Annotated in this window: 48 protein-coding genes and 1 pseudogene (1 of these 49 only partly in view); 24 read left to right on the top strand and 25 right to left on the bottom strand. The window is 62.3% G+C overall.

Annotation, left to right across the window (positions count from 1 at the left end; genetic code table 11):
• The 4 genes from ACWGXF_RS20590 to tolB form a co-directional block, all read right to left on the bottom strand.
• Positions 1-720, bottom strand: partial view of a tRNA threonylcarbamoyladenosine dehydratase gene (locus ACWGXF_RS20590; protein ID WP_256630116.1) — the 5' portion only. The gene continues 105 nt to the left of window position 1, outside the view; 720 of the gene's 825 nt are visible here — the first part of the coding sequence; the start codon lies at positions 718-720; its stop codon lies beyond the left edge, outside the window.
• Positions 720-1481: a tol-pal system protein YbgF gene (ybgF, locus tag ACWGXF_RS20585; RefSeq protein WP_202787201.1), complete on the bottom strand. Its 762-nt coding sequence runs from the start codon at positions 1479-1481 to the stop codon at positions 720-722. Before ybgF ends, ACWGXF_RS20590 begins: the two co-directional genes overlap by 1 nt.
• Entirely contained in the window at positions 1481-2008 is a 528-nt protein-coding gene (gene pal / locus ACWGXF_RS20580) for a peptidoglycan-associated lipoprotein Pal (protein ID WP_003061517.1), read from the bottom strand. Before pal ends, ybgF begins: the two co-directional genes overlap by 1 nt.
• Before the next feature lie 67 nt (positions 2009-2075).
• On the bottom strand, positions 2076-3395 hold the full coding sequence (tolB, locus tag ACWGXF_RS20575) for a Tol-Pal system beta propeller repeat protein TolB (protein ID WP_034361226.1): 1320 nt from the start codon (positions 3393-3395) through the stop codon (positions 2076-2078).
• A 300-nt stretch (positions 3396-3695) separates the two neighbouring features.
• Here tolB and msbA point away from each other — a divergent pair, with 300 nt between their 5' ends.
• Positions 3696-5564, top strand: a complete 1869-nt coding sequence (gene msbA, locus ACWGXF_RS20570; protein ID WP_452102430.1) for a lipid A export permease/ATP-binding protein MsbA — start codon at positions 3696-3698, stop codon at positions 5562-5564.
• A 111-nt stretch (positions 5565-5675) separates the two neighbouring features.
• Here msbA and ACWGXF_RS20565 read toward each other — a convergent pair whose 3' ends face one another.
• The 6 genes from ACWGXF_RS20565 to mltG form a co-directional block, all read right to left on the bottom strand.
• Positions 5676-6404, bottom strand: a complete 729-nt coding sequence (locus ACWGXF_RS20565) for an ankyrin repeat domain-containing protein (protein ID WP_452102429.1) — start codon at positions 6402-6404, stop codon at positions 5676-5678.
• Positions 6401-7231 (bottom strand): TatD family hydrolase, encoded by an 831-nt coding sequence (locus tag ACWGXF_RS20560; RefSeq protein ID WP_003061510.1) that lies wholly within the window; start codon positions 7229-7231, stop codon positions 6401-6403. Before ACWGXF_RS20560 ends, ACWGXF_RS20565 begins: the two co-directional genes overlap by 4 nt.
• Positions 7232-7344: 113 nt before the next feature.
• Positions 7345-7668 carry a PilZ domain-containing protein gene (locus ACWGXF_RS20555; RefSeq protein ID WP_012837773.1) on the bottom strand — a complete coding sequence of 108 codons (324 nt, stop codon included), beginning with the start codon at positions 7666-7668 and terminating at the stop codon, positions 7345-7347.
• Between the two features lie 123 nt (positions 7669-7791).
• On the bottom strand, positions 7792-8817 hold the full coding sequence (holB, locus tag ACWGXF_RS20550; RefSeq protein WP_046460631.1) for a DNA polymerase III subunit delta': 1026 nt from the start codon (positions 8815-8817) through the stop codon (positions 7792-7794).
• Complete coding sequence (tmk, locus tag ACWGXF_RS20545; protein WP_452102428.1) at positions 8814-9503, bottom strand: dTMP kinase; 690 nt, start codon at positions 9501-9503, stop codon at positions 8814-8816. Before tmk ends, holB begins: the two co-directional genes overlap by 4 nt.
• 89 nt (positions 9504-9592) lie before the next feature.
• Positions 9593-10585, bottom strand: coding sequence for an endolytic transglycosylase MltG (gene mltG, locus ACWGXF_RS20540; RefSeq protein WP_012837770.1), 993 nt, complete (start codon positions 10583-10585; stop codon positions 9593-9595).
• Positions 10586-10629: 44 nt separating this feature from the next.
• Between mltG and ygfZ the strand changes: the two genes are divergently transcribed.
• Positions 10630-11586: a CAF17-like 4Fe-4S cluster assembly/insertion protein YgfZ gene (ygfZ, locus tag ACWGXF_RS20535; protein ID WP_452102427.1), complete on the top strand. Its 957-nt coding sequence runs from the start codon at positions 10630-10632 to the stop codon at positions 11584-11586.
• Between the two features lie 211 nt (positions 11587-11797).
• A pseudogene (locus ACWGXF_RS20530) lies at positions 11798-12247 on the top strand (GlcG/HbpS family heme-binding protein); the annotation flags it as partial.
• A gap of 313 nt (positions 12248-12560) precedes the next feature.
• On the opposite strand, the gene ACWGXF_RS20525 reads toward ACWGXF_RS20530, so the two are convergent.
• Complete coding sequence (locus tag ACWGXF_RS20525) at positions 12561-13418, bottom strand: GNAT family N-acetyltransferase (RefSeq protein ID WP_452102426.1); 858 nt, start codon at positions 13416-13418, stop codon at positions 12561-12563.
• Between the two features lie 16 nt (positions 13419-13434).
• Positions 13435-14415, bottom strand: coding sequence for an alpha/beta hydrolase (locus ACWGXF_RS20520; RefSeq protein WP_452102425.1), 981 nt, complete (start codon positions 14413-14415; stop codon positions 13435-13437).
• Between the two features lie 885 nt (positions 14416-15300).
• Here ACWGXF_RS20520 and ACWGXF_RS20515 point away from each other — a divergent pair.
• The 5 genes from ACWGXF_RS20515 to ACWGXF_RS20495 all read left to right on the top strand — a co-directional run bounded on the left by ACWGXF_RS20515 (position 15301) and on the right by ACWGXF_RS20495 (position 21006).
• A complete protein-coding gene (locus ACWGXF_RS20515; protein WP_452102424.1) occupies positions 15301-15609 on the top strand; it encodes a DUF3649 domain-containing protein in 309 nt (102 codons plus the stop codon).
• Positions 15606-17318 carry a PepSY-associated TM helix domain-containing protein gene (locus ACWGXF_RS20510; protein ID WP_452102423.1) on the top strand — a complete coding sequence of 571 codons (1713 nt, stop codon included), beginning with the start codon at positions 15606-15608 and terminating at the stop codon, positions 17316-17318. The genes ACWGXF_RS20515 and ACWGXF_RS20510 overlap by 4 nt, the downstream gene beginning before the upstream one ends.
• 2 nt (positions 17319-17320) lie before the next feature.
• Positions 17321-17680 carry a DUF3325 domain-containing protein gene (locus ACWGXF_RS20505; protein ID WP_039051138.1) on the top strand — a complete coding sequence of 120 codons (360 nt, stop codon included), beginning with the start codon at positions 17321-17323 and terminating at the stop codon, positions 17678-17680.
• Positions 17681-18020: 340 nt separating this feature from the next.
• The gene (locus ACWGXF_RS20500; protein ID WP_202787192.1) at positions 18021-18737 is read left to right on the top strand and encodes a DUF4198 domain-containing protein; all 717 of its coding nucleotides are present in this window, start codon (positions 18021-18023) and stop codon (positions 18735-18737) included.
• Between the two features lie 82 nt (positions 18738-18819).
• Positions 18820-21006, top strand: coding sequence for a TonB-dependent siderophore receptor (locus tag ACWGXF_RS20495; RefSeq protein WP_452102422.1), 2187 nt, complete (start codon positions 18820-18822; stop codon positions 21004-21006).
• Positions 21007-21152: 146 nt separating this feature from the next.
• Here the strand turns inward: ACWGXF_RS20495 and ACWGXF_RS20490 are convergent, their stop codons facing one another.
• Complete coding sequence (locus ACWGXF_RS20490) at positions 21153-22124, bottom strand: AraC family transcriptional regulator (protein ID WP_452102421.1); 972 nt, start codon at positions 22122-22124, stop codon at positions 21153-21155.
• A 143-nt stretch (positions 22125-22267) separates the two neighbouring features.
• Here ACWGXF_RS20490 and ACWGXF_RS20485 point away from each other — a divergent pair, with 143 nt between their 5' ends.
• On the top strand, positions 22268-23440 hold the full coding sequence (locus ACWGXF_RS20485) for an FAD-dependent monooxygenase (RefSeq protein ID WP_452102420.1): 1173 nt from the start codon (positions 22268-22270) through the stop codon (positions 23438-23440).
• A 480-nt stretch (positions 23441-23920) separates the two neighbouring features.
• Here ACWGXF_RS20485 and ACWGXF_RS20480 read toward each other — a convergent pair whose 3' ends face one another.
• Positions 23921-24445, bottom strand: a complete 525-nt coding sequence (locus tag ACWGXF_RS20480) for a MarR family winged helix-turn-helix transcriptional regulator (protein ID WP_003061480.1) — start codon at positions 24443-24445, stop codon at positions 23921-23923.
• A gap of 177 nt (positions 24446-24622) precedes the next feature.
• Here ACWGXF_RS20480 and ACWGXF_RS20475 point away from each other — a divergent pair, with 177 nt between their 5' ends.
• From ACWGXF_RS20475 to ACWGXF_RS20440, 8 genes are all read left to right on the top strand, one after another.
• The gene (locus tag ACWGXF_RS20475) at positions 24623-25606 is read left to right on the top strand and encodes a Bug family tripartite tricarboxylate transporter substrate binding protein (RefSeq protein WP_039052286.1); all 984 of its coding nucleotides are present in this window, start codon (positions 24623-24625) and stop codon (positions 25604-25606) included.
• Between the two features lie 116 nt (positions 25607-25722).
• A complete protein-coding gene (locus ACWGXF_RS20470) occupies positions 25723-28029 on the top strand; it encodes a xanthine dehydrogenase family protein molybdopterin-binding subunit (protein WP_452102419.1) in 2307 nt (768 codons plus the stop codon).
• On the top strand, positions 28022-28903 hold the full coding sequence (locus ACWGXF_RS20465; protein ID WP_034356664.1) for an FAD binding domain-containing protein: 882 nt from the start codon (positions 28022-28024) through the stop codon (positions 28901-28903). The genes ACWGXF_RS20470 and ACWGXF_RS20465 overlap by 8 nt, the downstream gene beginning before the upstream one ends.
• Entirely contained in the window at positions 28900-29379 is a 480-nt protein-coding gene (locus tag ACWGXF_RS20460; RefSeq protein ID WP_452102418.1) for a (2Fe-2S)-binding protein, read from the top strand. Before ACWGXF_RS20465 ends, ACWGXF_RS20460 begins: the two co-directional genes overlap by 4 nt.
• Positions 29369-30172, top strand: coding sequence for a CoxG family protein (locus ACWGXF_RS20455; protein ID WP_045839727.1), 804 nt, complete (start codon positions 29369-29371; stop codon positions 30170-30172). The genes ACWGXF_RS20460 and ACWGXF_RS20455 overlap by 11 nt, the downstream gene beginning before the upstream one ends.
• Positions 30173-30279: 107 nt before the next feature.
• On the top strand, positions 30280-31374 hold the full coding sequence (locus tag ACWGXF_RS20450; RefSeq protein WP_452102417.1) for a porin: 1095 nt from the start codon (positions 30280-30282) through the stop codon (positions 31372-31374).
• Positions 31375-31652: 278 nt separating this feature from the next.
• Positions 31653-31997 (top strand): DUF4148 domain-containing protein, encoded by a 345-nt coding sequence (locus ACWGXF_RS20445; protein WP_452102416.1) that lies wholly within the window; start codon positions 31653-31655, stop codon positions 31995-31997.
• 535 nt (positions 31998-32532) lie between these two features.
• Positions 32533-33669 (top strand): iron-containing alcohol dehydrogenase, encoded by a 1137-nt coding sequence (locus tag ACWGXF_RS20440; protein WP_039050920.1) that lies wholly within the window; start codon positions 32533-32535, stop codon positions 33667-33669.
• Positions 33670-33686: 17 nt separating this feature from the next.
• On the opposite strand, the gene ACWGXF_RS20435 is transcribed toward ACWGXF_RS20440, so the two are convergent.
• The 7 genes from ACWGXF_RS20435 to ACWGXF_RS20405 all read right to left on the bottom strand — a co-directional run bounded on the left by ACWGXF_RS20435 (position 33687) and on the right by ACWGXF_RS20405 (position 44006).
• The gene (locus ACWGXF_RS20435; RefSeq protein ID WP_452102435.1) at positions 33687-36113 is read right to left on the bottom strand and encodes an AI-2E family transporter; all 2427 of its coding nucleotides are present in this window, start codon (positions 36111-36113) and stop codon (positions 33687-33689) included.
• A 300-nt stretch (positions 36114-36413) separates the two neighbouring features.
• Positions 36414-37433 (bottom strand): patatin-like phospholipase family protein, encoded by a 1020-nt coding sequence (locus ACWGXF_RS20430; RefSeq protein WP_343484776.1) that lies wholly within the window; start codon positions 37431-37433, stop codon positions 36414-36416.
• A 133-nt stretch (positions 37434-37566) separates the two neighbouring features.
• Positions 37567-38280: a sensor histidine kinase gene (locus tag ACWGXF_RS20425; protein ID WP_452102415.1), complete on the bottom strand. Its 714-nt coding sequence runs from the start codon at positions 38278-38280 to the stop codon at positions 37567-37569.
• A 156-nt stretch (positions 38281-38436) separates the two neighbouring features.
• The gene (locus tag ACWGXF_RS20420; protein ID WP_083994708.1) at positions 38437-39198 is read right to left on the bottom strand and encodes a response regulator; all 762 of its coding nucleotides are present in this window, start codon (positions 39196-39198) and stop codon (positions 38437-38439) included.
• 208 nt (positions 39199-39406) lie between these two features.
• Complete coding sequence (locus tag ACWGXF_RS20415; RefSeq protein ID WP_039050926.1) at positions 39407-40249, bottom strand: HDOD domain-containing protein; 843 nt, start codon at positions 40247-40249, stop codon at positions 39407-39409.
• Positions 40250-40315: 66 nt separating this feature from the next.
• Complete coding sequence (locus tag ACWGXF_RS20410) at positions 40316-41281, bottom strand: alpha/beta hydrolase family protein (protein WP_452102414.1); 966 nt, start codon at positions 41279-41281, stop codon at positions 40316-40318.
• Between the two features lie 343 nt (positions 41282-41624).
• The gene (locus tag ACWGXF_RS20405) at positions 41625-44006 is read right to left on the bottom strand and encodes a Tex family protein (RefSeq protein ID WP_452102413.1); all 2382 of its coding nucleotides are present in this window, start codon (positions 44004-44006) and stop codon (positions 41625-41627) included.
• A 178-nt stretch (positions 44007-44184) separates the two neighbouring features.
• On the opposite strand from ACWGXF_RS20405, the gene ACWGXF_RS20400 reads away from it, so the two are divergent.
• A complete protein-coding gene (locus ACWGXF_RS20400) occupies positions 44185-45303 on the top strand; it encodes a DUF72 domain-containing protein (protein ID WP_452102412.1) in 1119 nt (372 codons plus the stop codon).
• A gap of 108 nt (positions 45304-45411) precedes the next feature.
• On the opposite strand, the gene ACWGXF_RS20395 is transcribed toward ACWGXF_RS20400, so the two are convergent.
• Positions 45412-46515: an enoyl-CoA hydratase/isomerase family protein gene (locus ACWGXF_RS20395; protein ID WP_452102411.1), complete on the bottom strand. Its 1104-nt coding sequence runs from the start codon at positions 46513-46515 to the stop codon at positions 45412-45414.
• 216 nt (positions 46516-46731) lie between these two features.
• Between ACWGXF_RS20395 and ACWGXF_RS20390 the strand changes: the two genes are divergently transcribed.
• Both ACWGXF_RS20390 and ACWGXF_RS20385 read left to right on the top strand, forming a co-directional pair.
• The gene (locus tag ACWGXF_RS20390; protein ID WP_452102410.1) at positions 46732-47160 is read left to right on the top strand and encodes a YbaN family protein; all 429 of its coding nucleotides are present in this window, start codon (positions 46732-46734) and stop codon (positions 47158-47160) included.
• Between the two features lie 326 nt (positions 47161-47486).
• Positions 47487-47693, top strand: a complete 207-nt coding sequence (locus tag ACWGXF_RS20385) for a hypothetical protein (RefSeq protein ID WP_039050912.1) — start codon at positions 47487-47489, stop codon at positions 47691-47693.
• Positions 47694-47928: 235 nt separating this feature from the next.
• On the opposite strand, the gene ACWGXF_RS20380 is transcribed toward ACWGXF_RS20385, so the two are convergent.
• Positions 47929-49281 (bottom strand): NtaA/DmoA family FMN-dependent monooxygenase, encoded by a 1353-nt coding sequence (locus ACWGXF_RS20380; RefSeq protein ID WP_452102409.1) that lies wholly within the window; start codon positions 49279-49281, stop codon positions 47929-47931.
• A gap of 18 nt (positions 49282-49299) precedes the next feature.
• Positions 49300-51384, bottom strand: a complete 2085-nt coding sequence (locus tag ACWGXF_RS20375) for a TonB-dependent receptor (protein ID WP_452102408.1) — start codon at positions 51382-51384, stop codon at positions 49300-49302.
• Positions 51385-51611: 227 nt separating this feature from the next.
• Here ACWGXF_RS20375 and ACWGXF_RS20370 point away from each other — a divergent pair, with 227 nt between their 5' ends.
• Complete coding sequence (locus ACWGXF_RS20370) at positions 51612-52403, top strand: IclR family transcriptional regulator (protein WP_452102407.1); 792 nt, start codon at positions 51612-51614, stop codon at positions 52401-52403.
• Between the two features lie 30 nt (positions 52404-52433).
• Here the strand turns inward: ACWGXF_RS20370 and ACWGXF_RS20365 are convergent, their stop codons facing one another.
• Positions 52434-53237, bottom strand: coding sequence for an ABC transporter ATP-binding protein (locus ACWGXF_RS20365; RefSeq protein WP_087864594.1), 804 nt, complete (start codon positions 53235-53237; stop codon positions 52434-52436).
• Between the two features lie 118 nt (positions 53238-53355).
• Here ACWGXF_RS20365 and fepB point away from each other — a divergent pair, with 118 nt between their 5' ends.
• The 3 genes from fepB to ACWGXF_RS20350 are packed head-to-tail and all read left to right on the top strand — an operon-like array spanning position 53356 to position 56387.
• Positions 53356-54294 (top strand): Fe2+-enterobactin ABC transporter substrate-binding protein, encoded by a 939-nt coding sequence (fepB, locus tag ACWGXF_RS20360; RefSeq protein WP_452102406.1) that lies wholly within the window; start codon positions 53356-53358, stop codon positions 54292-54294.
• 3 nt (positions 54295-54297) lie between these two features.
• Positions 54298-55350, top strand: coding sequence for a FecCD family ABC transporter permease (locus ACWGXF_RS20355; protein ID WP_039050908.1), 1053 nt, complete (start codon positions 54298-54300; stop codon positions 55348-55350).
• Positions 55347-56387 carry a FecCD family ABC transporter permease gene (locus tag ACWGXF_RS20350; protein WP_054075345.1) on the top strand — a complete coding sequence of 347 codons (1041 nt, stop codon included), beginning with the start codon at positions 55347-55349 and terminating at the stop codon, positions 56385-56387. Before ACWGXF_RS20355 ends, ACWGXF_RS20350 begins: the two co-directional genes overlap by 4 nt.
• Positions 56388-56592: the final 205 nt, after the last annotated feature.

Genomic DNA, 56592 nt, shown 5'->3' with positions numbered 1-56592 from the left:
GCCATCACCGCCCTCGATTGAGCAAGATGCATCCGGTAGTGCGACGGCCTCGCGGCTGAACACACAAGTCACCCCCATGCGCTTGCCATCCTTGGGGGCACCATGCTGCTTGCGCAGCCGGTAGCGCAGCTGCGACAGAAGCGGATCATGGGTTGTCGCACTCAGGTCTGCAATGTCCACCAAGTGGGCCATGCGCTTGCCACCTGCAGCACCGACGGAGATAAAGCACTGCCTGGTTTTGCGCGCATGAGCCGCCATTTCGGCCTTGGCCTTGATCTGATCGCAAGCATCTATCACCGCATCGGCATCTGCCGGCAAGAGTTGCAGCCAGTTGTCTGGGTCGACAAATTCATCGATGCAATTGACCTCGCAGGCTGGATTGATCTCGGCGATGCGATCACGCATGGCATCGATCTTGGCCTGACCGACAGTGCTGGTCAGCGCATGAATCTGGCGATTGATATTGGACTCGGCCACATGGTCCATATCGATCAGAGTCAAGCGGCTCACGCCGCTGCGCGCCAGAGCCTCGGCCGTCCATGAACCGACTCCGCCCACACCGACCACCACCACATGGGCCGCACGAATCCGGGCTGCCCCCTGCACGCCGTAGAGGCGCTCCAAACCGCCAAAGCGGCGCTGCACATCTGCTTCTTCCATAGAAAAAACAGCGCCGGATCGGGGCGCTGTTTCCGCTTGAGGCTGTGAATATTCGGCCATTACTTGAGCGTCGCCAGCTTGGACTTGGCAATCCCTGCGGCTTCCGAGTTCGGATAGGCCTGCAGCAGCTCTTCCAGGGTCTTGCGAGCTGCCTTGGTGTCCTTGAGTTCCACCAGACAGTTGGCGATGGACAGGGCCGCTTCGGGTGCACGAGCATGCATGGGCGCATTGGTCATGACCGAACGGAAATTGGCGATGGCATTCTTGTAGTCGCGCGTGGCGTACTGCGAGTTGCCCAGCCAGAAGCGCACCGACGGCGTATAGCCGCTCTTGGGCCATTGGCGCAGGAAAGCGGCGAAGGCCTGACCGGCCTCGGGGAACTTGCCCGAACGGAACATGCCCAGAGCCTGCTCGAATTCCTGCTGCTCATTGCGATCGGCAGTGAACTCCACGCCGTCCACGGTGACGCTCACGGGCTCGAACTGGCGCAGGCGCTCGTCAAAGCCCTTGGCCAGATCTTTCTGGCCACGCTGCAACTCCGCAGCGTCGCGTGTCAGTTGCTCGTTCTGACCTCGCAGCTTGGCCTGGTCCGACTTGAGCGACTCGATCTGCGACTGCAGATCCAGCAGGCTGCGGCGGGTCTGCTCCTGCGATTGCTGCAGGCTGTCAACGCGCTGGCGCAGTTCGATGATGGCGCGGCGCGCCTCGTCATCACCAAACAGGGCTGCATGGGCGCTGATGGCAGAGCCGGCCAGCAGGCCGGCCGCCACCATGCGAGGCAGCATTGCGTGACGGAGAGTCAACAAGGCCTGCTTCATCATTAACGGTAGTTGATTTCAACGCGACGGTTCTGGGCGTAAGCGTCTTCGCTATGACCTTCAGCAGCGGGCTTTTCCTTGCCGTAGCTCACCGCTTCAACCTGAGCGTCGTTCACGCCCAGCAGGCCCAGAGAACGGCGCACGGCTTCAGCGCGCTTTTGACCCAGGGCCAGGTTGTATTCACGGCCGCCGCGCTCGTCGGTATGGCCTTCCAGCTGCACCTTGGCAGCGGGGTTGGCCTTGATGAACTTGGCATGGGCTTCGATCTGGGGCTGTGCATCAGCCTTGACGGAGTAGCTGTCAAAGTCGAAGTAGACGATGCGGCTGACACCCTGAGGGCCTGCCTTGGAAGCGGCGGAACCGGTCAGGTCCACGCCCGACACGCCACTTTGGCCCTGGCCGCTGGTGCCGGCACCCTGGCTGGACAGCGAACCGTCAACGGGCTTGTCGTCCAGCTTGACGCCAGAGCTGCAACCTGCGACCAGCGCGGTCACAGCCAAAGCCAGGGAAAGACGTTTGATAGTCAACATGAGATTTCTCCGAACAGTCCACAACGGACTTCATCACTAGAAAGAAAGAGGGAAAGCAAACTTCAGATCAGTGTTTTTGGAACGGGCCCCAGTCGGGCTCACGTATGTCTCCACTTGCACCGGCCAGACGCGCCTTGATCTTGCCGTCCAGCGTTGTGGTCATGAGTGCTTCACGGCCGCCCTGAATGGTGGCGTAAACAATCAGACGGCTATTGGGCGCAAAACTCGGGCTTTCGTCCGCCGTGGTGTCCGTGACCGAGTTCACTGTGCCTGTCGCCAGATCCATGACCTGGAGCTTGAAACCACCGCCTACGCGGGAGATATAGGCCAGCCATTTGCCGTCGGGGCTGATGGCGGGCGAGATGTTGTAGTTGCCGGTGAAGGTCACTCGCTCGGCGCTGCCGCCCGAGGACGAGACCTTGTAGACCTGAGGTGCACCGCCACGATCGCTGACAAAGTAAATGGTGCGACCGTCACTGGAGAAGCAGGGCTCGGTATCGATGCCGCTGCTTTGCATGAGACGGCGGGGCTCACCGCCCTGGGCGCTGAGCAGATACAGCTGCGAGCCGCCGTCGCGGCTCAGCGTCACGGCCAGACGGCTGCCGTCTGGCGACCAGGCGGGAGCGCTGTTGGAGCCGCGGAAGTTGGCCAGCAGACGACGATGGCCGCTGGCTACATCGTGCACATAGACCACGGGCTTGCGTGACTCGAAGGACACATAGGCCAGCTGGGTGCCGTTGGGCGCCCAGGCGGGGGAAATGATGGGCTCGGGGCTGGACAGCGCGGACTGGGCATTCTCGCCGTCCGCATCGGCAATCCACAGGCGGTAATGGGCACCGGCCTTGGTCACATAGGCAATGCGGGTGGAGAAAATGCCTTTCTCGCCCGTGAGCTTTTCATAGATGTAATCGGCAATGCGGTGGGCCACGAGGCGCAGATCGCCGGTGGTGACTGCGAAGCCCTGACCACCCAGATCCTGGCCCTTGACCACATCCCAAAGGCGGAAGCGCACATCCCAGCGGCCATCCGCCAGACGCGTGATGCTGCCGGTCGCCAGCGAATCGGCACCCTTCTGACGCCACTGGGCCACATCGGGGCGTGAGGTCTCGTCAAGCGCCAGGCCCGAGGCATCCACGCCGCGGAACTGTCCGCTGCGCTCCAGGTCGGCCTGGATGATGGCGGAAATCTTCTGTGGGGCCGAGCCTTCTCCCTTGAACTGGGCAATTGCGATCGGCAACTGTGTCAGGCCCACGCCTGTTACCTCAACCCTGAACTGGGCCAGTGCCGGAAGGGCCGGCGTGGCGGCTAACGTTGCCAGCATGGCTCTGCGGGAAGCGCGCGGCCCTGCCGCCCAGGTTGTCAGGGATGGAAGTCGGTCAATAGTCATTGGCAGCCATCAAAATTTCCGGAATTGCCCGGTACAAACACAAGCGCGAATGTTACACACACTGACGGATTCCTGATGTAAGAACGTGCTCAGTAGGGTGATCAAACGCAAGTGCCACAAAACTTTCAGATCGGGAGCATGCCAGAGTCTGCATGAGCGCAGAGGCAATCCCCTCGCCGATTCTGCCGCAGGCTTGCGCTTTATATTCAAACAGGCATAGTTAGTTACAACTTCATCCAGAATTTCATCTATTGAGATCCGTGCGGACTCCAAAAGCACAAGCCCTAAAATCACGCGCTTATGCAAGCCACACCGTCCCCATCGCCGAGCGAGACCGCCAAGGCCGTCCCTGCCCCAGCTCCCGCTCAAGCAGCCCCCGTCAATCCATCCGAGCTGCCGCTGATGCAGCGCCTCAAGCGCCTGACGCCTTATTTCTCGGGCCAGCGCTGGGCCTGGGGTCTGGCCATCCTGGCCACGCTGGTGGGGGCAGCCACCGAGCCCGCCATGCCGGCACTGCTCAAGCCTTTGCTCGACAGCGGCTTTACGGCTGGCTCGCTTGCGCTGTGGACGGTGCCGGTGTTTCTGATCGGCCTGTTCGTCATCCGCGGCCTGGCCCAGTTCACGGGGCAGTACGCGCTGGCACGCATCACCAATGACGGCATGCTGGGTCTGCGCCAGAAGCTGTTCGAGCGCCTGCTGGCCGCCGACATGAGCCTGTTTTCCAGGCAATCGGCATCGGCGCTGTCCAACACCATCGTCTACGAGGTGCAGACCGGTGCCCAGCAGCTGGTGCAGGCCATGATGAGTATCTCCCGCGACGGCTTCACGCTGATCGCCCTGCTTGGCTACCTGATCTATCTGAACTGGCAGCTCACGCTGATCGTGGCCTTCATGGTGCCGGGCGTGGCCTGGGTCATGAAGACGCTGTCGCGCCGCCTCTACCGCATCACCAAGTCCAGCCAGACGGCCACCGACGAGCTGGCCTATGTGGTGGAGGAGAACGTGCTGGCCCACCGCATGGTGCGCCTGCATGGTGCCCAGGCTTCGCAGCAGTCGCGCTTTGGCGAATTGAGCCGTCAGCTGCGCGGCCTGAACACCAAGGCCACCATTGCCTCGGCCGCCATGACGCCGCTGACCCAGGTGCTGGCAGCGATTGCGCTGTCGGTGATTCTCTGCATCGCCCTGTGGCAAAGCCGCGAAGGCGGCGCCGCCATCGGCTCGGCCAGCGTGCAGGATGTGACCGTGGGCGGCTTTGCCGCATTCATCTCGGCCATGCTGATGCTGATTGCGCCCATTCGCCGCATGGCCGATGTGGCCAACCCCATCACGCGCGGCGTGGCCGCACTGGAGCGTGGCCTGGCCCTGCTCGAAGGCTCCACCGACGAGCAAGGCGGCAGTTTCAAGCCCGCCGCCAAGGTCAGCGGCGCGCTGCAGCTGAGCGATGTGAGCGTGCAGTTCGGCGCGGACAAGGCTCCGGCCCTCTCGCACCTGAGCCTGAACGTCAGGGCCGGCGAAGTCGTGGCCCTGGTCGGGCCGTCCGGTGCCGGCAAGACCACGCTGGTCAATCTGCTGCCCCGCTTTTTCTCGCCCACCAGCGGCCAGATCACTCTGGAAGGCGTGCCCGTGGCCGACTGGGACCTGAACACGCTGCGCCAGCAGTTCGCCATGGTCAGCCAGGACGTGGTCATGCTCAACGACAGCGTCGCGGCCAATGTGGCGCTGGGCAAGGATATTGACGAGGCCCGCGTCTGGTCCGCGCTGGAGGCGGCCAATCTGGGCGACTTTGTGCGCAATCTGCCTCAGGGCCTGCACACCCTGGTGGGCCACAATGCCAGCCAGCTCTCGGGCGGTCAGCGCCAGCGCCTGGCCATTGCGCGCGCGCTCTACAAGGATGCGCCCATCCTGATTCTGGACGAAGCCACCTCGGCGCTGGACAACGAGTCCGAGCGCCTGGTCCAGCAAGCCCTGAACCGGCTGATGCAGGGACGCACCACGCTGGTGATCGCCCACCGCCTGTCCACCATCGAGCATGCGGACCGCGTGGTGGTCATGGAGCGCGGCCAGATTGCCGAGCAGGGCTCGCATGCACAGCTGATGGAGCTGGGCGGCCTCTACGCCCGCCTGCACAACCAGGTGCGCAGCTCGACCCCTGGCGAGCCTCAAATTTAAGAGCTGCTACCGCATATAAATAAAGGACTTCAGAGTCAAACAACTCTGAAGTCCTTTTTCATTGGACGCTAGCAGCTATCAAAATAGCTAGACCGGTACTGAACCCGTCCGCTACCAGCTCCCTCGGGGAGGCTGAGTACGGCGCTCATGCTGCAGCGCCTTGCCCAGCAGATCGACCATGTACTGCCGGTCCGCGAGTCTGGCGAAGTCCGCTGCCGTCATGTTGCGCTGGTTGCGCAGCGTGATGTCCGCCCCCTCCTGCAGCAGCAGCCTGACCACGGCTTCGCTGCTGTACTGGGCGGCCAGCATCAGCGGCGTGCTGCCGTTCGGTGAGGCGGCATCGATATAGGCGCTTTCCTCCAGCAGCAGCTTGATGATGTCCAGCGTCTGCGGCGTATCGGCAGAGGCCGCGTAATGCAGCGGCGCCCAGCCCTCTCGATTCACATCGGCACCGCGCTTGATCAGCTCGCGCACAATGTCGAGATGGCCCTTGATACAGGCCATCATCAGCGGTGTCTCATTCTGGCGCGAGGCCAGATTGACATCGATGCGCGGAGCCTTGAGCAGCACGTCGAAGACTTTGAGCGAGTCCTGATGCAGGGCCGCCACCAGCCCCGGCCGCCCGCGCGAATCCAGAGTGTTGGCGTTGAAGCCGCGAAAGATCAGATTCACCATGGCACTGGAGTTGTCGCTGACCAGCGCCCGCGAATAGTCCTCGTAGTCATTGGCTCGTGCCAGTCCTGGCAGGCCCGCCACCCCGACGACAGCAGCACCGGCCCAGCGCAGGCTCTGGCGGCGGCTCAATGACGATGCAATCGATGGGGCAGCAAAAAGACTCATGCACTGGCTCCAGAGTTCGCTGACAAGGTCACGCCCTTGAACAGGCGGTCAAAGTTGGCACTGGTGGCGGCGGCCACCTCCTCGATGGAAATGCCGCGCACCTCGGCAATCTGCTTGGCCACAAAGGGCACGTATGAAGGATTATTGGTCTTGCCGCGGTAGGGCACGGGCGCCAGATAAGGACTGTCGGTTTCTATCAACAGCCTGTCCAGTGGCACGAAAGCCGCCACGTCGCGCAGATGCTGGGCATTCTTGAAGGTCACGATGCCCGACAGGGAGATGTAGTAACCCATGTCCAGACCGGCACGGGCCACTTCGGCCGTTTCGGTGAAACAGTGAAAGACACCGCCGGCCTGGGTGGCGGAATCGGCCTCCCCGCATTCGCGCAAAATGCCCAGGGTGTCGTCGGAGCTGCTGCGGGTGTGGATGACCAGCGGCTTTTGCGTGATCTGCGCAGCCCTGATATGCGTGCGGAAACGCTCGCGCTGCCATTCCAGATCGGCAATCGTGCGACCGCCCTTGCGGTCTTCCATGCCGTAGTAATCGAGACCGGTCTCGCCGATGGCCACCACGCGCGGCAACGCGGCGCGCTCCACCAGGTCCTGCACGCTGGGCTCGGTCATGTCCTCGGTATCGGGGTGCACGCCCACGGTGGCCCAGAAATTGTCGTAGTCCAGCGCCAGCTGGTGCACTTCGGGAAACTCTTCCATCGTCGTGCTGATGCACAGCGCGCGCGTGACCTTGGCGGCAGCCATGGCTTCGCGGATCTGCGCAATATTGGCGCTCAGCTCGGGGAAATTCAGGTGGCAGTGGGAATCGGTAAACATAGAAATTGGACCTCCCCTGAGCGGCTGCGCCGCTTCCCCCAGGAGTCGACGCCATCGCTGCGAGACGGCTCTTGCTCGGCGTCTCTGATGTGGGAGCGCGCCAGTGTTAAAAATCAGATTGTCTGGGTCGGCTTCTCGGAGCTCAGGGCCGTGCCCAGAATCTGCTCGATCTTGGCCTTGAGCTCGGCGGACTTGGCATCCTTGGGAAACTGGATGCCCACGCCCTGGGTGCGATTGCCGGAAGCACGCTCGGGCGTCACCCAGGCCACACGGCCCGCGACCGGGTAGCGCTGCGGATCGTCGGGCAGGGTCAGCAGCACATAGACATCATCGCCCAATCGGTAGTCACGCTGCGTGGGCACAAAAATCCCCCCTTCGGCGAACAACGGAATATAGGCGGCATACAGCGCCGCCTTCTCCTTGATCGCCAGCTGCATCACGCTGGGACGAGGGGTGGTAGTTGCGTTCATAGTGGATAGCAGAATTCTTGTGGCAGCCGGGCGGCTGTACTCGCGAGGTTAACACCCGGAAAAATTTTGACCAAACCCTTGCCTCATGACCTAGCGCACGGCTCTGGCGGCTTTGCCCGAGATCAGCACCGCCCGCGCCCTGGAAGCCAGGGCCTCCATCATCAACCCGGCATTGAAGGGGTGATCGGCCGTGCGCGCCGCCTGCACCAGCTCGCGCGACCATTCGGCCAGCAGCGCCATGGGCAGCGGCTTGCCCGGCAGATCGGCAGGTGAGAAATACCGGGGCTCGCCGCCGCCGGCCAGAGCCATCAGGTCGTGGCAGATTTTCTGCAGCGCCTGCACGGCATCCACGGGAGCAAAAGCCGCCAGCGCAGCCACATCTCCCTTGGCCAGCTGTCTTGGCAGTTGCGCCCAGGCTGCGGCCTTGCCTGCGTCCGCCGCCATGCGCAGCGCATCGCCGGGTCGACCGCCGGCGGCCTGCAAGGCCGCTGCGGCATCCGGCTCGTTCAAACCTTGCGCCTGCAGCCACTGTGCGGCCTCGGCCGCTGCGGGCCAGGTCATGGTGTGCGTCAGGCAGCGGCTGCGAATGGTGGGCAGCAGCTGGTGCGCTGCCTCGCTGGCCAGCACGAAGCGGGTGTCTCCGGGCGGCTCCTCCAGCGTCTTGAGCAAGGCGTTGGCGGTAATCGCATTCATTTGCTCGGCCGGGTAGACCAGCACGGCCTTGCCGCGTCCGCGCGCGCTGGTGCGCTGGCAGAACTCCACGGCATCGCGCATGGCTTCCACGCGGATTTCCTTGCTGGGCTTGCGCTTTTTGTCGTCGATGTCGGCCTGGGCCTTTTCCGGCAGCGGCCAGCCCAGCTCCATCATCTGCACCTCGGGCATGAGCACGCACAGATCGGCATGGGCACGCACCTCAATGGCATGGCAGCTGGCGCAGTGGCCGCAAGCGCCTTGCGCAGACGGCTGCTCGCAAAGCCAGGCGCGCACCAGCGACAGGCCCAGTGCGTACTGGCCCAGACCCGAAGGCCCTTGCAGCAGCCAGGCATGACCACGCTGGGCCAGCAGGCGGCCACGCTGCGCGGCGATCCAGGGCGCTTCAACGTCGCCGGCACTCATGGCTTGCTGCCCACCATGATGGCCAGCCAGCCCTTGCGCACCACGGCCTGGGTGATCTGCTGCCACACGGCGTGGCGGCTGGCATGGGCGTCGATACGCACAAAGCGCTGAGGCGCCGTCCGGGCTCGCTCCGCATAGCCTTGGGCCACGCGGGCAAAGAACTCGCCGGGCTGGGCTTCAAAGCGGTCGGGAACACGGGCCGTGGCCAGGCGCTCGGCCGCCACTTCGGCGGGCAGGTCAAACCACAGCGTCATGTCGGGCTCGCGCATGAAGTCCAGGGACGGCCCTGCCTGCAGCGCGGTACCGGTCTGAGCCATGCGCTCCAGAGCCGACAGTTGCTCCCAGCTGAAGCCGCGGCCCGCGCCCTGGTAGGCGAAAGTGGCATCGGTGAAGCGGTCGCTGATGACCACCTCGCCACGCGCCAGCGCCGGCTCTATGACCTGCACCAGATGGTCGCGCCGGGCCGCGAAGGCGATCAGCGCCTCGGTCAGCGGGTCCATGGCGTCATGCAGCATCAGGGCGCGCAGCTTTTCGGCCAATGGCGTGCCTCCGGGCTCGCGCGTGAGCGTGACCACCCGGCCCTGATCGCGAAAAGCCTGGGCCAGTGCCTCGATATGCGAGGACTTGCCCGCGCCATCGATGCCCTCAAAACTGATGAACAGACCCTTGGATAAAGCTGTACTCACTGATATTTCCTCTAGTGCGGCGCATGGCGGCACCAGTTGTTTGATTCGACACAGGGCTCAGACCACGGCCTGCCGCCCTCAAGGATTGCTTATTGACCGCGTTGGTAGCGGTTGACGGCCCTATTGTGCTCGTCCAGCGAGGCGCTGAAATGGCTGGTGCCATCACCCTTGGCCACGAAATACAGGGCCTTCGTCTGATCGGGCTGCACGGCCGCCATCAGCGCAGCCTTGCCGGGCATGGCGATCGGCGTGACGGGCAGACCCGCACGGGTATAGGTGTTCCAGGGCGTGTCCTCCAGCAGATCACGCTTGCGCAGATTGCCGTCAAAGCTGGCCCCCACGCCATAGATGACCGAAGGATCGGTCTGCAGACGCATGCCTATGCGCAGGCGGTTGGAGAAAACGCCGGCAATCTGCGCGCGGTCTGCGGCGCGGCCGGTTTCCTTTTCCACGATGCTGGCCAGGATCAGGGCCTCATCGGCGGATTTGAGCGGGGTATTGGCCGCCCGCATGGCCCAGGCATCGGCCAGACGACGATCCATGGCATGCAGCGCACGGCGCAGCACAGCCATGTCCGAGCTGCCCTTGGCGTAGGTATAGGTATCGGGGAAGAAGCGGCCTTCGGGCGGCACGCCCGCGCGCTCCAGTGCCGTCATCACGGCCTCGTCGCTGAGCCCTGCGCTGTCCTGCTTGAGGAATTCCTCACGCGCCAGCGCCGCACGCACCTGGCGCCAGTTCCAGCCTTCGACAAGAGTCAGCGCACGCAGGCTTTCCTCGCCGCGCGCCAGCTTTTGCAGCAGCACATAGGGCGTGAGACCCGTGCTCAGTTCGTAGTTGCCGGCCTTGATGGCGCGGTCCTTGCCCGAGAGGCGAAACCACGCATAGAGCAGGCGCGCATCGGTTTGCACCCCGGCCTTGACCACGTTCTGCGCCACGCCACGCGGCGTGGTGCCGGGCTCTATCTCCAGCTCCAGACTGGGCTCGGACAACTGCAGCGGCTGGTTCAGCCACCACCAGGCGCCTCCCGCCGCCAGGGCAGCCAGAAGCAGCAAAAATATCAGTGCTCGAATAAGGGCACGCACAAGCTAGATCCATCAGTACACAGAGCGACGATCATAATTCAGCCATGACCCAGCCCAAGACGCTGCCCCTGAACGGCATTACCCCCATTTCCCACCTTGGTGTCATCCGCGCCGTTGGCGCCGACGCAGCCAGCTTTCTCCACGGCCAGTTGAGCAACGATTTCGCGCTGCTCAAGTTCGATCAGGCCCGCCTTGCGGCTTTTTGCACGGCCAAGGGCCGCATGCTGGCCAGCTTCATCGGCTTCAGGCTCAGCGCCGACGAAATCGTGCTGATCTGTGACCGCAGCCTGCTGGCCCCCACGCTCAAGCGCCTGTCCATGTTTGTGCTGCGCGCCCAGTGCAAGCTCAGCGATGCAACAGCCGACTTTGCTCTCTACGGCCTGGCCGGCCAGGCCGCCGAGCAGCTTGCCGGCAAGAATGCTGCTGCCTGGGCGCTCCAGCAGCAAGGCGATGCCCATGTGATCGCGCTCTACCCCGCTGCAGGCAACCAGCGTGCGCTTTGGGTAGGCCCTACGGGCCAGGCCCCCGAAGGGCAGTTGCTGAGCGAAGACCTCTGGCAATGGTCCGAAGTCCAGAGCGGCGTGGCCACGCTATCGGCTCCCGTGGTCGATGCCTTCGTGCCCCAGATGCTGAACTACGAATCCCTGGGCGGCGTCAACTTCAAGAAGGGCTGCTACCCCGGCCAGGAAGTGGTGGCTCGCAGCCAGTTCCGCGGCACGCTCAAGCGCCGCGCCTATCTGGTTCATGCCGAGCAGGCTCTGAGCGTCGGCCAGGAAGTCTTCAGCGCCGAAGACCTCGAGCAGGCAACCGGCACCGTGGTGCAGGCAGCAGCAGCTGTGCAAGGCGGCTGGGATGCCATCGTCTCGATGCAGATTGCCTCTTCCACCCGCGACGATCTGTTTGCCCATGCAGCGCTGGCCGAAGGCCAGAGCGCCGATGCGGGCAAGGGAATCGCACTGCAGACCCAGCCCCTGCCCTACGAGCTGCTGGCGGATATCTGAACGTCTCGAACCCGCACTGCCGCAGGCCTGGCAGTGCGGGCCCGGCCACCGCTAAACTTTACTTGCACCCGGGTCATTATCTTTTCCTCAAAAAGATAGCAGACCCCGAAAGCTGGCTCTGCGTTCGCATTGATTCCTCTCACTTGCTGGACGACAACGTCCTGCCGGATGGCAGTGGTCTGCGACGCCTCAACGGCCAGACTTTGCTGGAGCCCGCAGCGCAGCTCCAGCGACCGCCTCCACCCGTAACATTGCCAGCACCAGCGCCGTGCAGTTGGCCCGGCAGACCGTGGTGCCCTGCAGCGCCGACGGCTACAACGTCAGCGCCTCGGTGGTGGACCGCTTTGGCGTGCTGCTGGCCATGGTGCGTGCCGATGGTGCCGACCCTCACACCGCTGAAGCCTCGCACGCCAAGACCTTCACCTCTGCTTCGTCGCGCAACCCCACCAGCGGCCTCGCCAAAGCCATTCAGTCCAATCCCGATGCAGCCGGCATGGCGAATATCCCCGGCTTCCTGGTGCTGGGCGGCGGCGTGCCCCTGAAGATCGGCAATGAAGCCATTGATGCCATTAGTGCCATTGGCGTAGCCGGTGCGCCTGGCGGCCATCTGGACGAAGCCTGCGCTCATAGGGCCATCACCGCGCTGAAGGATCAGCTGCAGCAATGCCGCCGGCACGCAGCGGAGAAAGGGCTGGGCTCGAGCCTGCGTGCGGCAAGGCCTGCGAAGCAGGCCGCCGCAGAGCGCTCTCGCCAGCGGGTGGCCCCCACCTTCAGCCGCCCGCCCACCTCTGTCCAGGACCTCGGCCGAACGGACTCAGAAGACCCCGTAGCGATAAGCCACATAGGCGGCCACCGCCACCCCGATCAGGCTGAGGACGGTCATGATTCTTGCCATGGGCGCTCCTTCACATCAAGCATAAAATCGAGCCTGAACGCCTTCAGACAAAGCGCTTCAAGCTATCAAAAAAGATGTATCAAAGCACTCTGCACATCGTGATGTGGGGAATGCCTGCCTCCTCATAAGGCTCGCCTACCGGCGTAAAGCCGGCGCGCAGATAGAAGGCTTCGGCATGGCGCTGCGCGTGCAGCACGATTTCCTTGTCGCCGCGATCGCGCGCCGCATCCATCAGGCTCTCGAGCACCATGCGCCCCCAGCGGCCGCCGCGCACGCTGCGATCCACGGCCATGCGGCCGATACGCCCCACGCCCGGCGCATCGCTGACCAGCCGGCCCGTGGCCACGGGCTGGTTCAAGCCGTTGAACAAGACCACATGACGCGCCACAGGGTCGAGCTCGTCGATCTCGATCTCGCGCGGCACGCCCTGCTCGCGCACAAACACGGCCAGGCGCAGGCGCTCGGCATCGCGCCCCAGATCATTCCAGCTGCCCGAGCGCAGCGTGACGACCTCCTGCCCTGCTTCATAGGCCGTGAGCAGATCCCGCATGGCCTGGGGTACGGGCCTGGGGGTCTGCGTCGCCGCGTCGGCAAACACATAGACCAGCTCCACGGTGTTGAGCAGCTCCATGCCCCGGAAGATGCCTGCCTCGAACTGCAGCGAGGTATTGCCTTGTTTGACGCAGCGGATGCCGACATCCAGCACATCGCCCAAAGTGGCCGATCCGTGATAGACCGTGCTGGCCTTTTTCACAAACAGCTCGCCGCCCAGCGATGCAAAGCCTGCCTCGTAAGGAATGGCCAGCTGGCGCCAGTAGTTGGTGATGGCCACATCGGCATACATCAGATAGTGGGCATTGAAGACGATCTTCTGCGCGTCCACTTCGGCCCAGCGCACCTCGATACGGGTAAAGCTGCGAAAGTCCTGTCGATTCATGGTTCTCACTCTGGTTTCAATTCAATCCAAACGCGCCGCACAAGGCCTGCGCCATGTCCCGGTGCGCCTGACGCGCCTCGGCAATCACGCGCCCCATCTTGACGAACTCATGGGTCACGCCCTTGTAGATTTCCAGATCCACAGGCACGCCTGCCATGCGCAACTTGTCAGCATATTCCACGCCCTCATCCACAAGGGGATCGCACTCGGCCAGGCCGATCCAGGCGGGTGCGACATCGTCGACATCGGGAGCCAGCAAAGGAGCGAAGCGCCAATCCTCGCGATCCTGGCGTCTGGCGATATATTGCGCAAAAAACCAGGTGATGGAAGCTTCTTCAAGAACCAGTCCATGGGCAAAGCGGCGATGAGAGTCGGTATCCTGGTGCGCCGTGGTGCCCGGGTAGATCAGCAGTTGCAAGGCCAGCTTGAGGCCGGCGTTGCGCGCTTCAATGGCACAGGCTGCCGCCAGCGTACCGCCGGCGCTGTCGCCACCGACAGCCATGCGGCTGCCATCCGCCCCTAGGCTCGCCGCATGGGTCGTCAGCCACTGCAGCGCATCCCAGGCATCGTTATGTGCAACGGGGAACTGGAACTGCGGCGCCAGGCGGTAGTCCAGCGACACAACCATGCAACCCGCCAGGTGTGCGAGCTGGCGGCAAAGCTGGTCATGCGTGGCCACGCTGCCTACCGTAAAGCCGCCACCATGCAGATACAGCAGCGCAGGCAAGCCCGCAGCGGGGGCTTCATCGCGGGTCACAGGAGCATAGAGGCGGGCCGGCAGATTCGCTCCGTCGCGTGAGGGAATCTGCAGGTCCTCCACACGGGGCAAGGCCTGCTTGGGGATCTCAAGCACGCCGGCGCCAGCTTCATAAGCCGCCTTGGCAGCTTCCGCACCGAGCTCGTGCATGGGAGCGCGCGCGGCCCGCTCCATGCGACGCAGCACATCGCGCATGGATGGTGTCAGACTGGCTGGCAAAGCCGCAGAAGAATCGGACATGATCACGACGATTAAAAAACACAGGCTGGCATTGTGCGTTGCAACTCCGAAGTCTGCAGGCCAATGCCGACAATTGTTGGTAATCGATACCGTCGCAGACGTTCCATGGAGCCAGCCCATGACAAGCAGCAGCACGGCGGCAGCCGCGGGATCCCGGTGAAGCAGGACCTGCGGCAGGAGCATCAGCCCGTAGAGCAGGCCCGACATCGTCGCTCACCTGAGTCGAGGTGAACCACAACAGCAAAGAGACCAGAACGGCCAGAGAGCCCATGCAGGGCCTGTGCATCGCGGCTGCCCATTCCGCCCGCCAACACAGCGGCAAAAAAGCACGCTCCTGCAATTCCTGCGAGTACTGACTGAGAAGACGCATGAAGGTGTCCTGTGCCAGATCCTAAGCATCCTGCACACAATGCACTCGCCGCTTCAGCCAGTTCAGCTGCCATCCGTGGTGGTCGCAATAGAGCGTGTGCAGAAGAGAAGAAGAACTAGCTTGCGCACCAGGTAGGGCTCAGGGGAATACCGGTCTGCCCCGGCGATGAGTCGCCCACCGCTCCAGGAAGGGCCTTCAGGCGTCCGCCAGGCAGGCAATGGCCCAATGATGGGAAGAACTTCAGATGTCGCTTTTTAGGCTCTGTAAGCCGAATAACAAATAAATAACAATCATTCTCAATTACATCTATAATCGGCTTTACATTTCTTCGCATGCCAGCATGATTTCTTGACACAAGCCAGCCAGCGAACCGACTGCATCGTTTGGTTGTCTGTCATGCTGAGCTCTCCGTATACCTGCTTTTCCTCGCCAAGGGTGATTCACCCGCGCTTTGTCGTTGCAGCTCCTGTCTGCGGCAATCCTTGCCGCCCAGCTCCAGCGCATCAGGAGGCGGTATGAAAGCCACATCGCCCCTTATTCACTACCGCCTTGCGGTTGCCTCGCGCAGTTTGGCTGCCGTCCTTGGAGGCTATGCGCTGGCCGCAGTCAGTACGGCGACCCTGAGTCTTCTGCTGAGTTCCCTGATGGGCCGCGTGGAGGCGGTGATGACCGCTACTTTGCTGTCCTGGGTCATCTACGCCATGGCTATTGCCTGGACCTTCTATGCACGCACGGCTTGGCTTGCCTGGGCCGGTGTACTCCTTCCTGCCCTAGCCCTAAGCGCAGCGCTGTATGGGCCATTGTGGTTGGGGGCGGAAGCATGACCGCCCCTCAAGCCAAGACAAGCGCCAAAACCACGCGCCAGCCCGAGCAGGAGGGTTTTCGCCAGGCCATGTCCTGGCTGCATACCTGGTCGGGACTGATTCTGGGCTGGCTTCTGTTTGCGATTTTCGTCACCGGCACGCTGAGCTTCTTCAAGAACGAATTCAATCTGTGGATGCGACCCGAGCTGCATGGCCTGCCACCGTCCGACAGCGACGTTGCGCAACGCGCCCAGGCGGCGCTGCACGAGCACGCGCCGGGTGTCAGCAACTTCATCATGCGTCTGCCCGATGAACGCACGCCGGCCGTCAATATGCTGTGGCGCGACAAGCCCAACAGCCGCTTCGAGACTTTGCTGCTGCACCCGCAAACCGGGGCCGCACTGCAGGCCCGAGAGACCGCTGGCGGAGAATTTTTCTACCGCTTCCATTTCGAGCTTCGCACCGCTCACAAGGGCCGCTGGACGATCCAGGGCCGCTGGGTGGTGGGCGCGGCGACGCTGATGATGTTCATTGCCTTGCTGACCGGCGTGGTCACGCATCGCCGCATCTTCAAGGACTTCTTCACCTTTCGCCCGCGCAAGGGCGGACAGCGCGCCTGGCTGGACGCACACAACGTCTCGGGGGTACTGGTGCTGCCGTTCTATCTGATGATTACGTTCAGCGGTCTGATGATCTTTCACGCCATGTATATGCCGGCCGGCATAGCCGCCGCCTACCCTGGCGCAAAAGGAACGGATTCGCAAAGCTATTTCTCCGAGTTGCAGGGCGATGTTCCCGGTGCGCGCAGCGCCAGGCGTGGCAGCAACGCACAGGCCGAACCCCTGCCCATGCTGGATCTGGGCCCCATGCTGAGCCAGGCCAGTCAGCTATGGCGGGGCGGTCGTGTCGGCAGCATCACCGTGCGCAGCGACAGCCAGGGCCCGCTGGTGGAGATCACCCGCCACGACGGCGACAGGCTGCAATACGGACCAGCGCGGCTGCGTTTCGATGGCCGCACCGGCCAGCTGCAAACCCAGGTCGATCCGCAAAGCCCGGCCATCAAAACCTATGGCGTGCTCTACGGCCTGCATCTGGGGCGTTTCGCCGACATCGGGATGCGCTGGGTGCTGTTTGGCTTTGGCGTCATGGGCTCGATGATGATTGCCTCGGGCCTGATACTGTGGTCGGTCAAGCGCCGCGCCCAGGCCCTGCGCAAGACACCTGCCGCCCCCCTGCCCTTTGGCGAACGGCTGGTGGCAAGTTTCAATATCGGCCTCATGGGCGGTCTGCCGCTGGCGATCGCGGCCTATCTGCTGGCCAACCGGCTGCTGCCATTGGAGATGCCAGGCCGCCCCGATGCCGAACTGTCCTGCTTCTTCGGCACCTGGGCGCTGGCCTTGCTGCTGGGCCTGATCCGGCCCACACGCCAAGGATGGGCACTGGTGCTGGGCATGGCCGCCACCGCATACCTGCTATTGCCTTTGGTCAATGCCTTGACCACTTCAACGCATCTGGGCATCAGCCTGCCAGCCATGGACTGGAGCTGGGCCGGCATGGACCTGAGTTTTGCGGCCATGGGGCTGATGCTTGCCGCCCTCACCCGACATCTGCTGCAACGCAAATCCCAGCCTGCAGCCAGACATGCGCTCCCCGCCAAGGCTGCGACAGCCCCGGGACGCAAGCCCGGCTCCCAAGGGATCCCTGGCGACAACACTGCGCAGGAGGCATAGCAATGCTGCTCGACTTTCTGTTGTGCTTTGCCGCCTGGACGGCTCTTGCCCTGGCCATGGACCGACACCATGAAGACGCTTGGCCGAATATCGATAGTGAAGCTCCCGCCGCAGTACTGCGCCGCCAGCGCCTGTTCCAAGCCGGCTGGCTCCTGCTGGCCTTGTCACTGGGCATTGCTCTGGGCTTTCCGGGCGCAGCCACCACTGCCATGTCGGCCACCGTGTGGACGGCCGCTCTGTGCCTGGCGGCTCTGGCCGCCACCAGCATGGCGACCTGGCAAGCGCAGCGCCTGCCTCTGTTTGGCTTGATGGCACTGGCGCTGGGAATACTGGTTTTTACCTTCGACCGCCTCGGTCCTTGACGGACTGCACTCGGAACCCGCAGGGGCTACGAATCAGCGAGTCGCTGAGCATCAATGACTGAGAACCCAGGCAGCTATTGATGCAACAGGAATCCCGATCATGACCGGGCAAGGACATTGCATGCGCATCGCGATGCAGCAGCCGCCTCGGCCCTTGCATGGCTGGCCGTGGCCAATCGATTGAACAAGAGGTGCAAGGAAAGAGCACAGGGCCATACAAAAGATCAACAGGCTCTCTTTTCTTGGAATCCAGACCGGTGCTTGAGTCTGGATATCGGGCAGAAGACCTTCACTCGTGCAGAGCAATTCATTCACCTATCCAGCATCCAAGGAGATTTTCATGCGCAATTTTTATCATCCCATTGCTCTCGCCACTCTGCTGCTTGCCAGTCTGGGCACAGCCCATGCTCATCAAGTCTGGCTGGAGAACGATGGCGGCCAGGCCCAGTTGTTTTTTGGTGAGTTCAATGACAACCTGCGTGAGACTTCGCCCGGGGCGCTGGACAAATTTCTGGCCACGCCCACGCTGGCCCAGCAAACAGCCGGCGGCACGCAGCAACTGAGCGGCCGGCGAAATGCCACGGGTTTCAGCTACAACGCGGCAAGCCAGGCCCAAACCCTTTTTGCCAGCGCCTCCTATCCCTTGATTGACCGCAGCAAGCGCAATGAGCCAGCTTTGCTGTGGGTACCTGCGGCCCGCTGGGTAGCAACGTCGACACAGGCCGTGGCCGTCAATGCCCAGGCCCTGGATTTGGTGCCCACGGGCCAGCCGGGCCAATTCATGGTGAGCTTCAACGGTCAGGCCCTGCCCAAGGCCAAGGTGCAAATCGTCGCCCCCTCGGGCTGGTCGCGCGAGGCACAAAGCGACGAGCAGGGCCGGGTCAACTTTGCCCTGCCCTGGAAGGGCCTGTACGTGGCCGAAGTACATCACAGCGACAAGCAAGGCGGCGAAGCACAAGGCAAGCGCTATGGCGAGGCCAGCTATGTGACCACGTTGAGCTTCAGCGTCAAGGACGGCATGCCATCCCCCGCCCTGCCGTCTGCCATCAGGCCCTGACGCAGCCCCCCATTCACTCCGGCAACCGCTCCGACCACCCCTGGTGGTCATTGTCCGTGACCATCTATTTGACAGCAGCACCATGAACCACCCATTCCCCGGCATACCCAGCCGACCATCGCTGGCCTTGCTCAGCGCCCTGGCCTGCCTGAGCCTTGGCACTCAGGCACAGACCTCGCTTCCCGCACACAGCGCAGACGGCAGTGCCGAAGTCATGCTGGCCCCCGTTACCGTGCAAGACAGCCTGGCCGGCGAAACAGCCACAGGTCCGGTCAGCGGCTTTGTCGCCCGGCGTGCGATCTCGGCCACCAAGACAGATACGCCCCTGATCGAAACGCCGCAATCCATCAGCGTAGTCACGCGCGACCAGTTCGAAGCCCAGGGCGTGACCACACTGCGCGAAACCACACGCTACACGGCGGGCATCAACTCCAGCTATTTCGACAACCGCGTGGACTCTTTCAAGGCCCGCGGCGGTGATGTCAGCCAGTACCAGGACGGGTTGCTGCGCACTTACGGCACCTACAACAACATCAAGGTCGAGCCCTACACGCTGGAGCGCGTGGAATTCCTGCGCGGCCCCTCCTCCGTGCTTTATGGCCAGGGCAGCGTGGGCGGTGTGCTCAACCTGACCAGCAAACGCCCCCAGGCCGAGCGCATGCGTGAGGTGCAGATACAGCTGGGCAGCCACGGCCGCAAGCAGATTGCCAGCGACATGACAGGCGCCATGGACGACGAAGGAAAGTGGCTCTACCGCCTGGTGGCCGTGGGCCGCGACAGCAACACCCAGGTCGATCATGTCAAGGACGACCGCGTGGTGATTGCGCCTTCGCTGACCTATCGTCCCAGTACCGATACTTCGCTGACGCTGCAAGCCTTGTACCAAAAGGACAAGAGCGGCTCCATCACCCAGTTCTTTCCCTGGCAGGGCACGCGCCTGCCCAGCCCCTACGGACAGATTCCGACAAACACCTTTATCAGCGAACCAGGCTGGGACAAGTACGACTCCGAAAACAAGTCCTTTGGCTATCTGTTCAGCCATCGTCTGAGCCCTCAATGGACACTGCGTCAGAACCTGCGCCGCACCATCAGCGAGGTGGACTACCGCACGCTCTACACCAGCTTTGCAGCCAACGCAGCCACGGGCCGTCCGGCACGTCCGGTGTTTGACGCCAACGGCCGCACCGTACAGCGCGATGCCGTATGGCAGATCAATGGCGGACGCATGCTGCTGGTCGACACACAGCTCGAAGGGCTGCTGCAAACCGGTGAGGTTCAGCACCAGCTGCTTGCAGGCATGGACTGGCAGCGCAACACCAGCAACCAATCCAGCTGGCGCGGGCCAGGCACGGCACTGGATGTCTACAACCCCGTGTATGGCACGTTCACGCCGCCCTCGGCCTCCCGGCTGCTACGTGCGCCCAACGTGTCACAGCGCCAGCTCGGTTTCTATCTGCAGGACCAGTTGCGTTGGGGCCCCTGGACCGCGACAGTAGGCTTGCGTCACGACAAGGCCAAAACCGAGACCGAAGGTCGCCCGGCAGCGGCTGCCGACGACTCTGCCACCACCAAGCGCCTGGGTGTGACCTATCAGGCCGGTGGCGGCTGGGCTCCGTATGTCAGCTACACGGAGTCCTTCCAGCCACTGGGCGGCGTGGACTTCTACGGCACGCCGTTCAAGCCCCAGCGCGGCAAGCAGTTGGAAGCCGGCGTGAAATGGATTCCCGAGGGCAAAGGCATTTCTGGCTATGCCGCGGTTTACGGCCTGCGCGAACAGAATCGCAAGACCAATGATCCGGGCAACCCGCTCAACAGCCTGCAACTGGGCGAGGTCAAAACCCAGGGCTTTGAAGCCGAGCTGATCGCAAGCCTGGCCAGAAACTGGGACTGGACGCTGGCCTATGCCTATACCGACGCAAAAATCAGCCGCAGCAACGCTGGCGACCAGGGGCAGCGCGTGGCCTCGGTATCGCGCCATATGGCCTCCAGTTGGCTGATGCATCGATTTGCCGCTCAGGGCCGCGGAGGCTGGAGTCTCGGCGCCGGTCTGCGCTATATCGGACCACAGTGGAGCGGCACCTCTGCCATCGACACGCCCTCGTCCCTGCTGGCAGACGCGATGGTGGCCTATGACGCCGGCGACTGGCGCCTTGCCCTGCATGCCAACAATATCGGCGACAAGGTGGTGATCACCCAATGCCTGTCGCGCGGCGACTGCTTCTACGGCGAACGCCGCAACTTTCTGCTGACTGCCACCTATCGTTACTGAACGGGCAGGCAATGCGAACAATGTCCAGCCGCCACCATGAAATCCGAGGCGAAGGCGTCAAAGACACCCTCTCTTCAGTTTGTGAGGTCGGCTGGCGAGGCAGGCTGCGCTTGATTGAAGTGCCGCACGCAAGCGGCTGGAGAACCTCATTTCAGCGCAGCAAATTCGTTTCTGAGCGCCTTGGTGCTGCGCTGATAGGCGCGCGGTGGCAGACCGCACCAGCGCTTGAAGGCGCGGGCAAAAACACGCTCTGACTCGTAGCCGCAATCCTCGGCGATCTGGGCCAGCGGCAAACCCGATTCCAGTTGCTGGGCTGCATGAGCCATACGCTGCTGCTGCAGATAGGCCATGGGCGATTCTCCAACCAGCGCCTTGAATTTTTCGGCAAAGAGCGAGCGCGACATGGCAGCCTCCCTGGCCAGGGCCTGCAAGGTCCAGCCGTGGCTGGGGCGGCCGTGGATGGCAGCCATGGCCCGGGCAATCTGCACATCGGCCAGGCCGCGCACCCAGCCTTGACCGCGCTGCTGCTGTGCGGCGAAATGGTTGCTGAGCACGTGGATCAGGACCAACTCACCCAGGCGCGCAGCGGCCAAACGCCAGCCGGCGCGTCGCGCCAGCGAGTCCTCTATCAGAGTCTGCAGCATATTGCCCAGCATGGCCGGCGGAACGGCCTGCGCTGCAGGTATGTGCAGCAGCGGCGGCAGCAGAGTCAATATGGAGTGCCGGCAGTAGGCCGATATCCAGAGCAGCACCGAATCGATGCGAGTCTGGGCCCCGCCTCCGCCATGCTCGAACGTCAGAGGATTCTCGTCCTTCGGACCCTGGGCAAAGCATTCGATCATGCGTGCGAACGGAACCGGTGCCAGGGCGAGGTCCGACGCAATTACGTGCGGACTGCCCAGCGGCAACACCACCAGATCGCCAGGCAAGACCTGCAACGGTGCCTGGCCTTGTACTTGCAGCCAGTACGGCTGCCCCTGGGCGATGCGGATCATGGTCCCCGGCACTCCCTCGGACGCCAGCGCCCAAGGCTCACCCAATGCAAAGCTGGCCGTCACCGCGCGCTCGGCTCGGCAGATGGCCAACACGTCGCTTAAATGGTCGCTGCTTTGCTTCATGGAGGATTCCGGACGATTTGTGTCATTTTATGGATGCTTTGCGCTTCACGTGACAGGCGGCCTTGTCGACACTGGCTGGCACCGTATGCGGGCTGCCTGCGCAGCCCGGAACGAGCAAACCATACCCATATCAAGGAGCAAACATGTCCAAGACACGATTGAAAATAGGCATTGTGGGCGGCGGCATTGGTGGCCTGGCCGCCGCCAACGCGCTGCACCGCAGCGGACACGAGGTGACGGTGTTCGAGCAGAGCCGGCAATACCTGCGCGTGGGCGCCGACATCAATCTGACGCCCAATGCTGTACGCGCGCTAGACGGACTGGGCGATGGCATTGCAGCTGCCGTACGGGCTTCGGCAGCCCGCCCAACGCACCGTATCAGCCGCAACTGGGACAACGGCGAGGAAACATCGCGCCTGACCATGGGCAATGAGGCCGAGCGTCAATACGGTGCGCCGCAGCTCACCATCCATCGCGCCGACCTGCTGGCTGCGCTGGCCGATGCCTTTCCCCATGAGCAGGTGAAGTTCGCCAAACGCGTCAACCGGATTGTGCAAACCGATGACGGTGTTGCCGTGGAATTTTCCGACGGCGCGCGAGTCGATGGACTGGATGCGCTGATAGGCTCGGACGGGATTCATTCGGTGGTGCGCACATCCCTGTTTGGCGCAGAGAGCCCACGCTTTACCGGTGTGGTGGCGTTTCGCACCGTGGTGCCCACCGAGCGCGTGCGTCATATTCCCGATATCGGGGCCTTCACCAAATGGTGGGGACCGACTCCGGACAGCCAGATCGTGACCTTTCCGCTCAACCAGGGCCGCGACACCTTCATCTTCGCCACCACGGCGCAGGCCTCCTGGCATGAGGAATCCTGGACCACCGAGGGCAGCGTGGCCGAACTGCGCGGCTTTTATGCCAGCTTTCATCCACATGCACGAGCCTTGCTGGATGCGTGTGACAGCGTGCTCAAGACGGCTTTGTATGAGCGCGACCCGCTGCCGCACTGGTCGCAGGGGCGAGTGTCGCTGCTCGGAGATGCCAGCCATCCCATGATGCCGTTCATGGCCCAGGGCGCCGGCATGGCGATCGAGGATGCCGTGGTGCTGGCCCGCAACCTTGATGCAGTGCAGGATGCCGAAGGCGTTGCGCAAGCCTTGCAGAACTACGAGGCCATGCGCAAGCAGCGCACCAGCCAGATCCAGATAGGCTCGCGAGGCAATAACTGGCTGCGTGCCGGAGGCAATGCCGACTGGGTCTATGGCTATGACGCGTGGCAAGTTGCTTTGACGGCCGAGCCGGTTGCCTGCTCTACCTGAACGGCGGTACACCCCGGCAGTGTTGCCCTGCGCAGCGCCTTCGGGGGTCGATGGTGCGGTCTTGAGCGGGCATCGTGGCGCTGTCGGCATCTGGCGAAAAGCCACGGTGCATGGCTGGCAGACGCCCATGCCTGGCTTGGCCCATTGCATGAGCCTGCCTCTGCCCATGAGCAAGAAGACAGGTGTCTGCGGGAGCGCATCTGCCATGGCGGATCCGGATCTCGCCAAGCGCTGCTGACTTGCGAGACATGTCAGAGGACGGTGACGAGCGGCCTCGGAAGCCAGGCGAGAAAGTATTGGCCTGTGACTTCCGACCGCTGCTTTGGAAGTTGCGGACCCCGGCCCTCATTCTCAAATGGCGCATCAACCGGCGAAGCACATTTAATGTGCGGATGACCCCGCCTGCAGCATGCGGAAATTCGTGCGTCTATATGTGTTGCAACAGCATCCTGGCGGTTGTCCAACACAGGGCCGCAGGAACTATTCCAGACCTGCTTCATCCTCGCCGGACAAAGCGCCTGCTTTCTCGCAATGTGCACGCAAGCGCATCAGCGCGTTGTACATGGCATTGCGCTCATCTTCAGGCAATGCCCGAATGGCGGCAGCCTGGCTGGCACGCGCCAAGGGCATGACCTGTGCATGCAGGGCCTCGCCCTGTTCGGTGACCTGACAAAAAATCTTCTTGCGCGGCGTATTGCCTTCACCCTGCAGATCCACCAGGCCTTTGGCTTGCAGCCGCTTGAGAGCGCGGCTCACCAAGGCCTTGTCCGAGGTGGACTGAATGACCAGATCCGAGAAGGCCAACCGCTTCGAGTGGGCAATCAAGGCCAGCAAGCGCCACTCCGAGACCGTCAGATCGTGCTTTTCGGCATAGGGCACGGTAATCGTGCGCCGCAGAGCATTTCCCACCTGGCTCATCAAGGTGGTGATGAAGTCGTCCACCGTCAGTCCGTCGCCTTGCGCATTGAGCTGCGACCAGGGCGTTTCGCATGTTTTCTTGTTCATGCGCCATTGTTCCATCCGAATTAACAAATTCAGATGTCAATAGTGAAAACGGCAATTTGATCGATCAACTATAAGCGTATAACTCCGTTTATTGTTTCTCTCCAGATTCAATGTTTCATTAATGAAACAAAAAGATTGCACACAAAATTTATACCCACGGCCCAAGGAGAGGCGACCATGTCAGTTGATAGACGCCAGTTTTGCTTTACCGCTCTTGCCTGCGGCACGCTGCTTGCGCAGCCGGTGCTTGCCGAAGAGAGTTATCCCAGCAAGCCCATCACGGTGATCGTGTCCTACCCGCCGGGCGGGGATACCGATGCAATCGCCCGCCTCTTTGCCGACAAGCTCAGTCACAGGCTCAAGCAGACAGTGCTGATCGACAACCGCCCGGGTGCCGGCGGGGCGATAGGCAACGGCATGGTGGGGCGTGCACGCTCCGATGGCTACACATTGCTGTTCACTCCCAACCCCTTCACCACCGCCCCCCTGGTCATGAAGCTGTCGGGCGCTGCAGCCTACGACGTACTCAAGGGCTACGAAGCCATCATCAACACCGCCACCCAGCCCCTGGTGCTGGTCACGAGCCCCAAGCTCGGTGTCAAAAACCTGCCCGAGCTGATTGCCAGGGCCAAGAGTGGCGCTACCGTCTCCTATGCCAGCCCTGGCGCCGGCTCGCCCATGCACATCGCCGGCGAATGGCTGAACAAGGCCGCTGGCGTCAAGTTGTCCCATGTTCCATACCGCGGCGTCGGCCCCTCGGTGACCGATGTCGTGGCCGGCCATGTCGATACTGCCTGGGTCACTTTCGGGCCTGTGCGCCAGTATCTGGACTCCGGCAAGCTGGTGGCGCTGGCCATCGGCGATACCAAGCGCTCATCGCTGGCACCTGCCGTTCCGACATTGACCGAGCTGGGCTACAAGGATGTGGTGGTCAGCGCCTGGAACGGCTTCTTCGCGCCGAAAAAGACTCCGGCAGCGGTAATCAATCTGCTCAACGAGCACCTCAATGCCATTTTGCGTGAGCCCGAAGTCGTGGAAAAACTGGCTGTCTTCGGCGCCCTGCCTGCGGGCGGGTCGCCCAAGGTGCTCAGCGATCTCAATCAACGCGAGTACATGGTGATGGGCAAAGCCATCAAGGAACTCGGCATCGTGGCCGAGTGACACCAATGAATCGTTCAGGCCCAGTCCTGGGCGATTCCAACAGACCTCTATATGACTGAAGTGGCACAAGCCTCTGGTCCGCAGCGACCCGGGGCCTTCCGCTGCGAGGTACGGATATGACATCTGCTCTTTCATCTCGATCCACGCTGGGCATGGACACTCCACAGGTGACGGCCAAGGCAAAAGTGCTTGGCCGGGCCATCTACGCAGGAGATCTCAAGCTTGCCGGCATGCTGCATGGCAAGGTTCTGCGCAGCCCTTACCCGCATGCGCGCATCGCTCGCATAGACACCACCGAGGCGCGCGCGCTGCCTGGCGTCAAGGCGGTTCTGACCGGCGAGGATGCGCCCGCCAATCTTTGGGGGGCGCATCACAAGGAGCGCGCCGTCCTGGCCAAAGGCGTGGTGCGTTATTGCGGCGAAGAGGTGGCCGCCGTGGCCGCTGTTTCCGAAGAGGTCGCACGCGACGCGCTGGATCTGATTCGGGTGGAATATGAAGAACTGCCGGCCATTCTGACGCCCGAGGAAGCCATGGACGAGGAAGCCTTCGGCATCCATCCAGGGCGCAACAATGTGGGCCACCATATCCAGTTCGAGCGCGGTGACGTGGAGGCAGGTTTTGCCGCTGCGGATCTGACTCACGAAGCCACCTACACCACGCATTCTCAATACCCCGGCTATATGGAGCCCATGGCTACGGTGGCCTCGCTGGACCCCGATGGCCGGCTTGTGCTCTATACCTCGACCCAGGCAGTGAATCTGGTGCGCATGCAGGTGGCCATGACCCTTGGCCTGCCCATTTCCCGCGTGCGCGTGATTCAGGCCGCGACCGGAGGTGGCTTCGGCGGCAAGATCGTGGAGGACGACAACCAGTTGCTTGCCGGCCTGCTGGCTCTGCATACCCGACGTCCGGTGCGGCTGGTCAACAACCGCCTGGAGGACTTCCAGGCCGCATGCGCCAGCGTGCCCGAGCGCATCACCCTCAAGCTGGGCATGCTCAAGGACGGAAGCATTGTCGCCAAGCAGGTTCGCATCATTGCCGAATGCGGTGCATATGCAGGCCTTGCCGGTGATGTGATGCACGTCAGTGCCATGCGCAGCGACAACATGCACCGCAATCCCAATGTGCGTTCTGAAGCAACGCTGTACTACACCAACAATCCGCCACGCGGTGCCTTCCGGGGCTTTGGCGGAACCCAGATGCAGTTTGCGCTCAACAGCCATATCCACACCATGGCGGAGAAACTGGGCCTGGACCCTGTGCAGGTGCACAAGATCAACGCGCTCAAGGCCGGTGATGTCTCGATTCACGGCTGGCATATCGGCAGCACAGGACTGCTGGAGTGCATAGACATGGCAACCGAGGCCATAGGGTGGGCAAGCAAACGCCAACGCGTCAAGGCCAGTGGCATCAAGCGCCGCGGCGTGGGCATGGCAGCGGCCATGCATGTGAGCGGCAATCGCACCATAGGCAACTGGGATGGATCGACGCTGGTCATCAAGATCAATGAGGACGGTCGAGTTTTCCTCATCAGCGGTGAATGCGATATGGGCCAGGGAACGAGCACCATGCTCAGCCAGATCGTGGCCCATGAACTGGACCTGCCTCTGGCCGATATTCATGTGCTTGCACCCGACACCGATGTCGCACCAGTGGCCGTGGGTACTCTGGCTTCACGCGTCACCATGTCGGGCGGCAACGCGGCCATCATCGCTGCGCGCAAGGCGCGGCAAGAGTTGCTGAGCCTGGCTGCCGAGCGCCTGGGTGCACCGCACGACGCGCTGACGCTGAAAGACGGTGCCGTCTATGTGAGCGCGGAGCCTGAACGCCGCAGCACCGTGGCCGAGCTGGCGCGCCAGCATATCTGGCGCCATGGTGGAGGTGGTATCCAGGTCGCCGGAACCTGGGACCCAAAGACCGTCATGCATGACGACAAGCTCTACGGCAATATCGCCGCTGCCTACTCCTACGCCGCCCAGGCCGTTGAAGTCGAAGTGGATATCGAGACTGGCCAGGTCAGCGTCATCGACAGCTATGTCGCCGACGACTGCGGCAAGGCGCTCAACCCCACTGCGATTCACGGCCAGACCAATGGTGCCACCGTTCAGGCCATAGGCTGGACGCTGTATGAGCAGTTGCACTACGAGGGCGGGCGCCTGGCGAACGGCAATTTCGCGGACTACAACATGGCCACCGCCGATGCGGTTCCCATGCTGCGCGGCGGCCTTGTGGAATCCAACGATCCCAACGGCCCCTATGGCGCCAAGGGTGCCAGCGAAACAGCCATCCTGCCCGGCGCGCCAGCCATAGCCAACGCCGTCTATGACGCGATTGGCGTGCGCATCACCGATCTGCCCATCACCCCGGAAAAAGTGCTGGCTGCATTGCGCGACAAGCAGCAGCAAGGAGCAAGCCATGCGTGAATTTGATTTTGCGGAGCCCCGCTCGGTTGCAGAGGCCAGCCAGATGCTGGCCGAGTACGGTGACGATGCACGCATCATCGCGGGCGGGTCGGCGCTGATGCTGGCCATGCGCCAACGCATGCTTGCGCCCACGCACCTGATCTCGGTGGCAAGGCTGCCCCGGCTGCATGGCATCGATTTCGATCCGCACCAAGGTCTGCGTATCGGGGCCATGAGCCGCCATATCGATGTGGCTCGCTCCGAGCTCGTGAAGGCGCATGCACCGGTGCTGGCCCGGATGGCCGCCCAGGTGGCCAATCCGCAGGTGCGCAACCAGGGCACGATTGGCGGCAATCTCTGTTATGCCGACCCATCCACGGACCCGCCCGGCTGTCTGATGGCCCTCGACGCCTCGGTCGTTCTGGGCAGCACACGCGGAGAACGCGTGCTGTCGATGGAAGAGTTCCTGGTCGACTACTACACCACGGCCATGGAGAGTGATGAGCTACTGCTGGAAATCCGGGTGCCGCTGCAGGCGCCCGGCACCCAGGGGGAATACACGCGCTTTCTGCGCACGGCAGCAGAGCACCGTCCCCTGGTCAGCGTGGCCCTGGTCGTGCAAAGAGAGGGGCAGATATGTCACCAGGCACGTCTGGCTATTGGGGCATCCACGCCCATTCCCACCAGGCTGCGCCGTGCCGAAGACTGCTTGCGCGGCAAGACCGTGAATGCGCAGCTCGCTTCAGAGGTCGCAAGCATCGTGGCCGAGGACATCCAGCCGGTCTCCGACCTGCGGGGCAGCAGCGAGTTTCGCCGCGCCATGGTGCGCACGGTGACCCGCCGCACGGTGGCCACGTTGTTCGGAATTGATATCAATGAAGGAGTTGCCGCATGAGCACGCATCGCATCGAATGCCAGGTCAACGGCGAATCGCACAGCGCCGAAGTCGCATCACGGCGACTGCTATCGGATTTCCTGCGGGACGACCTGCACCTGACCGGCACCAAGCGGGGTTGCGAGACCGGCACCTGCGGCGCCTGCTCGGTGCTGCTGGACGGTGAAGTCATCAAATCCTGTCTGATGCTGGCCGTGCAGGTTCAGGGGCGCAGCATCACCACCATCGAAGGGCTGGCCGCCAACGAGCAGCTGCACCCCCTGCAGAAGAACTTCATGCAGTGCGGCGGCCTGCAATGCGGCTACTGCACGCCGGGTTTCATCATGGCCTCCTGTGACCTGCTCAAGAACACGCCCCAGCCCAACTGCGAGGAAGTGCGCCACGGCCTCGCCGGCAATCTCTGCCGTTGCACCGGCTACACCCAAATCGTCGAATCCGTGCTGCATGCAGCACAGGAGATGCATCATGGAAATTGAAAAAACCCTGACCGTTTCAGCCCCTCCCCAGCAGGTCTGGGATCTGCTCCTCAATCCCCAGATCATGGCCGGCGCCGTGCCCGGAATGAAGTCCATCGATGTCATCAGCCCCACGGAATACGTGGCGGAGATGCACCAGAAGATTTCCTTCATCAGCGCCAAGTTCAAGCTCAAGACCAAGATCGTCGAGCAGAAGGCTCCGGAATACATGCGCGTGGAAGGCACCGGCGAGGATGCCTCGGTGGCCAGTTCGCTCAAGCAGACCAGCGAAGTGTTCCTGACGCCTGCTGCCAACGGTGGCACTGATCTACGGATCAAGGTCAATGTCGACGTGCTGGGCCGCCTGGGCGCCTTCGGCCTGTCGGTCATGAAAACCAAGGCCGACCGTCTCTGGGAAGAGTTTGGCAGCAATCTGGCTGCTCGCATCGAGGCTGGTGGCTTGATCGTTGATGCAGCACCACATTCCTCCGCCAGCCCCTCGACAGCGCCCACCATGCCTTCATTGGCCAAGCAAGCTGTCGCGAGCCCTGAGATCAAGCCTGTCGCCGCATCGACCGTCTCCTCTAGCGCAGTACCGCAGGGACAGATGGAAGCCGCCATCACAGCCTCGACACAGGACACATACAGCGAAGCCGGCTGGTGGGCCCGCATCTTCGGAGGTGCCCGCAATGCACGCCGCGGCGGCCAGGTCATACGCGTAGAAGTGCGTCAGATGGACAAGACGATCTGTGTCGAGTGGCCTGCCACAGCTGCATCCGAATGCCGGGAATGGCTCCAGTCTCTGCACAAGTAAGCACTGTTTTTGCTCCGACCAGCAAGGAGGCTCACGACTCAACAGCTCAATCACATCAAGCCACGCATGCAAAAAATACTGAACGACATTAAAAATTGGAGACATTCATGCTGAAGAAGGTAGCGAGCGCCATTGCGCTTCTGGGGGTGGGAGGATTGGCACATGCACAATCGTCCGTACAGATTTACGGCATCATGGACACGGCCGTCGAAACCATGAACAACGTGGGCGCAACCAAGTCCAGCCTCACACGCATGCCCAATCTGACGGGCAGCGTTCCATCGCGCCTGGGCTTTCGCGGCCGCGAGGATCTGGGAGGCGGATTGAGCGCATCCTTCACGCTGGAGATGGGTATCGGCCCCGACAGCGGAGCTCTCAATCAGGGCGGTCGCGGTTTCGGCCGCCAGTCCTTCGTCAGCCTCAACGGCCCCTGGGGATCGCTGGGGCTGGGCCGTCAATACACCATGCTGTTCTGGTCCGTACTCGACGCTGACGTGATCGGTCCGAGCCTGCACAGCATGGCCAGTCTGGACAACTACTTTCCCAATGCACGTGCCGACAATGCGATCTCCTACAAGGGCACGTTCTCGGGCCTGACGGTCGGCGCAACCTATAGCTTCGGCCGCGATGCCGTCAATGCGGGCCCCAGTCCCGGTGGCACCAACTGCGCGGGAGAAAGCAGCACCGACTCCAAGACCTGCCGCGAGTGGTCGGCCATGCTCAAGTACGACACCGCGACATGGGGGGCAGCGCTGGCGCATGACGAGCTGCGCGGCGGCCCCGGTGCTTTCGCGGGGCTGACCAGCAGCGACAAAATCGACAAGCGCACCATGCTCAACGGCTATGTGAAGCTTGGTGGCGCCAAGATTGGTGGTGGCTATATGCGCCGCAAGAATGACGGCTATATCGCATCGCCGCGCAACGACCTGTGGTTTGTGGGCATGACCTACCCCATTGGTCAATGGAGCGTGGACGCCCAGTACAACCAGCTCAAGTACAAGGACAACGCGGACAAGGGTCAGCTGCTGGTACTGCGCGGTACTTACAACCTGTCCAAGCGCACTGCGGCCTATGCCTCGCTGGGCTATATGAAGAACAGCGGCAATGCGGCCTTTGGAGCAAGCAGCGCTCAAGCTGGAGGAACACCAATGCCTGGCGTCAACCAGACTGGCTTTGGCATGGGTCTGCGCCATACGTTCTAAAGCCGGAGCCAATACAGCGGGTGCGGGTAGCCTGGTGGCCTGCACCCGCTTTTCAGAAGAGGCGGCAATCCCTCAAGCGGGGCTCGTTCAACAACATAGACCGGACATATCTACCTGCCCAAGGGCAGTCCAGGTCGGCATGAGAAGAAGCTGACAACAATGTCACCGCGCTGTCCCGCTTCTGTTGGGGTCGGATTTCTAAGATCCACACATCTCCTCCTTACCTCTATCAAGGCCTGGGAGATTGTGTTTCACCGACTTTCTTAGGAGCTTCCACCATGTCTCAACGTCGTCTCTCCATCGCGTCCGTATTTGCAAGCGCAGCAGCAGTAGCTGTACTAGCCATGCCGGGGATGGCTTCGGCAGCCTATGAACACCCAGCCAATAACGAGCAAGGCGTGACTATTCACCCCGAACATTTCGTGAGTCAGAAGACGCGTGATCAAGTCAGGGCCGAAACTGCAGATGCGATGAAGAACGGTCGCCTGTCGTATGGAGAAAGCAGTTTCCCCAACTTTGCCCCCCCTGCAGGTCCCGGTAAAACACGCGAAGAAGTGATTAACGAATTGCTGCGCGAATCTCCAGCAGCACGGGAAGCTCGTATGCAGTCCATCGCTCGCTGAGACCTATAGAGGCCTTGTTGGGGCGCCGGTCTTCCTTGACCGGCATGCTTGATCTGACTACCGGCAGCAACTGCCCCATGCTGCCGGCCGAGTGGCGATGATCAATGCTTGGATTGCCGGCATCACCCAATCCAAGCCTTTATCCGCTTCCTTCAATTGATCATCGCCGCCCCCTGAGCCGTTCTTGAAGACCAACCAACGGGGGCGGGCGAGCAGCAGACAGTGCCCGTCAATTGGCAAAGCGCAGCTCACATCAAGCTTTATCGCTCACAGATAGCTTAGGTGCGCAGGCTGGAATTAGGGCTGCAGCCATCGCCACAGTTCTTTGTTAACGGATTGTCTTGCCATGAAGGCATGAAACATCAGTGCTTCAGGTTGGCATCGAAGGGGATGGCGTGATCGACTCTGCCCAGCCGCCCTGTCCCCTGGGAGACGATTTTTCCACCCCCCCTAGGGTTTGCTGTCTTTGCGTGGCCGCATTCGGCTTCTAGGCTTCTAGATTGCCAAGACTCCCTTTTTACTGAGCAAACAGAACATGGCCTTCATCAATTACGTGACTCAGATCCAGTTTGACTTTGGCGCCGTTCAAATGCTGCGCCAGGAATGCGAGCGTGTCGGTATCAGCAAGCCACTGATCGTGACCGACCCAGGCGTCAAGGCGGCAGGAATCTTGCAAAAAGCCATAAATGCACTGGGTGGCCTGCCCCATGCAGTATTTGACCAGACTCCTTCCAACCCCACCGAAGCGGCTGTGCGCGCTGCGGCTGAAATCTACAGTTCCCAGAACTGCGATGGATTGATCGCTGTGGGCGGTGGCAGTGCCATTGACTGCGCCAAAGGCGTGGCAATTGCGGCTACGCATGAAGGCCCGCTCTCGTACTACGCAACGATTGAAGGCGGCTCGCCTCGTATTACGGAGCGAGTCGCTCCGCTGATTGCCATCCCCACCACCAGCGGCACAGGCAGCGAGGTAGCGCGTGGCGCCATCATCATCGTGGACGACCATCGAAAACTGGGATTTCACAGCTGGCATCTGGTGCCCAAGGCTGCCATCTGCGACCCCGAGCTCACCTTCGGCCTCCCCCCCATGCTGACGGCAGCAACCGGCATGGATGCCATAGCCCATTGCATGGAAACCTTTATGGCCTCGGCCTTCAATCCACCAGCTGACGGCATTGGCCTGGACGGGCTGACCCGGGGCTGGGCGCATATCGAGCGGGCCATGCTCAATGGCAACGACGCGGAAGCCCGCCGCCAATTGATGAGCGCAAGCATGCAAGGGGCCATGGCTTTTCAGAAAGGGCTGGGCTGCGTGCATAGCCTCAGTCACAGCCTGGGCGGCATCAACCCTCGCCTGCACCACGGCACGCTCAACGCTATGTTCCTGCCCGCAGTCGTGCGCTTCAATGCCGAAGCCGAAAGCGTTCAGCGCGAGGACCGCCTCAACCGCATGGCACATGCCATGGGTCTCAGCAGCGGAAGCGATATCCCCGACGCGATTCGAGATATGAATGCCCGCCTGAACCTGCCATCGGGTCTGGCTGCCATGGGCGTGGAGCGCGCGCAGTTTGATGCAATCATCAGCGGTGCACTCAAGGACCACTGCCACGCCACCAATCCACGGCTGGCATCCGCACAGGACTATGAGCAGATGCTCAGCACCTCGCTCTGACAGACTGCACACAGTGCTCAAGCCTCAACGACAGGGCTCTGCTTGAGCGCTTCGCGCACATCGTCCATCAATTGCCTCGCCATGCTGCTGAGCACCTCGAGCTCATCGTCGGACATGTTTCGAGGCTCGTCATCAAGTATGGAAAGGCAGCCCAGCACATTGCCTTTTTTGTCCACCAGAGGCACACCCGCGTAAAAGCGCAGCTTAAGGCTATGCACCACCGAGTCGCTTGCAAATCGGGGGTCTCGCGCCAAGTCTCCGACCACAATGGCCTCTTCCTCATACACGACATAGGAGCACACCGTGCCATCACGAGGGACGCCTTGTTGAGCGCCCTCCTGCGCTGACAGCGGCAGCAGACTGCCCGGCGCAAAGACACGTTCAGCATCCACCCAGGAAACTTGAGCCCACTTGGTGTTGAAAGCGTTGACGGCCTTCTTGGCCGTATCGCGATATAGCGCTGTCAATGCTGGTGCCAGCACTCCGCTTTCATGCAGCATTTTGACGCGCTGCTCATCGTCATCGGGAATCGGGGCTGCAATCACACACTCGCCGGGATCTCCAACCTGCATGGCCTCTACCCACAGATGCAACTCACGCAGACTGGTAACGCAGGCCTGCGCTCCTGTCTGTCGGGCAAACTCGGGGGCAGCTGCCACGGCTGGAGCATTCCACAGGCACAGCACCACTCGTGCACCCGGCCAATGGCGGCGAATGCGCCGCACAATGCGTCTCGCCATGCTTTGTGGCTGGTGATTGAAAATCGACAGCACCAATAGATCCGATTGCTTTACGGCCTGAACCCACTCGCGATCCGCCAACAAGCCATTGGCGTCAAACTGCAAGGACTTCGAGTCCGGGGCAAGTGCCCATCCGGAGCAGCTAACCTCATGACCATGCAAACTCTCTGCATGGGCCACCATGGCTGCGCCCAGGGCATCCACCTCCCAGCGCACACCCGCGCAATGAATGCGCAGGCATCGACGCTGATCACCTTCACCGGGAGCCGCCTGGGCATGCTCGCCACTGCTTCTGAATGCATATTGGTCCTGCAACTCATCAAGCAAGGCTGCCATGCCATTGGACAGCCGCAAGCGATGTTCGGCCGTTGCCGACTCCAGATGCTGCTGGGTTGCAATACGCAGAGCAGGAATGGCAACCTCATCATAAAACCCGCTGACGGCACTGGCTCTGTCATCCTGGCTGGACTTCGAGAGCAGACGCTCCTCCACGGACTGTACGGCCATGCTGATGGCATCATCAGCGTCATCGGCCAGCAGACGCTGGTACAGCCGTTGCTGCGGCCCGAGAACAGGCTCGCTGCCCAGCAATACCTCCATGAATTTGAGCGAGGGAATGTAGCGCCCCAGCACCAGCAGGCACACCGTCAAAGGTGTGGAAAGAATCAGGCCGATCGGCCCCCAAAGCGCTGTCCAGAAAGTTGCGGCAACAATGATTGACAAGGTCGACAAACCTGTACTTGAGCCATATAGCCACGGCTCGATCACATTGTTGCTGATCAACTCCAGCAGCAGAATCAGGCCCAAAGTCATCAAAAACATATCCCAGCTGGGATCGACCGCAAAGGCCAGCGCCAGCGGAAATACCGCAGACATCATCGGACCCACATATGGCACAAATCGCATGATGGCGCCCAGCACCCCCCAGAGAATTGCCCCTGGCACACCAATGAGCAACAATCCCATGGCGAGTGGCACGCCATAGCTGACGTTGACGATGAACTGCATGCGCAGATATTTGCCAATGCGCTGCGAGGCCTCATCCAGCGCATCGGTGGCCACATTGAGGTTGCCCCCCACCAGCCTAAGCAACCGATCCCTCAGCTCGTCCCTGTCAAGCAGAATCAATATGACAAACAGCAACACGATACCTGCGGTCGTCACCGGCTCGGCAATACGCCCCAGCCACTGCAGCATCCGTGTAGTGGGCTTGGACTCGGGAGGCTGAACCTCCACTTTCTGCACCCGCGCCCTGGCGTTGTCCACGCTGGCAATCTCTTTCTCAACGGTGTTGTAGGTCTTGAAAACGCCATCCCAGGCGCTGGGCATGTTTGCGCTCTTGCGCAGGCTGCGCAATTTGTCGCGAATCGTCGATTGATAGGTCGGCAGATCGGCACTGAGTTGCTGCACCTGACTGCCCAGATACATGCCCAAGCCGCCGAGTGCTGCCAGAGAAAAAGCCACGACCACAATGGCCGAAGCCATTCGCGGCAGCCCCCAGCGCTTGAGCTTGCTGACAGCAGGGTCGAGCAAGAAGCCGAACAGCATTGCCAGGGCCAGAGGAATCAGCATGTCCCGCCCGAAATAGAGGGCAAGAATCACGATGGAAGCAATCATCAGCCCGATGAGCAAACGCAGGGCCGGCAGCATTTCTGCCAGATGCACAAGCCCCGGAGCCACGTTGGCCCTGGCTCGTCTGTCCATGCCCTCCCACAAACCGGGAGCTGGCTGCCGGCCCTCTCCGGCCGAACCCGCCTCTCGCGAGAAAGTCTCGATTTCGACCGGTGCCCCCGCATACGGCTTGGTTGGCGCAACCGCGCCAAAGTTGACCTCGGGGATTGCAGACGACTCATCGGACGGGGAATTCTCGTTTCGGTTCTCTGACATTGGCATCCTTGATGGACTGTTGTCTATGATTTTCTGAGACAAAGTGCGCTCATCCAGAATTCCAACTGGCTCTGCCCCCCTCTGCTGTCAGGCTTTGTCGTAATTTGCAAAAAAGCGCTATAGAGCCTCGACTCGACCCGGATCAGGTGCATGCAGCCACTGCGCAAACTCATCGGCCAGTTGCAGACTGGCCGCCGCCGCGGTATTCCAGGCCTTGGCGCGCGCATCATGGTCTGTGCCATAGCTCAGAAAATCGTGCCGATCCGGCAACTTGGCGTTCGGCAGGCAAGCCACCCAGGCGGGATCAGGGGCCAGCACAATCATCGAGTCCAGATACGAACTCGGTCCATGACGCCATTTCAGCCCCTTGTCCAGCCATCCGGGAATCACCGCCTTCTGGAAATGAGGATATAGCACCACCCCATCGCCGTTACGAGAGGCCAGATAATCCAGATGCATGTGATAGTCGGTAATACCGCCATCCCAGTAGGCACCCTTGGGAGCATCTGAAATGTCTTGCACGGCATCCAGCACAAAAGGGATGGAGCAACTGGCTCGCAAGGCTTCCATGAAATTACTCTCCGTCAGCCGGGTCTGTGCAGACCGAATGTCCGCAACACCAAAGGGAAGAGCATGCACGGCATCGCTTGCAGAAGAGGAAAAGATCACACGCTCCAGCAAGCAGCCCAATGCCGACCGATGCAATGCATTGCCTGCAAACGCGGCCGCATAGCCCAATGGAGTGCGCCAGGGCGATGCACGTGACAGCAGGCCACGCCCGCGGGCGGCGATCACATGCAGCCTATAGCGCGGATTCGCCAGAACCTCACTCACACGCCCCCCGTAAAAATCCTGCAGCGACTGCGCAAACCGCTCACTGACCAGCGACGACGGCGTGCGCCTCTGCCCTTCGGGGGGATCGAAGCGCTGTGCAATATAGTCACGCTCCAGTCGCTCAAAAGCTTCCACTGGTGCGTCCAGGCAAGCCGTCGCCATGCGCCAGGCACCAATGGAGGCACCAATCAGATCCACCGGCTGCGCGCTGGCCTGCAACCACTGTCCAAAGATGAAGCGATCCAGAGGTCCGAGAATCAAGCCCTTGGGACCGCCTGCAGCCGCCGGTATGACTCTGACCATATCCGGCTGCAAGCCCCGCCGCTCTATAGATTGCCGCGCCTTGAGACCGGCATAGATTCGCAATGCTCTTGTGGATGACGTCATGTGGGCATTGTGCTTGCAAGCCCCGTTGCTCGCGATCAGCTCGGCGACTTCACCAGTTGAGCGTGACCGAGGTACCGCCACCGGGTCGAGCGGAGATGCTCAGTTTCGCCCCCATGACAAGCGCTCTGCGGCGCATATTGACCCACCCCATGCCAGCAGATGCTACGCCCGGGATTTGCCTGCCATCAGCCGGTCTGACAGGCCCCGCATCCTCAATGCTCAGGCGAGCATGCACAAAGGAGGCATCTGAAACATTTGAAGCACTTTTCCACTGTTCGTCGGCAGTCAGCGTGATCCAGAGTTCAAGCGCGTCAGTGTGCTGCAGCACATTGCTCACAGCCTCCTTCACCACTGCCATGATTTCCTCGGCCATGGCGCCGCATGGCAGACTGCCGGCATCGCCAGACATCTCCGGGTCCCAAACATCCCAGTGCAGATTCATGCCTCGATGATCCAGCACAGGTTGCAGCCTGTGCCTGAAACGTGCAAGAAGGACACCCAAGGGCTCGTTTCGGCTATCCATGGAATCAACAATCAGCCTTAGATCGAGCAGGCATTGTTCTGCGTTGCTGCGAATTGCCGGGTCCGTGCCGAGCCCGGTCAGGCTGATCAGCTGCACCAGTTGGCTGCCGACATCGTCATGCAATGCCTCCGCTATGCGCCTGCGCTCCAGCTGTACCTCTCTCGATGGACGTGCGCTTTTACGTCTGCGCCACAGCACGCTGCGATATGCCAGAGGCAACAGCCAGACGACAGCCGCCATGCTGCCCGCCGCGCCTAGCGCAGCAGTCCACCAGGGAGCTGAGTTGAACACCGCTCCAGGCTGCAAAAGCCAGGGCAGCCACAGCAGCAGCTGAACACTCCACAGAAGCAGCTGCCAGACGTAGGACATGGTGAATGCGTTCGCAGATACTGGCGCCTAGAACCAGCCACGCAGGTAGGCGAAACGCACGGCTTGTGCTCGGGTGCGCACCTGGAGCTTTCGATAGATGTTCTTGATGTGCGTGTTGACCGTCATGGTGCTGATCTCCAACTGCACGCCGATCTCTGCACTGGTATTGCCACTGGCAACCATGCGCAAGACCTCGCATTCGCGGCTGGAGAGCCTGTCGGACATACCGGCCCCCGGCACGGCCCCCGTGGCCGGCCGCTTGTCATACCGCTGCAACAGCCGCCTGGCGAGACTGGGAGTGATGGATGCACCGCCATTGACGACCTGCAGCACCGCTTGAGGATAGTTGCCAAACCAGGAGTTCTTGACCAGATAGCCGGTTGCCCCCAGCTCGAAAGCGTGCAACACCTGCTCCTCCGTCTCCACCACCGAAACCACAATGACCTCGGCCTGCGGGCGGTGGCTTTTCATCACCTCGATCAACTCAAGACCATCGTCAGCCCCCAGCTTCAGATCCAGCAACATGACATCAAACTCATGTTGACGAATGGCTTTTCTTGCATCCTTGAGGTTGTCCGCCTGAGCAACCACCATGGTGCGCCGATCATTCATGATTTCCTGTGCGATCACCATGCGCAGATGCGCATCATCGTCCACCAACAGCACTCTGACGGGCTTGTCGGGCTGCCCCACCATATGATCGGGCCACATGGAAGGACTACCGAGCTCCACAGCCATGGGTCGGAGCATCAGGGCATCACCAGAGTTGTTTGCACCGTTCGGGTCCATTTCTCTCTCCTGGCCAGAGTTGCCTGCCGGGGACTCAGGATAGTGCTCAAGACACCATATAGATAAAAACTCCCCAGCGCGTCATTAGATAGTTTTTAGCAATTAAAACTGCAACTCAGCGTAAGAAAAAATGCAATTTGAGTAATCACGGTTTTCTGACGACACCTACTCAAAACCGCCGACTCCTCATCCCAGGCGCCCAGGAGCCCTAAAACTGAACATCCAGAGAGCCTGCCGCGTGCCAGTCGATGGATGCCTGGCGCAGCACCATGTCGATGTCCATGCTCAGCGCCAGTCCAGTTTCAGCAGGGAAAGTCACAGCCAGCTGGCGCTCACCCCAGTTAAGCGCGCGGGTCGATGCCCGCCAGATGGCCAGATGCAGCACCCCCGTCAAAGGCTCGAATACAGGCTGCTCCATCGGCGCATGCATGAACTGAAAGGCATCGCTGATCTGCTCCGGAAAATTCCACTGCCGCGCCAGATGGGCCGTAATCTGCCCCGAGCAATAGCCCATCAGCTGCATTTCCACCTGGGGGCGCTTGGGATGCATGGGCTCCAGCAACTCGGAAAGTCGGAAGAAAGTGTCAGGGTCGGCAGCCTGCAGCAACAGCTCTCCCAGGCCATGCAGCAGTCCCAACGCATAGGCCTGCGAGGCGTTGGCCTGAACCGACATTGCAAGCGCGCGTGCCATGCGTGCCGTGTCCAGGCTGTAGCGCCAGAAATTCGCCAGACTCCAGCCTGCCGAAACATGAGATGCGCTGACTGGAGCCGCCTTCTGCACCAATTGCCGCAACTGAACCGGCGCCAGCAGCACCAGTGCTTCGGGAATGCTGTGCACGCGTTGCCCCAGCAGATGCGCTGGCCCATTGGCCGCGGCCAGCAGACGAGCGGTCAGAACCGGATCGGTGGAAAACAATTGCACCAGGCTGCGCATGCCGGGCTCCGGCTTGCGCAGTTCACTCGACAGCAGCGCAACGACGCGCGGCTGGCTTGGCAGCAATACATGCTGCTCCAGCAACGTTGACAGGCTCAATGGTTTGACGCGGCTCATCTGGATCAAAGGCAGTGGCAAGGCTGTCGCCACCACGAAATGAACACGAGTGGGCCCATAGGAAGGTCAGAGCTTTTCATCTCGATTCAGTTGCACTGGCTGGCCCATGACCAGCTGGCTGGCAAGCTTGCGTGTCAGGGGTTGTAACACGGAAAAGTGATCAGCCCCCTGAACCGAGACACAGTGCAGCTGATTCGATTTTCGTGCGGCGCACATATTGTCAAGACTGTTGATATTGCCGGGGCTCTTGCTGCCCTCGATGATCCACGTCGGGCTCTTTATGGCATGCAGCCAGTAGACGGGCGAACGCAAGCGCTTTTCATCCGCCGAGATCAAGCCCCATTTCACGGGCCAGCCATAGCCGCCGATCTCGTCCACCGGACCAAACGCGAACACCCCCTGAACGGGCAAGCCTGCCGTCGCCGTCAGCAAAGCCAGCGTGGCGCCGGTACTGTGCCCACCGAGATAGATGCGTGCCGGGTCGACATAAGACAGCTGTGCGGCCTGCAGGATGGCTGCAGCCACATCCTGCACCTCCCCCCAGAAATACTCACGCTGGCCGGGATTGTCATTGCCGCCGCGCAATGTGGGAAACAGCATCGCCATGCCAGCCTTGCGAAAAGCGCTGGCGCTTTGATCATTGGCGGCTGGCCCTTCACTCCAGAAATCGTCCAGGCTATTGGTATCTCCCCCCGTTAGCCAGACCATCAAAGGCTGCTTCCTTCCATCTCTGGGGTCCGGGGTGACAAAGGCATTGAGTTTCAGATCCCCGCTCCGATAGCTCATGGGAACAAACAGCTGAGAAGGCGGTGTCGGCATCGGCTGGATAGGCTTATGGGCCGCCGGCAACAAGGCTGTCGCAATCTGTGTTGTCTTGCCTGCGCGAGCCTGCATCAGGTTTTGCAGAGCGATTTCGCCAGAAGCGATCTGTTGATCCACCACCTGCTCGATCTGCCCCTGCTCCGCGCGCTGGCTCTCGTGCAGCTTGCGAGCGGCAGCGTGACGCACTTTGGCCACCTCATGCTCTGCCATCGCTGCACGTGTGATGCAGCGCCGCTGCTGATCTATGTTGATGCCCTCTTCCTGGGCCTTGTCAACCTGGGCAAGATTGAGCTTGACGGTATGACAAAAGTCATCGCTCTCTGGCGCCAGGGCTGGTGGCCAGACCAAGGCTGCAGGCTGCTGGGCATGGGCCTTGTCTTTGATTCTGTCCAACGATATCCAGCCGCGCGATGCCATCTTGGTGCCAATAAAGACCACCAAGATTGCCACCCCTATGGCCGGTAGTATCACCCGCCCTCTCGCTTTGCGCATTGATGTGCTCCCACAAAAAAGGCCGCCTGTAATATGAATTAAGTGGCGGCCCGGTAGGAGATTATTTCTTTAATCCCTGCAACTTCGCAAAGGCTGATGCCATGGCGTTTTGCTGTGTGGGCTGGCTGCCACGCTGGGGTTGCGCATAGCCACCACGGTTGCCGGCGCCGTAACTGTTGCCACGACCAGCGCCTTCAAAGCGGTTGTCGCGCGGGCCGTCTCGGCGCGCAGGCGCTGCGTCCAGCTTCATGGTCAGGCTGATGCGCTTGCGGTCCACATCGACCTCCAGCACCTTGACCTTGACGATCTGGCCGGTCTTTACCACTTCACGCGCATCTTCGATGAACTTGTGACTCATCTGGCTCACGTGCACCAGCCCGTCCTGATGCACGCCCAAGTCCACAAACGCGCCGAACTGGGCCACGTTGCTGACTGTGCCCTCCAGCGTCATGCCTTCCTTCAGATCCTTGATGTCTTCCACGCCATCATTGAAGCGGGCGACGACAAAGTCGGGGCGCGGGTCACGGCCGGGCTTCTCCAGCTCGCCAAGAATATCCTTGATGGTCACAGCACCAAATTTGTCATTGGCAAACTGCTCAGGCTTCAGAGACTTGAGCACCTCGCCACGACCCATGATCTGGTCCACGGGCTTGCCGGTAGAGACAATGATCTGCTCCACCACGGGATAGGTTTCGGGGTGAACGCCTGTCATATCGAGCGGATTGTCGCCACCGCGAATGCGCAGAAAGCCTGCGGCCTGCTCGAAAGTCTTGGCTCCCAGACCGGCCACTTCCATCAGTTGCTTGCGGTTCTTGAACGAGCCATTGGCATCGCGCCAGCGCACGACCGACTTGGCGACCGAACCCGACAGGCCTGAGACGCGCGTCAGCAGCGGGGCCGAAGCAGTGTTCAAGTCCACACCCACGGAGTTCACGCAATCCTCGACCACTGCATCCAGCTGGCGCGCCAGCTCGCTCTGGTTCACATCGTGCTGGTACTGTCCCACGCCAATGCTCTTGGGGTCGATCTTGACCAACTCGGCCAGCGGATCCTGCAGGCGGCGGGCAATCGATGCCGCACCACGCAGGCTCACATCGATATCGGGCATTTCCTGCGCCGCAAACTCGCTGGCCGAATAGACCGAGGCACCTGCCTCGCTCACCACCACCTTGTCGATTTTCTTGTCGGCCTTGGACGCGATCTTGATCAGGTCCGCAGCCAGCTTGTCCGTCTCGCGGCTGGCCGTGCCGTTGCCGATGGCGATCAGATTGATATCGTGCTTTTCCACCAGACGGGCGAGCACGGCCAGCGAGCCATCCCAGTCGCGGCGCGGCTCGTGGGGGTAGATGGTGGTCGTGTCCACCAGCTTGCCGGTGCTGTCCACCACGGCCACCTTGACGCCGGTGCGAATGCCGGGGTCCAGGCCGATCACGGCACGCTGGCCGGCAGGCGCCGCCAGCAGCAGGTCACGCAGATTGTCGCCAAACACCTTGATGGCCACCTTCTCGGCATCTTCGCGCAGGCGGCTGAACAGGTCGCGCTCGGTGGACAGGCTCAGCTTCACGCGCCATGTCCAGGCAACGCATTTACGAATCAGATCGTCAGCGGCGCGCTTGGCATGGCTCCAGCCCAGGTGAAGCGCAATCTTGCCCTCAGCAAGGCTGGGTTGGCCCGGTTCAGGCTCGACCGGTTGCACCAGCTTGGCTTCGAGAACCTCCAGCGCACGGCCGCGGAACACGGCCAGGGCCCGGTGCGAGGGCACGCGCCCAATCGGCTCGTCGTACTCGAAGTAGTCGCGAAACTTGGCGATTTCGGGGTCGTTCTCGTTCTTGCTCTCGACCTTCTTGGACTTGAGCAGGCCTTCATCCCACAGCCATTCGCGCAGCTTCTGCACCAGTGCCGGGTCTTCGGCCCAGCGCTCGGACAGGATGTCGCGTACGCCGTCCAGCACGGCAAAGGTGGTGCTGAAGTCGGGGCCGGGCTTGCCATCGTCCAGGGTCGTCGCTGGCTTGCAGAAAGCCTCGGCTTCCTTGTGCGGATCCAGTGTGGGGTCGGCAAACAGCTTGTCGGCCAGCGGCTCGATGCCGAATTCCTTGGCAATCTGGCCCTTGGTACGGCGCTTTTGCTTGAAGGGCAGGTAAATGTCCTCCAGCTCCTGCTTGGTCGGCGCACTGGCAATCGCCAGGCGCAGCGCATCGGTCAGCTTGCCCTGCTCGTCAATGGCCTTGAGCACCGTCTCACGGCGGTCGTCCAGCTCGCGCAGATAGGTCAGGCGCTCGTCCAGCGTGCGCAGTTGCGTATCGTCCAGACCGCCCGTGGCCTCCTTGCGGTAGCGGGCCACAAACGGAACCGTGGCGCCGCCATCGAGCAACTCCACAGCCGCGCTCACCTGCTGCGGCTTGACATTCAGTTCTTGAGCAATCTGACCAATGATTTTTTGCATTCGATATTCGCCCCACGGCGTTCAACACAGGAAGCCAATGAGTTTGCCATAGGCATGCCGCCAGACTGCCCTCGATATCCAGCATAAGTGCAAGCAAACCTTAAAAACTATGCTTTCCATAGCTGCTTTCCCTTGATGAGCATGCACGGAAGGCCAATTTCATTAAAATTATTGCGACATGCCCGATACCTTCCAGGACGATTTTTTTGCCGATGAGCTGCCTCCACCCGGAGACGGTACCGGTAAGGCTCGGACTGAAGAAGTGCCGCAGGCCGATGACACAGTTGAACGCAAACCCAGGCGCGGCGCTATTTCTCTGGCCCCTGCAGCTGCGCAGTACCAGGACCTGGCCGCGCAACTGCCTCCCCTGCTGCGCATGGGCGTCTCGACCTGGTCCTACCCGGGCTGGGAAGGCCTGGTCTGGGACGGTGCGTACGACAGCAGCGTGCTGGCCAAAAAAGGTCTGACGGCCTATCACCAGCACCCGCTGCTGCGCACCGTCTGTGTCGACCGTACCTTCTGGCGACCGCTGACGGCCAGCCAATATGCCGCATTTGCTGCTCAGGTCGATGCTGACTTTCGCTTTGTCGTCAAATGCCCGGCCGGTATCACCGATGCCCAGGTACGCAGCGAGGAAGGCAAGCCGCGCGAGAGCAACCCGGCGTTTCTCGACCCCAACCTGGCCATAGAGCATTTTGTGCAGCCTACTCTCGAAGGGCTGGGCAGCAAGCTGGGCGTTCTGGTCTTTCAGCTCAGCCCCCTGCCCTGGAGTCTGCTCAGCCGCCCCGGCCTGCTAATGGACAAGCTGGGCCTGCTGCTGTGCGCCGTAAGGCAGGCGCTACGAGCACATCCGCAAGTCGTCGTGGCCGTGGAGGTCAGAGACCCCGAGCTGCTGACCCCGGCGCTGCCCCAGACACTCAAGACCCATGGCGCGACCTATTGCCTGGGCCTGCACGGCAAGATGCCGCCCATCGAGGCGCAACTCGACATGCTGCGTGCGCTATGGCCCGGGCCGCTGGTGTGCCGCTGGAATCTGAATCGTATCTTTGGCGCCTACGGCTATGCCGATGCCCAGAAGAAGCACCAGCCGTTCAACGAGATCCTCAGCGAGGATCTGCATACCCGGGAGCGGCTGGCCCGCACGATTGCCGGCATCACCGGTGCCGGTCAACCCGCTTTTGTGACCATCAGCAACGATGCCGAGGGATGTGCCCCACGCTCGATAGCGCTGCTGGCGCAGGCGCTTGCGCGTCTTTCAGACTCAGGCTCTGACAAACATCCGCGGCCGTCATCCTGAATTAATACTCGAATCCCCTCAGACGCTTACGTTCAAAGCGCTGATGGCTATCAAAAACAAAGCCCGGCAGGCCACAAACCTGCCGGGCTTTTTGAATGAGGACTTCAATCAGTCCTTCAGCGCCGCCAGCGGGTGCGAGTGCGCAGGCCATGGGCTGTCAAAGAACGCACGCCACTCGGAATCGCTCACCTCTTCGATGCTGGCGGGATTCCAGCGCGGGCTGTGATCCTTGTCCACCGCCAGTGCGCGGACGCCTTCCACGGTCTCGCTGCGACCCGGGCGCAGATAAAAGCAGTGGCGCACCATATCGCGCTCCATGCGCAGATCTTCGGCCAGACCCATCTGGCGCGCGCGGCGGATCTGCTCCAGCACCACATGCAGCATCAGGGGCGAGCGCTTGCGCAGCGTGGCAGCTTCGGCCTGGGCCCAGTCGCTGCCAGCCTGCAAGGCCTGCACAACCGCAGCCACCGTGGGTTGAGAAAAACAGGCATCGATTTCCGCGCGGTGAGCGGTTGTCTTGGGCTCGGCGCTCACAAAGCGGGAGCGTACCACGGCATTGAGCGCCTCCACATTGGCAAAATCCGTGGTTGCCAGGGTCTCCCACAGCCCTGCCTGCTGTTCGGCAGGAATGCAGCCATCGGCCAGACCAAAAGCCAGGGCATCGCCCGCGCCTATGGTGTCGCCGGTCAAGGCCAGCCATTCGCCCACGGCACCGGGGCAGCGCGAGAGGAAATAGCCGCCCCCCACATCGGGGAACAGGCCAATGGCCGTCTCGGGCATTGCCATCTTGGTGCGCTCGGTCACGATACGCAGCGAGCCACCCTGGCTGATGCCCATGCCGCCGCCCATGACGATGCCATCCATGAAAGCGATATAGGGCTTGCCAAAGCTGTGAATCAGATGGTTGAGCGCATATTCCTCGGTGAAGAAATCTTCGAGCTGCGGATTGCCGCTGCTGCCGGCCGCGTGCAGGAAACGAATGTCGCCACCGGCGCAGAACGCCCCGAACACCCCTTCCTTGTTGCTGCCACGAATGGCCACGCCCAGAATCGAGTCGTCTTTTTGCCAGGCCAGCAAAGTACCCAGCAGATCGCGCACCATGCCCAGAGACAGCGCGTTGAGCGCCTTGGGCCGGTTGAGCGTAATCATGCCCAGCTTGCCACGGACTTCGGCAATCACATCGGACATATCGGCGCTCGGGGTGGGGGTCATTGTCTTGCTCCTTGAATCAATTCCATGCTGGTCGCCAATCGGTCGCCAGGCCATGCGCACCGATTATGCGGTTTCACTCCACGCAAGCAGGGACAAGGACGTGACAAATACCGCCAGCATCGCAGCCACAAAGCCCGAGCGGTCTGCAATGCTGACTAATATGGGAGCCGTGCCAGGCTGCAGCTTCACCAGCTTCTGCGGCCCACCTTCTGCCTCATGAACGATCTGCCACCACCGCCCGAAACCCCTCGCCAAGAACCGCACCTGGAATCCAAGCAGCTTTCCGCGCCGCTGCGCTATCTGCTCATTGCCTTTGCGCTGGTTTGCGTGATATTGGGGCTGATAGGCGCCGTGGTTCCCGGCATGCCCACCACGGTATTCATATTGATGGCCGCCTGGGCGGCTGTGCGCAGCTCACCCAGACTGCATCGCTGGCTCTATGCTCACCGTGTGTTCGGCCCGCTGCTGCACAACTGGGACACTGGCGGCAAGGTCAGCCGCCGTGCCAAATGGACGGCAACCGTCAGCATGGGCGCCAGCAGCCTGCTGATTTTGTATTTCTCGTACAAGCCATGGCTCACGGCCATGACGCTGAGCATCATGGCCTGCGTATTGCTCTGGCTGTGGCTCAGGCCGGAGCCGTAGGTTTAGAGCAGCTCACAGCACCGTTCCACGAAGCGTGTGCAGGCAAATGCTGCCGCCAATTCTTGGTTCTGGACAACACACGCCACAGAGCAGGAAAGACAAACAGCTAGGGCAAGTGTCTGCCCCAACAATGCCTACTCTGGCCACGGCATCGGTCGCGTGCATCGACATGCTGGAGCCTGTCTCGCAGGGAACCGGCGCGGAAGCAACCAGGCCGACCCGCGTGGGCCGGGCGACAATGTGGGCAGGCTGGACAAGGCCGCCTGGGGACACCAAGACAAGCACTGGTACATGAGCCCGTTGCGGGCGAGTGCCTGTGCAAGCACATGGAAGCCAGCGACGCCAGCAATATCCCGATGGCCTACACGCAGGTGTCAGCCAGGGGCTGGGAAGGTGACAGCACATCCGGGAAAAGTTGCGCGCCTGCGCCGATGAACATAAAACGCCAAGGCCGCACGATGATCAACATCAAGGGCAGCAGAAAACCGAGTCACCAGCTGATCGACGTCAAGTGCTGCGCCTTCACGCGGTAGCGCAGCGCATCAGCGGCCGCCGCGGCATTGGCGGGCTGCGCTGGTGTGACTCCCAAGCACAGCAATGCTCTCGCCATGCTTTCTCTCCGTATCTCATTGGCAAGCGCCAACGTAACAAAGAATGTCCTGATCCACAGGCAGCCGACTCGAACTGCATGCCCAGGGAGGGTTTGACCCACAGAGTATTGCGGCCAATGACGGGCGTGACTGCGGCAACGAAGCTGCGTGATCGCCGCTACGAGCGAGCAGATGGGTAGGCTGCAGCATGAACACGCTCCTGACGCGACTCTTCAAGGTGCTCCATGAACGTGGTGCCTGTGTAGCGGGAGCGGAACAGGCCGGCTTCCACCAGGCGGGGCACCAACTGCTCCAGCACGCAATGCAGGGACTCGACGGAGCCGCCGGGCGCGGCCAGAAAGCCGTCGATGGCGCCGGCGGCGCTCCATTCGACGATCTGCTCGACGGCATCGTCCACCGTGCCGACCACCTGCCAGTGCGCAGCCGAGAGGATCTCCGGCCGCAGCAGCAACTCGTCGATCCGCAGTGACTCGCGCTCGATCAGGCGCCTGAGCAGGCCCGCATGCGTGCGGCTGGAGGGCGTCGCCACAGGCACCGGCAGGTCAGCTCCGGTAATCGGTCGGTCAGCAGGCCAGTCCGTGAGGTCCAGGCCGATCATGGCCTTGATCGAGGCCAGCTTGCGGTCCCGGTCCACGCGGCCATGGGTCTGCCTGAACATCTCCCGCGCCTGTTCGCGGCTGTCGGCCAGGTACAGGCTCAGGCCGGGCAGCAGGCGCACATCCTGGGCCTGGCGGCCATGGCGCTGCGCGCGCACGGACAGGTCCCGGCGCAGTTCCAGCGCCGCGTCGAGGTCGGGCGTGGGCGCGAAGACGATGTCGGCCACGGACGCCGCAAAATCGCGCCCGGTGCTGGATGCGCCTGCCTGAACCAGCGGAATTCGCGGGCCACCAAAGGCGGGCAGGTTCAGGGGGCCACGCACCTTCAGATGCGGCCCCTCGTGGTCTATGGGGCGCACCAGTGAAGCATCGGCATAGCGGCCGCTGCCCCGGTCGATCTTCAAGGCCTCGTTGGGAAAGCTGTCCCACAGCCGGCGCACCACCCCTGTGAACTCGGCAGCCCGTGCATAGCGTTCGTCGGCGTCGGGCATGGCCTGCAGTCCGAAATTCTCGTGGCCCTGCAAGGCGGTGACGATGTTCCAGCCAGCGCGGCCCCTGCTGATCCAGTGCAGCGACTGGAGCTGGCGCGCGACCGCATAGGGCGGGAAAAACGTGGTCGATACCGTGGACACCAGGCCGATGCGCGAAGTCTCGCGCGCAAGCGCGGCCATCAATACCGTGGGGTCCAGGCTGGCGAAGCTGGCGCCCGTCTCCAGAACCTCCATGGGCAGAAAGCTCACGTCGGGCCGGAAAACGAAGTCCAGGTGCGCGGCCTCGGCGCGCCGGGCCAGGTCAAGGGCAAAGTCGCTGGAGTACAGCCCTTCGATATTGCTGCCGGGCCGCCTCCAGGCATCGCCGCTCAGCCAGGTGGGGGCCAGCGAAAGGCCGATGTGCAGTGGTTTGCGCTTTGTCATGCTTGCATCCTTCCCCTCTTAGAACGTTCCGCGTACGCCCACGCCGATCATGCGTGGCGCCGTCATGCTGGCCTCGATGCCGCCGATGCCGCGGTTTTGCTGCAGGTAAGTGGGTGCCCGCCTGTCGAAGACGTTCTTGATGTAGCCGTACAGCTGCACGTGCGCGTTGTACGCGTAGCTCATGCGCAGGTCTGTGATGGTGTTGGAGCCAACCACATAGGCACGGGTGTTGGCTGTATCGGAGTAGTAGCCGTCCAGGTGGCGCACCTGAGCCGAGACATTGAACCGGGGAGTGGCATCCCAGCTCACACCGACGCTGACGGTGTAGCCGGGCGAGCGGGCGAAGCGGTTGTGCTCGTAGCCGGGGTTGCTGCTCATCTCCTCGATCCTCGTGCGCAGCACGCCGGCGCCGGCCTTGATCCTCAGATTGTCCAGTGCGCGGTAGTCGGCGCCCAGCTCAAAGCCGTAGGCATGGGCCTTCTCGGCGTTGATTGTGTAGGACTGAGCCACGCCCGGCGAGATCACCACCGGGATGTTGTACTGCGCATCCCGCATGTCCATGTAGAACAGATTGGTGTTGAGCATCAGCCTGTCATCGAACAGGCTGGTGCGGCTGAACAGCTCGTAATTCCAGATCGACTCCTTCTTGAAGTAGGCCCATTGCCGGCTGGTGAGGTTCAGCGAGACGCCGCCCGGGTTGTAGCCACGGCTGACCAAGGCACCCACCGTCCAGCGTGGCGTGGCTGCATAGGCCAACGAGACCTTGGGCAACAGGGCCGAGAAGGTCTTGGTGTAACCCAGGGGGGTGGGCGCCAGCACCGAGCTGCCGTTGCGCACCACCTCGTCCTGCTGGTAGCGCAGCCCGCTGCTCAGGGTCCAGCGATCGGTCAGGCGCAAGTTCAGCTCGCCGAAGACACCCAGGTTCTTTTTCGTGTCATCGAAGGCGGACAGGCCGCGCAGCAGCAGGCTTTCGTCAGTGCTGGTACGGGCGTAATAGATGCCGCCGAAGCCGCTCAGGCGATCTTTTTCGTTGCCCACGAGGGCGCGGAATTCGTTGGAAAAATTATTCTGGCGGATATCGGCATCACCCTCGCCGGAAATGCCGGTGTAGCGCTGCACGGACGAGCGCGAATACTGGGCCTGGTTGACCAGCCGCATGCCGTTGCCCAGTTCGTAGCTCAGGTCGAAAATGCCGGTATCGGTCTTTTGCTTCCAGCCGGGCATGGTCGTCGTCCAGTGCTTGAGCCCGCTGAACGGTGCTGAAGCGGCCTCCTGGGTCGGGCGGTTGCTGTCATTGTGCGAGTAGGTGAATTTGGCTTCCAGGCCGGGAATGCTGTTTGGCAGCCACAGGAGTTTCAGGCGCGCGTTGAGCGCACGGAAATCCTGGTTGGCCTGGCCCTGCTGGAACCGCGGATTGTTGTAGTCGATAAAGGTGTCGCGCCCCGCATAGTCCACGGCAAGCCGCGCGGCCAGCTCCTCGCCCACTGGGCCGGAGACGGCGATGGAGGCGCGGCGCGAGTTGTAGTTGCCGGCCTCCAGCTGGTAGGCCGCCTCGGGCTTGAAGCTCGGATCCTTGGTATTGACGATGATCGCGCCCGCTATGGCATTCGCGCCCTGCGAGGTGGTCTGGGGACCGCGGAACACCTCGATGCTCTCCACATCCCAGACCGAGGTCGCGCCGAAGAACATCTCGTTGTAATTGAGGTAATGGCCATCGAGGTTGATGGTGGCGCGCGGTACCGTACCGCCCCAGAAGACGTTCTGCCCGTTGTTGGGGCCCTGCGTGTCCTGCCCGCGGATGATGGGTGCACCCACCGTGTCGGTGTAGACCACGTTGGGCACGTCATGCAGCACCTCGTGGACCGAGGCATTGCCGCTCTCCTCCTTCTCGATGTCCTTGCCAGACTTGACCGACACGGAGGATGCCGTGTCCTTGAGTTCTCGCCTGACCTTTTCACCGCTGACCACGACCACGTCAAGCGTGGCGGTTTCCTCCTCGGAGCCCGACACACCCTGCGCAAAGACTCCGGCTGGCGCCATCAAGGTAGAGAGTACGACAGCGCCCGCCCGGGAGGGGAGCCTGCGATGCAAACACAGTTTCACGGCATCTTCCTTTAATGAGAATGATTCTTGTTTTTATGTTACAGCATGATGCATGGAAATTCCACCATTAGGAATTCATTCCCATCTGCGGAAAACAAGAACAACACTGAAAAGATGTATGCGTACCGGGGGGGGCCTTCCACCCGAAAGGAGCCGGTATCATCGAGACCAGCGGCGCCCGGGCGCCCACCTGCGATGCTCCAAGTACAGGCAAGGAAGCCGAGCCTTTGAAAACAACAACACCTCAGACAACCGCCGGGGAGAAACGCTCCGGCACCATCCAGTCGGTCTCGATCGCCGCCCGCTTCCTCATGGTCCTGGCCAATGCCGAAAGCGAGCTGGCGCTTGGCGAGGTGGCAAGGCGTACCGGAACGGGGGGCTCCACGGCCCACCGCTACCTGCAAAGCCTGGTCAAGGAAGGTCTGGCAAGACAGGACCCGGCCAGCGGCCTCTACGACCTGGGCAGCGCGGCACTGAGCATCGGCATTGGCGCGCTCAAGCGCGTGGATGCGGTGGAAATTGCTGCGCAGCATATGAAGTCGCTGACACACCAGCACGCGCTCAGCGGCGGCGTGGCCATCTGGACCGACCGCGGGCCGACCCTGGTGCGCTGGTACCGAAGCGCCTACTTCTCTATCAATCCGCTGGCGCTTGGCGACATCCTTCCCATAGACAACACCGCCTGCGGTCTGGTGTTCCAGGCCTTCCTGCCCAAGGCCACCATCGACGCCGCGCGCCGCCAGCAACCCGCCCATTTCCGCGGCAAGCCACCGACCAAGGCCGTGCTCGATGAAGTGCACGAGCGCTGCTGGTCCGAATTGACCAGCCACCTTCTGTCCAACGTCACGGGCCAGGCAGCACCGGTGTTCGACGCACAGCATGAGATCGCCTGCGCGGTCACCACTGTCTCTGACCTGGGCCAGCTCAAGTCGCCCGACGACAGGCATGCGCTGCTGCGCGAAGCCAGCCTGATCAACCAGGCCACAGGCGGACGAGCCTTTGGCTCAGACTCTCCCTAGAAGCGACGCGCAGGAAGATACCCAGGCGCTTCAGCCTTCCATGGCATGCACCGCCTTGCGCCCTCTTGGCACCACCAGAGGAGTCCCGGTCACAGGGTCAGGAATGATCACCGATGACAGGCCGAACACCTCCTCGACCAATTGCTCGGTAAAGATCGCTCCGGGCTTGCCCTGTGCGGCGATGCGCCCGTCGCGCATGGCGATCAGGTGTGAGGCGTAGCGGCAGGCCTGGTTGAGATCGTGCAGCACCGCAATCACGGTGCGGCCGGCCCGGTTGATGTCCGCCAGCAGCTCCAGCAACTCGATCTGGTGTGCAATGTCCAGAAACGTCGTGGGCTCGTCCAGCAACAGGATGGGCGTCTGCTGCGCCAGCACCATCGCAATCCACACACGTTGGCGCTGCCCGCCTGACAACTCGTCCAGAAGCCGGTCCGAAAGGGCCATCACATCAGTGGCCTGCATGGCCTCGGCCACCGCCTGCTCGTCGACATCCGTCCACTGCTTCAGGAAAGACTGGTGGGGGTAGCGCCCACGCGCCACCAGGTCTGCCACCGTGATGCCCTCGGGCGCGATCGCGCTTTGCGGCAGCAATCCCAGGCGCCGCGCGACCTCCTTGGCAGGCCATTGCGCGATATGCCTGCCATCCAGGATGACCCTCCCTATGGCCGGTGCCAGCAGGCGGGACAGCGCGCGCAGCAGGGTGGACTTGCCGCAGGCGTTCGGCCCCACGATGACGGAAAAGGAGCCATCGGGAACAGCAAGGGACAGGCCCTGCGAAATGGTGCGCTCCCCGTAGCGCAGCGTCACTGCATCAGCACTCAGTCGATATGTCATGGCCGGTCATGCCCCACAAGCAATAGGTTCTTAGGCACTACAAATTCGGAATGCATTCTACAATGAGGAATACCCTGAAGAACCTGGATGCACTCGGCTCTGTCACGGTCAGATCGATATGAACAGACTAAAACTTACCGCCCTGGGGGCGGCTGCGGCACTGTCCGTGCTGGCCGGTATCGCGCTCATGCAGCGCAACGCCGTCCACGAGGCCGGCGCCACGCAGCAGGCCTCTCTACCGCAGCGCATCGTGTCCACCTCGCCCAGCGTGACGGGCATCCTGTTGGCCATCGATGCCCCCGTGGCGGCAACCGCAGCCACCACGCCCAGCCGGTTGACCGATGACAAGGGCTTTTTCTCGCAATGGGCCCACGTTGCCGACGAGCGTGGCGTACAGGTGCTCTACCGCAACCTGCAGTTCGACATTGAGGCCGTCCTGGGCGCCAACCCTGATCTGCTGGTGGCCTCTGCCACCGGCGCCGACAGCGTGGCCCAGCACCGTTCCGAGCTGCAGGCCCAGGGCGTTCCCATGGTCGTGGCCGACTACTCCAGCCAGTCCTGGCAGGACATCGCCACGCAGTTGGGCAGCATCACCGGTCGCACGAAGGAGGCTGCGGCGGCGATTGCCCGCTTCGATGCCCACGTCGCCCAGGCCGCCGCATCCATCACGCCTCCCGCCAAGCCGGTCAGCATCGTCGCCTACAACCTGGCCGGCAGCTACTCAATAGGCCGAGCCGCCAGCCCGCATGCACGACTGCTGGCCGCGCTGGGCTTCAAGGTGGAAGGCCTTCCGCCCACGCTGGCCGCTCAGGTGACGCGTTCCTCGGACTTTGAATTCATTTCCCGCGAAAACCTGTCGGCCGCCATCACCGGGGATGCCGTCTTTCTGCTGGGCGCCTCGCAAAGCGATGTCCAGGCCTTCCTGGCCGATCCGCTGCTGGCCAACCTTCCCGCCGTCGCCGGCCGGCGCGTCTATGCGCTGGGGCCGACATCGTTTCGCATCGACTACTACTCCGGGCAACAGATGGTCGATGCCGTGGCCAGCCATTTCCACTGAGCCATGCGCGCATTGCTCCAGAGCGCGGTAGCTCGGCCCGCACCACACTCGCACCTGCGCCGCAGGCGCAGCCTGGGCCTGGCGAGCGGCACGCTGGCGCTGGGTATCGTCGCCGTGCTCAGTATCACCGTGGGCTCGCGCGACATCGCGCTGGCCGATATCCTCGCCGCGCTGCGCGCGCCCGACCTGGGCGATGACCGGCACCTGGTCGTCAGCCTGCTGCGCGTGCCGCGTACCGTGGTTGCCATCCTGGCCGGCATGGCCCTGGGCGTTGCTGGCGCGCTCATGCAGGCCGTGACCCGCAATCCCCTGGCCGAGCCGGGCCTGCTGGGTGTCAATGCCGGCGCAGCCCTGGCCGTGCTGATCGGCATGACGGCCTTCGACCTGACAACCGTGGCCCAGTATGTCTGGTGCGCCTTTGCGGGAGCGGGGCTGGCCGGCGCGGCCGTCTTCGCGTTCGGTCAGTCCCGGGGGGCGGGCACGCACCCGGTGCGCCTGGTGCTGGCCGGGGCCGGCCTGTCCGTCATGCTCACCTCCAGCGCGGGCATCATCCTGCTCAATGCGCCCCCGGAAGTCTTTGACGGCTTCCGACACTGGGCGGCCGGTTCACTGGAGGGCAGCGGCTACGCCGGCGCCGCCGTGCTGGTGGCCGCCGTGGCGGCGGGGCTGGCGGCGGCCTGGGCCATTGTCGGCCAGCTCAACGCCATGGCGCTGGGCCATGACCTGGGCCTGGCGCTGGGCGTCAATGTCCGCGCCACCGCTCAACTGGCCTGCCTGGCGGTCATGCTGCTGGCCGGTGCAGCCACGGCAGCCGTGGGTCCTATCGCCTTCGTCGGCCTGGTGGCCCCGCATCTGGCCCGCCTCTCGTCCGGGCCCGACTACCGCTGGATCCTGCCGCTGTCCGCGCTCTACGCTGCAGTGCTGCTGCTGGGTGCCGACGTGCTCGGCCGCGTCGTCGCAGCGCCTGCCGAAGTGGCTGCGGGCATCGTCGCCTGCCTGATCGGCGGGCCGTTCTTTGTCTGGGTGGCGTGCAGATACCGGTTGAGCAGGCTATGAAGGCGTCCGTGAAGACTTCGGTACTGCGCTGGGGCCCATATTCGTTCCGCTGGCGGCCAAGGCCGCTGGCCGTGGGCATGGCACTGGTCGTGCTGACCCTGATGCTGGGTGTGTTGCTGCTGGGCACGGGAACCCTGTCGCTGAGTCCGACCGAGGTGCTGGACAGTCTGCTGGGCGCGGGCACCAACCCCGCCGCCGAGCGCGTGGTTCTGCGCGTGCGGCTGCCGCGCGTGCTCACGGCGGTCTTCGTGGGTGCGGCGCTGGGCATGGCCGGTGCCATCTTCCAGTCCGTCTCCCGCAATGCGCTGGGCTCGCCGGACGTGATCGGCTTCACCACGGGCGCAGCCAGCGGGGCAATTGCGCTGATCGTACTGGGCGATGCCGGGCCACTGTGGATATCGCTGGCCGCCGTGCTGTCAGGCATGGCCACGGCGGCGGTGGCGCTCGCGCTGTCCAGCGGCCGGCGCGTGGCAGGGGGCTACCGGCTGGTGCTGGTGGGCATAGGCGTGGGGGCCACGCTCTCGGGCCTGAACACCATCCTGCTGGTCATGGGCGATCTGGACCGGGCCGTCTCCGCACAGCGCTGGCTGGCCGGCTCGCTCAGTGCGCGGACCTGGGCGCATGTCGTGCCAGCCGCATTCAGCTTCGTCGCCATCGTGCCGGTCGTGCTGCTGTGTGCCCGCCGCATCAACCTTCTGGAACTGGGCGATGACGCCGCCACCCAGCTCGGCGTCAACGTAGCGCGCACCCGGCTGATCATGGTGATGTGCGCCGTTGCCCTGACGGCCATCGCCACGGCGGCGGCCGGGCCCATCGCGTTCATAGCGCTGGCAGCGCCCCAGGTGGCCAGGCGCCTGGGCCTGTCACCTGATGTACCTCTGTTCACGGCCGCTGCCATGGGCGCCGTACTGCTGCTGGCGGCCGACCTGCTCAGCCAGTGGGCGCCGGTGCGCCTGCATCTGCCTATTGGGCTGGTGACGGGCTTGCTGGGTGGGGTGTATCTGCTGTGGCTGCTTTTTCGTTCCCGCAAGGGCTAGGAGTGCGACAGCAGAGGTTGAGACAGCACTTCCATCTCTCTTCGAGCCATCGCCCTGAAGAGTCGTACGACATCATGCGATCTGGATAGAAAAAGGGCTCCTAACTTTACAGTTAGGAGCCCTTTTAGATTGGTCGGAATGGCGGGATTCGAACTCGCGACCCCTTGCACCCCATGCAAGTGCGCTACCAGGCTGCGCTACATTC

This window comes from Comamonas sp. HJ-2, from assembly GCF_053615495.1.
Note: the sequence above shows the minus strand (reverse complement) of the source record. Positions and strands in the feature narration are given on the sequence as shown.

What these genes read in the sequence shown, in the direction of transcription:
- ybgF (WP_202787201.1), bottom strand. Translation starts at nt 1,481, where the DNA reads ATGATGAAGCAGGCCTTGTTGACTCTCCGTCACGCAATGCTGCCTCGC.
- pal (WP_003061517.1), bottom strand. Translation starts at nt 2,008, where the DNA reads ATGTTGACTATCAAACGTCTTTCCCTGGCTTTGGCTGTGACCGCGCTG.
- tolB (WP_034361226.1), bottom strand. Translation starts at nt 3,395, where the DNA reads ATGACTATTGACCGACTTCCATCCCTGACAACCTGGGCGGCAGGGCCG.
- msbA (WP_452102430.1), top strand. Translation starts at nt 3,696, where the DNA reads ATGCAAGCCACACCGTCCCCATCGCCGAGCGAGACCGCCAAGGCCGTC.
- ACWGXF_RS20565 (WP_452102429.1), bottom strand. Translation starts at nt 6,404, where the DNA reads ATGAGTCTTTTTGCTGCCCCATCGATTGCATCGTCATTGAGCCGCCGC.
- ACWGXF_RS20560 (WP_003061510.1), bottom strand. Translation starts at nt 7,231, where the DNA reads ATGTTTACCGATTCCCACTGCCACCTGAATTTCCCCGAGCTGAGCGCC.
- ACWGXF_RS20555 (WP_012837773.1), bottom strand. Translation starts at nt 7,668, where the DNA reads ATGCAGCTGGCGATCAAGGAGAAGGCGGCGCTGTATGCCGCCTATATT.
- holB (WP_046460631.1), bottom strand. Translation starts at nt 8,817, where the DNA reads ATGAGTGCCGGCGACGTTGAAGCGCCCTGGATCGCCGCGCAGCGTGGC.
- ygfZ (WP_452102427.1), top strand. Translation starts at nt 10,630, where the DNA reads ATGACCCAGCCCAAGACGCTGCCCCTGAACGGCATTACCCCCATTTCC.
- ACWGXF_RS20525 (WP_452102426.1), bottom strand. Translation starts at nt 13,418, where the DNA reads ATGAATCGACAGGACTTTCGCAGCTTTACCCGTATCGAGGTGCGCTGG.
- ACWGXF_RS20520 (WP_452102425.1), bottom strand. Translation starts at nt 14,415, where the DNA reads ATGTCCGATTCTTCTGCGGCTTTGCCAGCCAGTCTGACACCATCCATG.
- ACWGXF_RS20515 (WP_452102424.1), top strand. Translation starts at nt 15,301, where the DNA reads ATGAAAGCCACATCGCCCCTTATTCACTACCGCCTTGCGGTTGCCTCG.
- ACWGXF_RS20510 (WP_452102423.1), top strand. Translation starts at nt 15,606, where the DNA reads ATGACCGCCCCTCAAGCCAAGACAAGCGCCAAAACCACGCGCCAGCCC.
- ACWGXF_RS20505 (WP_039051138.1), top strand. Translation starts at nt 17,321, where the DNA reads ATGCTGCTCGACTTTCTGTTGTGCTTTGCCGCCTGGACGGCTCTTGCC.
- ACWGXF_RS20500 (WP_202787192.1), top strand. Translation starts at nt 18,021, where the DNA reads ATGCGCAATTTTTATCATCCCATTGCTCTCGCCACTCTGCTGCTTGCC.
- ACWGXF_RS20495 (WP_452102422.1), top strand. Translation starts at nt 18,820, where the DNA reads ATGAACCACCCATTCCCCGGCATACCCAGCCGACCATCGCTGGCCTTG.
- ACWGXF_RS20490 (WP_452102421.1), bottom strand. Translation starts at nt 22,124, where the DNA reads ATGAAGCAAAGCAGCGACCATTTAAGCGACGTGTTGGCCATCTGCCGA.
- ACWGXF_RS20485 (WP_452102420.1), top strand. Translation starts at nt 22,268, where the DNA reads ATGTCCAAGACACGATTGAAAATAGGCATTGTGGGCGGCGGCATTGGT.
- ACWGXF_RS20480 (WP_003061480.1), bottom strand. Translation starts at nt 24,445, where the DNA reads ATGAACAAGAAAACATGCGAAACGCCCTGGTCGCAGCTCAATGCGCAA.
- ACWGXF_RS20475 (WP_039052286.1), top strand. Translation starts at nt 24,623, where the DNA reads ATGTCAGTTGATAGACGCCAGTTTTGCTTTACCGCTCTTGCCTGCGGC.
- ACWGXF_RS20470 (WP_452102419.1), top strand. Translation starts at nt 25,723, where the DNA reads ATGACATCTGCTCTTTCATCTCGATCCACGCTGGGCATGGACACTCCA.
- ACWGXF_RS20465 (WP_034356664.1), top strand. Translation starts at nt 28,022, where the DNA reads ATGCGTGAATTTGATTTTGCGGAGCCCCGCTCGGTTGCAGAGGCCAGC.
- ACWGXF_RS20460 (WP_452102418.1), top strand. Translation starts at nt 28,900, where the DNA reads ATGAGCACGCATCGCATCGAATGCCAGGTCAACGGCGAATCGCACAGC.
- ACWGXF_RS20455 (WP_045839727.1), top strand. Translation starts at nt 29,369, where the DNA reads ATGGAAATTGAAAAAACCCTGACCGTTTCAGCCCCTCCCCAGCAGGTC.
- ACWGXF_RS20450 (WP_452102417.1), top strand. Translation starts at nt 30,280, where the DNA reads ATGCTGAAGAAGGTAGCGAGCGCCATTGCGCTTCTGGGGGTGGGAGGA.
- ACWGXF_RS20445 (WP_452102416.1), top strand. Translation starts at nt 31,653, where the DNA reads ATGTCTCAACGTCGTCTCTCCATCGCGTCCGTATTTGCAAGCGCAGCA.
- ACWGXF_RS20440 (WP_039050920.1), top strand. Translation starts at nt 32,533, where the DNA reads ATGGCCTTCATCAATTACGTGACTCAGATCCAGTTTGACTTTGGCGCC.
- ACWGXF_RS20435 (WP_452102435.1), bottom strand. Translation starts at nt 36,113, where the DNA reads ATGGACAGACGAGCCAGGGCCAACGTGGCTCCGGGGCTTGTGCATCTG.
- ACWGXF_RS20430 (WP_343484776.1), bottom strand. Translation starts at nt 37,433, where the DNA reads ATGGTCAGAGTCATACCGGCGGCTGCAGGCGGTCCCAAGGGCTTGATT.
- ACWGXF_RS20425 (WP_452102415.1), bottom strand. Translation starts at nt 38,280, where the DNA reads ATGGCGGCTGTCGTCTGGCTGTTGCCTCTGGCATATCGCAGCGTGCTG.
- ACWGXF_RS20420 (WP_083994708.1), bottom strand. Translation starts at nt 39,198, where the DNA reads ATGGACCCGAACGGTGCAAACAACTCTGGTGATGCCCTGATGCTCCGA.
- ACWGXF_RS20415 (WP_039050926.1), bottom strand. Translation starts at nt 40,249, where the DNA reads ATGAGCCGCGTCAAACCATTGAGCCTGTCAACGTTGCTGGAGCAGCAT.
- ACWGXF_RS20410 (WP_452102414.1), bottom strand. Translation starts at nt 41,281, where the DNA reads ATGGCAGAGCATGAGGTGGCCAAAGTGCGTCACGCTGCCGCTCGCAAG.
- ACWGXF_RS20405 (WP_452102413.1), bottom strand. Translation starts at nt 44,006, where the DNA reads ATGCAAAAAATCATTGGTCAGATTGCTCAAGAACTGAATGTCAAGCCG.
- ACWGXF_RS20400 (WP_452102412.1), top strand. Translation starts at nt 44,185, where the DNA reads ATGCCCGATACCTTCCAGGACGATTTTTTTGCCGATGAGCTGCCTCCA.
- ACWGXF_RS20395 (WP_452102411.1), bottom strand. Translation starts at nt 46,515, where the DNA reads ATGACCCCCACCCCGAGCGCCGATATGTCCGATGTGATTGCCGAAGTC.
- ACWGXF_RS20390 (WP_452102410.1), top strand. Translation starts at nt 46,732, where the DNA reads ATGAACGATCTGCCACCACCGCCCGAAACCCCTCGCCAAGAACCGCAC.
- ACWGXF_RS20385 (WP_039050912.1), top strand. Translation starts at nt 47,487, where the DNA reads ATGGAAGCCAGCGACGCCAGCAATATCCCGATGGCCTACACGCAGGTG.
- ACWGXF_RS20380 (WP_452102409.1), bottom strand. Translation starts at nt 49,281, where the DNA reads ATGACAAAGCGCAAACCACTGCACATCGGCCTTTCGCTGGCCCCCACC.
- ACWGXF_RS20365 (WP_087864594.1), bottom strand. Translation starts at nt 53,237, where the DNA reads ATGACATATCGACTGAGTGCTGATGCAGTGACGCTGCGCTACGGGGAG.
- fepB (WP_452102406.1), top strand. Translation starts at nt 53,356, where the DNA reads ATGAACAGACTAAAACTTACCGCCCTGGGGGCGGCTGCGGCACTGTCC.
- ACWGXF_RS20355 (WP_039050908.1), top strand. Translation starts at nt 54,298, where the DNA reads ATGCGCGCATTGCTCCAGAGCGCGGTAGCTCGGCCCGCACCACACTCG.
- ACWGXF_RS20350 (WP_054075345.1), top strand. Translation starts at nt 55,347, where the DNA reads ATGAAGGCGTCCGTGAAGACTTCGGTACTGCGCTGGGGCCCATATTCG.